65 protein-coding genes and 1 pseudogene (1 of these 66 only partly in view) are annotated in these 53,977 nt (G+C 64.8%); 41 read left to right on the forward strand and 25 right to left on the reverse strand.

The window, feature by feature from the left end; all coding sequences use genetic code 11:
* Nucleotides 1-352: 352 nt before the first annotated feature.
* From ACZ7FF_RS14745 to ACZ7FF_RS14775, 7 genes are all read left to right on the forward strand, one after another.
* Nucleotides 353-1,381 carry a BMP family lipoprotein gene (locus ACZ7FF_RS14745; protein ID WP_470812473.1) on the forward strand — a complete coding sequence of 343 codons (1,029 nt, stop codon included), beginning with the start codon at nt 353-355 and terminating at the stop codon, nt 1,379-1,381.
* A gap of 212 nt (nt 1,382-1,593) precedes the next feature.
* Nucleotides 1,594-2,640: a BMP family lipoprotein gene (locus ACZ7FF_RS14750; RefSeq protein WP_470812475.1), complete on the forward strand. Its 1,047-nt coding sequence runs from the start codon at nt 1,594-1,596 to the stop codon at nt 2,638-2,640.
* 237 nt (nt 2,641-2,877) lie between these two features.
* Nucleotides 2,878-4,548 carry an ABC transporter ATP-binding protein gene (locus tag ACZ7FF_RS14755; protein WP_470812764.1) on the forward strand — a complete coding sequence of 557 codons (1,671 nt, stop codon included), beginning with the start codon at nt 2,878-2,880 and terminating at the stop codon, nt 4,546-4,548.
* Nucleotides 4,545-5,666: an ABC transporter permease gene (locus ACZ7FF_RS14760; protein ID WP_470812477.1), complete on the forward strand. Its 1,122-nt coding sequence runs from the start codon at nt 4,545-4,547 to the stop codon at nt 5,664-5,666. Before ACZ7FF_RS14755 ends, ACZ7FF_RS14760 begins: the two co-directional genes overlap by 4 nt.
* Complete coding sequence (locus ACZ7FF_RS14765) at nt 5,666-6,928, forward strand: ABC transporter permease (protein ID WP_470812479.1); 1,263 nt, start codon at nt 5,666-5,668, stop codon at nt 6,926-6,928. Before ACZ7FF_RS14760 ends, ACZ7FF_RS14765 begins: the two co-directional genes overlap by 1 nt.
* Nucleotides 6,925-7,329 carry a cytidine deaminase gene (locus ACZ7FF_RS14770; RefSeq protein ID WP_470812481.1) on the forward strand — a complete coding sequence of 135 codons (405 nt, stop codon included), beginning with the start codon at nt 6,925-6,927 and terminating at the stop codon, nt 7,327-7,329. Before ACZ7FF_RS14765 ends, ACZ7FF_RS14770 begins: the two co-directional genes overlap by 4 nt.
* A 67-nt stretch (nt 7,330-7,396) precedes the next feature.
* Complete coding sequence (locus ACZ7FF_RS14775) at nt 7,397-8,680, forward strand: thymidine phosphorylase (RefSeq protein ID WP_470812483.1); 1,284 nt, start codon at nt 7,397-7,399, stop codon at nt 8,678-8,680.
* A 76-nt stretch (nt 8,681-8,756) separates the two neighbouring features.
* On the opposite strand, the gene ACZ7FF_RS14780 is transcribed toward ACZ7FF_RS14775, so the two are convergent.
* Nucleotides 8,757-9,677, reverse strand: coding sequence for an AEC family transporter (locus tag ACZ7FF_RS14780; protein ID WP_470812485.1), 921 nt, complete (start codon nt 9,675-9,677; stop codon nt 8,757-8,759).
* Between the two features lie 73 nt (nt 9,678-9,750).
* Here ACZ7FF_RS14780 and ACZ7FF_RS14785 point away from each other — a divergent pair, with 73 nt between their 5' ends.
* On the forward strand, nt 9,751-10,137 hold the full coding sequence (locus tag ACZ7FF_RS14785; RefSeq protein WP_470812486.1) for an STAS domain-containing protein: 387 nt from the start codon (nt 9,751-9,753) through the stop codon (nt 10,135-10,137).
* On the opposite strand, the gene ACZ7FF_RS14790 is transcribed toward ACZ7FF_RS14785, so the two are convergent.
* Nucleotides 10,021-11,034: a sigma-70 family RNA polymerase sigma factor gene (locus ACZ7FF_RS14790; protein ID WP_470812488.1), complete on the reverse strand. Its 1,014-nt coding sequence runs from the start codon at nt 11,032-11,034 to the stop codon at nt 10,021-10,023. The genes ACZ7FF_RS14785 and ACZ7FF_RS14790 overlap by 117 nt on opposite strands.
* A 242-nt stretch (nt 11,035-11,276) precedes the next feature.
* Nucleotides 11,277-12,560: an MFS transporter gene (locus tag ACZ7FF_RS14795; RefSeq protein WP_470812490.1), complete on the reverse strand. Its 1,284-nt coding sequence runs from the start codon at nt 12,558-12,560 to the stop codon at nt 11,277-11,279.
* 63 nt (nt 12,561-12,623) lie between these two features.
* On the opposite strand from ACZ7FF_RS14795, the gene ACZ7FF_RS14800 reads away from it, so the two are divergent.
* Nucleotides 12,624-13,574: a LysR family transcriptional regulator gene (locus tag ACZ7FF_RS14800; protein WP_470812492.1), complete on the forward strand. Its 951-nt coding sequence runs from the start codon at nt 12,624-12,626 to the stop codon at nt 13,572-13,574.
* Nucleotides 13,575-13,620: 46 nt separating this feature from the next.
* On the opposite strand, the gene ACZ7FF_RS14805 is transcribed toward ACZ7FF_RS14800, so the two are convergent.
* On the reverse strand, nt 13,621-14,385 hold the full coding sequence (locus ACZ7FF_RS14805; RefSeq protein WP_470812493.1) for an alpha/beta hydrolase: 765 nt from the start codon (nt 14,383-14,385) through the stop codon (nt 13,621-13,623).
* A gap of 145 nt (nt 14,386-14,530) precedes the next feature.
* On the opposite strand from ACZ7FF_RS14805, the pseudogene ACZ7FF_RS14810 reads away from it, so the two are divergent.
* The 3 genes and pseudogenes from ACZ7FF_RS14810 to ACZ7FF_RS14820 form a co-directional block, all read left to right on the forward strand.
* Nucleotides 14,531-15,247: pseudogene (locus ACZ7FF_RS14810) on the forward strand (amidohydrolase family protein); the annotation flags it as partial.
* A 355-nt stretch (nt 15,248-15,602) separates the two neighbouring features.
* On the forward strand, nt 15,603-16,523 hold the full coding sequence (locus ACZ7FF_RS14815) for a hypothetical protein (protein ID WP_470812494.1): 921 nt from the start codon (nt 15,603-15,605) through the stop codon (nt 16,521-16,523).
* Nucleotides 16,524-16,555: 32 nt separating this feature from the next.
* Entirely contained in the window at nt 16,556-17,311 is a 756-nt protein-coding gene (locus tag ACZ7FF_RS14820; protein WP_470812496.1) for a hypothetical protein, read from the forward strand.
* 67 nt (nt 17,312-17,378) lie between these two features.
* Here the strand turns inward: ACZ7FF_RS14820 and ACZ7FF_RS14825 are convergent, their stop codons facing one another.
* Nucleotides 17,379-17,594, reverse strand: a complete 216-nt coding sequence (locus ACZ7FF_RS14825; RefSeq protein WP_470812498.1) for a DUF397 domain-containing protein — start codon at nt 17,592-17,594, stop codon at nt 17,379-17,381.
* Nucleotides 17,584-18,417: a helix-turn-helix domain-containing protein gene (locus ACZ7FF_RS14830; protein WP_470812499.1), complete on the reverse strand. Its 834-nt coding sequence runs from the start codon at nt 18,415-18,417 to the stop codon at nt 17,584-17,586. Before ACZ7FF_RS14830 ends, ACZ7FF_RS14825 begins: the two co-directional genes overlap by 11 nt.
* Nucleotides 18,418-18,524: 107 nt before the next feature.
* On the opposite strand from ACZ7FF_RS14830, the gene ACZ7FF_RS14835 reads away from it, so the two are divergent.
* The 29 genes from ACZ7FF_RS14835 to ACZ7FF_RS14975 all read left to right on the forward strand — a co-directional run bounded on the left by ACZ7FF_RS14835 (nt 18,525) and on the right by ACZ7FF_RS14975 (nt 34,579).
* Nucleotides 18,525-18,794, forward strand: a complete 270-nt coding sequence (locus ACZ7FF_RS14835; RefSeq protein WP_470812501.1) for a hypothetical protein — start codon at nt 18,525-18,527, stop codon at nt 18,792-18,794.
* Complete coding sequence (locus ACZ7FF_RS14840) at nt 18,781-19,011, forward strand: hypothetical protein (RefSeq protein ID WP_470812503.1); 231 nt, start codon at nt 18,781-18,783, stop codon at nt 19,009-19,011. The genes ACZ7FF_RS14835 and ACZ7FF_RS14840 overlap by 14 nt, the downstream gene beginning before the upstream one ends.
* A 488-nt stretch (nt 19,012-19,499) precedes the next feature.
* Nucleotides 19,500-20,618, forward strand: coding sequence for a radical SAM protein (locus tag ACZ7FF_RS14845; RefSeq protein WP_470812505.1), 1,119 nt, complete (start codon nt 19,500-19,502; stop codon nt 20,616-20,618).
* Nucleotides 20,615-20,749 carry a hypothetical protein gene (locus tag ACZ7FF_RS14850; RefSeq protein ID WP_470812507.1) on the forward strand — a complete coding sequence of 45 codons (135 nt, stop codon included), beginning with the start codon at nt 20,615-20,617 and terminating at the stop codon, nt 20,747-20,749. Before ACZ7FF_RS14845 ends, ACZ7FF_RS14850 begins: the two co-directional genes overlap by 4 nt.
* A 97-nt stretch (nt 20,750-20,846) precedes the next feature.
* Nucleotides 20,847-21,662 (forward strand): phosphotransferase, encoded by an 816-nt coding sequence (locus ACZ7FF_RS14855; protein ID WP_470812509.1) that lies wholly within the window; start codon nt 20,847-20,849, stop codon nt 21,660-21,662.
* A gap of 1,619 nt (nt 21,663-23,281) precedes the next feature.
* Nucleotides 23,282-23,443: a hypothetical protein gene (locus ACZ7FF_RS14860; protein ID WP_470812511.1), complete on the forward strand. Its 162-nt coding sequence runs from the start codon at nt 23,282-23,284 to the stop codon at nt 23,441-23,443.
* A gap of 36 nt (nt 23,444-23,479) precedes the next feature.
* Nucleotides 23,480-23,683, forward strand: coding sequence for a hypothetical protein (locus tag ACZ7FF_RS14865; RefSeq protein WP_470812513.1), 204 nt, complete (start codon nt 23,480-23,482; stop codon nt 23,681-23,683).
* Between the two features lie 84 nt (nt 23,684-23,767).
* Nucleotides 23,768-24,001 (forward strand): hypothetical protein, encoded by a 234-nt coding sequence (locus ACZ7FF_RS14870; protein ID WP_470812514.1) that lies wholly within the window; start codon nt 23,768-23,770, stop codon nt 23,999-24,001.
* Nucleotides 24,002-24,075: 74 nt separating this feature from the next.
* Entirely contained in the window at nt 24,076-24,585 is a 510-nt protein-coding gene (locus ACZ7FF_RS14875) for a hypothetical protein (RefSeq protein ID WP_470812516.1), read from the forward strand.
* Between the two features lie 259 nt (nt 24,586-24,844).
* Nucleotides 24,845-25,084, forward strand: a complete 240-nt coding sequence (locus ACZ7FF_RS14880; RefSeq protein WP_470812518.1) for a hypothetical protein — start codon at nt 24,845-24,847, stop codon at nt 25,082-25,084.
* Entirely contained in the window at nt 25,077-25,358 is a 282-nt protein-coding gene (locus ACZ7FF_RS14885; RefSeq protein ID WP_470812519.1) for a hypothetical protein, read from the forward strand. Before ACZ7FF_RS14880 ends, ACZ7FF_RS14885 begins: the two co-directional genes overlap by 8 nt.
* Nucleotides 25,355-25,819: a hypothetical protein gene (locus ACZ7FF_RS14890; RefSeq protein ID WP_470812520.1), complete on the forward strand. Its 465-nt coding sequence runs from the start codon at nt 25,355-25,357 to the stop codon at nt 25,817-25,819. The genes ACZ7FF_RS14885 and ACZ7FF_RS14890 overlap by 4 nt, the downstream gene beginning before the upstream one ends.
* Nucleotides 25,820-25,889: 70 nt before the next feature.
* Complete coding sequence (locus tag ACZ7FF_RS14895; RefSeq protein WP_470812522.1) at nt 25,890-26,273, forward strand: hypothetical protein; 384 nt, start codon at nt 25,890-25,892, stop codon at nt 26,271-26,273.
* Nucleotides 26,274-26,351: 78 nt separating this feature from the next.
* Nucleotides 26,352-26,546 carry a hypothetical protein gene (locus ACZ7FF_RS14900; RefSeq protein ID WP_470812524.1) on the forward strand — a complete coding sequence of 65 codons (195 nt, stop codon included), beginning with the start codon at nt 26,352-26,354 and terminating at the stop codon, nt 26,544-26,546.
* Between the two features lie 11 nt (nt 26,547-26,557).
* Nucleotides 26,558-26,755, forward strand: coding sequence for a hypothetical protein (locus ACZ7FF_RS14905; protein ID WP_470812526.1), 198 nt, complete (start codon nt 26,558-26,560; stop codon nt 26,753-26,755).
* A 2-nt stretch (nt 26,756-26,757) separates the two neighbouring features.
* Complete coding sequence (locus tag ACZ7FF_RS14910) at nt 26,758-27,045, forward strand: hypothetical protein (RefSeq protein WP_470812528.1); 288 nt, start codon at nt 26,758-26,760, stop codon at nt 27,043-27,045.
* Nucleotides 27,045-27,266, forward strand: coding sequence for a hypothetical protein (locus tag ACZ7FF_RS14915; protein WP_470812530.1), 222 nt, complete (start codon nt 27,045-27,047; stop codon nt 27,264-27,266). The genes ACZ7FF_RS14910 and ACZ7FF_RS14915 overlap by 1 nt, the downstream gene beginning before the upstream one ends.
* Nucleotides 27,263-27,436, forward strand: coding sequence for a hypothetical protein (locus ACZ7FF_RS14920; RefSeq protein WP_470812531.1), 174 nt, complete (start codon nt 27,263-27,265; stop codon nt 27,434-27,436). Before ACZ7FF_RS14915 ends, ACZ7FF_RS14920 begins: the two co-directional genes overlap by 4 nt.
* On the forward strand, nt 27,433-27,837 hold the full coding sequence (locus tag ACZ7FF_RS14925; protein WP_470812533.1) for a hypothetical protein: 405 nt from the start codon (nt 27,433-27,435) through the stop codon (nt 27,835-27,837). Before ACZ7FF_RS14920 ends, ACZ7FF_RS14925 begins: the two co-directional genes overlap by 4 nt.
* Before the next feature lie 71 nt (nt 27,838-27,908).
* Nucleotides 27,909-28,166, forward strand: coding sequence for a hypothetical protein (locus tag ACZ7FF_RS14930; RefSeq protein ID WP_470812535.1), 258 nt, complete (start codon nt 27,909-27,911; stop codon nt 28,164-28,166).
* Nucleotides 28,167-28,178: 12 nt separating this feature from the next.
* The gene (locus tag ACZ7FF_RS14935) at nt 28,179-28,367 is read left to right on the forward strand and encodes a hypothetical protein (RefSeq protein WP_470812537.1); all 189 of its coding nucleotides are present in this window, start codon (nt 28,179-28,181) and stop codon (nt 28,365-28,367) included.
* Nucleotides 28,368-28,387: 20 nt separating this feature from the next.
* A complete protein-coding gene (locus tag ACZ7FF_RS14940) occupies nt 28,388-28,780 on the forward strand; it encodes an Lsr2 family DNA-binding protein (RefSeq protein ID WP_470812538.1) in 393 nt (130 codons plus the stop codon).
* Between the two features lie 11 nt (nt 28,781-28,791).
* On the forward strand, nt 28,792-29,121 hold the full coding sequence (locus ACZ7FF_RS14945) for a hypothetical protein (RefSeq protein WP_470812540.1): 330 nt from the start codon (nt 28,792-28,794) through the stop codon (nt 29,119-29,121).
* Nucleotides 29,121-29,354: a hypothetical protein gene (locus ACZ7FF_RS14950; RefSeq protein WP_470812542.1), complete on the forward strand. Its 234-nt coding sequence runs from the start codon at nt 29,121-29,123 to the stop codon at nt 29,352-29,354. Before ACZ7FF_RS14945 ends, ACZ7FF_RS14950 begins: the two co-directional genes overlap by 1 nt.
* A gap of 340 nt (nt 29,355-29,694) precedes the next feature.
* Nucleotides 29,695-29,964, forward strand: coding sequence for a hypothetical protein (locus ACZ7FF_RS14955; protein WP_470812543.1), 270 nt, complete (start codon nt 29,695-29,697; stop codon nt 29,962-29,964).
* A gap of 17 nt (nt 29,965-29,981) precedes the next feature.
* Nucleotides 29,982-31,367 (forward strand): DUF3987 domain-containing protein, encoded by a 1,386-nt coding sequence (locus ACZ7FF_RS14960; RefSeq protein WP_470812545.1) that lies wholly within the window; start codon nt 29,982-29,984, stop codon nt 31,365-31,367.
* A 10-nt stretch (nt 31,368-31,377) separates the two neighbouring features.
* A complete protein-coding gene (locus ACZ7FF_RS14965; RefSeq protein ID WP_470812547.1) occupies nt 31,378-31,620 on the forward strand; it encodes a hypothetical protein in 243 nt (80 codons plus the stop codon).
* Nucleotides 31,621-31,850: 230 nt separating this feature from the next.
* Nucleotides 31,851-33,794, forward strand: coding sequence for a DUF6884 domain-containing protein (locus ACZ7FF_RS14970; RefSeq protein WP_470812549.1), 1,944 nt, complete (start codon nt 31,851-31,853; stop codon nt 33,792-33,794).
* Between the two features lie 446 nt (nt 33,795-34,240).
* Nucleotides 34,241-34,579: a histone-like nucleoid-structuring protein Lsr2 gene (locus ACZ7FF_RS14975; RefSeq protein WP_470812551.1), complete on the forward strand. Its 339-nt coding sequence runs from the start codon at nt 34,241-34,243 to the stop codon at nt 34,577-34,579.
* Nucleotides 34,580-34,672: 93 nt separating this feature from the next.
* Here ACZ7FF_RS14975 and ACZ7FF_RS14980 read toward each other — a convergent pair whose 3' ends face one another.
* The 19 genes from ACZ7FF_RS14980 to ACZ7FF_RS15070 form a co-directional block, all read right to left on the reverse strand.
* Nucleotides 34,673-34,987, reverse strand: coding sequence for a hypothetical protein (locus ACZ7FF_RS14980; RefSeq protein WP_470812552.1), 315 nt, complete (start codon nt 34,985-34,987; stop codon nt 34,673-34,675).
* Between the two features lie 19 nt (nt 34,988-35,006).
* A complete protein-coding gene (locus ACZ7FF_RS14985; RefSeq protein WP_470812554.1) occupies nt 35,007-35,828 on the reverse strand; it encodes a LysM peptidoglycan-binding domain-containing protein in 822 nt (273 codons plus the stop codon).
* A 66-nt stretch (nt 35,829-35,894) separates the two neighbouring features.
* A complete protein-coding gene (locus ACZ7FF_RS14990) occupies nt 35,895-36,158 on the reverse strand; it encodes a hypothetical protein (protein WP_470812556.1) in 264 nt (87 codons plus the stop codon).
* Between the two features lie 8 nt (nt 36,159-36,166).
* The gene (locus ACZ7FF_RS14995; protein WP_470812558.1) at nt 36,167-38,254 is read right to left on the reverse strand and encodes a glycosyl hydrolase family 28-related protein; all 2,088 of its coding nucleotides are present in this window, start codon (nt 38,252-38,254) and stop codon (nt 36,167-36,169) included.
* Between the two features lie 72 nt (nt 38,255-38,326).
* Complete coding sequence (locus ACZ7FF_RS15000; protein ID WP_470812560.1) at nt 38,327-39,403, reverse strand: hypothetical protein; 1,077 nt, start codon at nt 39,401-39,403, stop codon at nt 38,327-38,329.
* Nucleotides 39,403-40,644: a siphovirus ReqiPepy6 Gp37-like family protein gene (locus ACZ7FF_RS15005; protein WP_470812561.1), complete on the reverse strand. Its 1,242-nt coding sequence runs from the start codon at nt 40,642-40,644 to the stop codon at nt 39,403-39,405. Before ACZ7FF_RS15005 ends, ACZ7FF_RS15000 begins: the two co-directional genes overlap by 1 nt.
* Nucleotides 40,645-40,656: 12 nt before the next feature.
* Nucleotides 40,657-41,646, reverse strand: coding sequence for a phage tail domain-containing protein (locus ACZ7FF_RS15010; RefSeq protein WP_470812562.1), 990 nt, complete (start codon nt 41,644-41,646; stop codon nt 40,657-40,659).
* 17 nt (nt 41,647-41,663) lie between these two features.
* On the reverse strand, nt 41,664-47,291 hold the full coding sequence (locus ACZ7FF_RS15015) for a transglycosylase SLT domain-containing protein (protein WP_470812563.1): 5,628 nt from the start codon (nt 47,289-47,291) through the stop codon (nt 41,664-41,666).
* Between the two features lie 8 nt (nt 47,292-47,299).
* Nucleotides 47,300-47,707, reverse strand: a complete 408-nt coding sequence (locus ACZ7FF_RS15020) for a hypothetical protein (protein WP_470812564.1) — start codon at nt 47,705-47,707, stop codon at nt 47,300-47,302.
* Nucleotides 47,707-47,964, reverse strand: coding sequence for a hypothetical protein (locus tag ACZ7FF_RS15025; protein WP_470812566.1), 258 nt, complete (start codon nt 47,962-47,964; stop codon nt 47,707-47,709). The genes ACZ7FF_RS15020 and ACZ7FF_RS15025 overlap by 1 nt, the downstream gene beginning before the upstream one ends.
* A 77-nt stretch (nt 47,965-48,041) precedes the next feature.
* On the reverse strand, nt 48,042-48,647 hold the full coding sequence (locus ACZ7FF_RS15030) for a phage tail tube protein (protein WP_470812567.1): 606 nt from the start codon (nt 48,645-48,647) through the stop codon (nt 48,042-48,044).
* Between the two features lie 80 nt (nt 48,648-48,727).
* Entirely contained in the window at nt 48,728-49,114 is a 387-nt protein-coding gene (locus tag ACZ7FF_RS15035; protein WP_470812568.1) for a hypothetical protein, read from the reverse strand.
* On the reverse strand, nt 49,111-49,518 hold the full coding sequence (locus ACZ7FF_RS15040) for a hypothetical protein (RefSeq protein WP_470812570.1): 408 nt from the start codon (nt 49,516-49,518) through the stop codon (nt 49,111-49,113). Before ACZ7FF_RS15040 ends, ACZ7FF_RS15035 begins: the two co-directional genes overlap by 4 nt.
* Complete coding sequence (locus tag ACZ7FF_RS15045) at nt 49,515-49,844, reverse strand: hypothetical protein (protein ID WP_470812572.1); 330 nt, start codon at nt 49,842-49,844, stop codon at nt 49,515-49,517. The genes ACZ7FF_RS15040 and ACZ7FF_RS15045 overlap by 4 nt, the downstream gene beginning before the upstream one ends.
* Nucleotides 49,832-50,428, reverse strand: coding sequence for a hypothetical protein (locus ACZ7FF_RS15050; protein WP_470812574.1), 597 nt, complete (start codon nt 50,426-50,428; stop codon nt 49,832-49,834). The genes ACZ7FF_RS15045 and ACZ7FF_RS15050 overlap by 13 nt, the downstream gene beginning before the upstream one ends.
* A 4-nt stretch (nt 50,429-50,432) precedes the next feature.
* Entirely contained in the window at nt 50,433-51,521 is a 1,089-nt protein-coding gene (locus ACZ7FF_RS15055; protein WP_470812576.1) for a hypothetical protein, read from the reverse strand.
* A gap of 19 nt (nt 51,522-51,540) precedes the next feature.
* Entirely contained in the window at nt 51,541-52,113 is a 573-nt protein-coding gene (locus tag ACZ7FF_RS15060) for a hypothetical protein (RefSeq protein ID WP_470812578.1), read from the reverse strand.
* 71 nt (nt 52,114-52,184) lie between these two features.
* Nucleotides 52,185-53,624 (reverse strand): phage portal protein, encoded by a 1,440-nt coding sequence (locus tag ACZ7FF_RS15065; protein ID WP_470812580.1) that lies wholly within the window; start codon nt 53,622-53,624, stop codon nt 52,185-52,187.
* A gap of 8 nt (nt 53,625-53,632) precedes the next feature.
* A protein-coding gene (locus ACZ7FF_RS15070; protein WP_470812582.1) for a hypothetical protein crosses the window boundary here: on the reverse strand, nt 53,633-53,977 show its final stretch. Its footprint extends 879 nt past the window's final position; only the last 345 of its 1,224 coding nucleotides appear in the window; the start codon falls outside the window, past its right edge; the stop codon is at nt 53,633-53,635.

Consider the following 53,977-nt stretch of genomic DNA (forward strand, 5'->3'; position numbering starts at 1 on the left):
GCCGGACGGCCCGGCTCGTCCGGCGGACAGGGGGCACCGGCTCGCTGCCCCCTCGCCTCTTCGCCTCCCCTCTCCATGCGTCCCGCCTCTTCGTGCCCCGTCTCTTCGGTGCCGGCCGGACGCGACCGCCGGCTCGCGGCCGTCACCCGCGGTCGGCACGAATCGATAACGGCCCGGAGGAACCCCGTTCCTCTGCTCTTCTACGCGCGTTACTGTGCGCCGAAATCGCCACGACAGGCGGCGCGTTTGGGGATGGCGGCCCGTGACGGCGGGCCGTGGGGATGAAGGGGTGCTAGCTGTGCGTCTGCTTACTCGGAAGACCTCTCGGAGAACGAACCTCACGCGGGCCGCGGTGACCGTCGCGGTCGTCGCGCTCGCGGCCGCCGGCTGCGGCAAGTCCAGTACCGACTCGACCAGCACCTCCAGCAAGGACGGCAAGTACGCGGGCAAGGGGATCGGCCTGGCGTACGACGTCGGCGGCAAGGGCGACCAGTCCTTCAACGACGCCGCCTTCTCCGGCTTCCAGAAGGCCGAGAAGGACTTCAAGATCGGCGGCCGGGACATCGAGCCCCAGGACGGCGAGTCGGACGCGGACAAGGCCCAGCGCCTGGAGACCCTGGCCAAGGCCGGTTACAACCCGGTGATCGGCGTCGGCTTCGCGTACGCCCCGGCCGTGAAGGAGGTGTCCGCCAAGTTCCCGAAGGTGACCTTCGGCATCATCGACGACGACACCATCCAGGCGAAGAACGTGGCCGACATGGTGTTCCACGAGGAGCAGTCCTCCTACCTCGCCGGTGTCGCGGCCGCCAAGGCCACGAAGAAGAACCACATCGGCTTCATCGGCGGTGTGGACGTCCCCCTGATCCACAAGTTCGAGGCGGGCTACGTCCAGGGTGCCAAGTCGGTCAACCCGAAGATCAAGATCGAGTCGCAGTACCTGACGCAGACCGCGCAGGAGGGCGGTTTCTCCAGCCCGGACAAGGGTGAGAACGCGGCCAACGGCCAGATCGACCAGGGTGCGGACGTGCTGTACGCGGCGGCCGGCCTCTCCGGCCAGGGCGTGATCAAGTCCGCCGCCGAGCACAAGGTCTGGGCCATCGGCGTCGACTCCGACCAGTACAACCAGAGCGCGCTGGCCAAGTACAAGGACTACATCCTCGGCTCGGCCCTGAAGAACGTCGGCGGTGCGGTCTACGACCTCGCCAAGTCGGTCCACGACGGGAAGCCGCTGAGCGGCGACGTCCGGGGCGACCTGAAGACCGGCGGTGTGGGCTTCGCCGACTCCAACCCGAAGTACCAGGCGATGAAGGACGTCGTCGCGGCCGTCGACAAGGCGAAGCAGGACATCGCCGACGGCAAGATCACGGTCAACACCAAGTAAACCGTCCCGGCGCCCCCTCGCCCGGGGGCCCGTCGGCCATGCGCCCCTTGCCTTCCGCAAGGGGCGCACTGCTGCCCGTAACCTTGGGCCGTGACTGTGGCCACAGCTCGATAACGGACCGGACATTGGGGGTTTTCCGTCAGGTCTACGCGCGTTACGCTGCGGCGGAACCAGCGCCTGGTTTGGGCGCTTGCACAAAGGAGTCACGTTCCATGCGCCGGGTGTCCCGTATCACGATTGCAGGCGTTGCGACCGCAGCGCTCGCGCTGACCGTCTCTGCCTGTGGCAGCTCGTCCACGTCCTCCACGGGTGGGGGCAAGTCCAAGGGCCTCGGCCTGGCGTACGACGTCGGCGGCAAGGGCGACCAGTCCTTCAACGACGCCGCCTACGCGGGCTTCCAGAAGGCCGAGAAGGACTTCGGCGTCAGCGGCCGGGACATCGAGCCCCAGGACGGCGAGTCGGACGCGGACAAGGCCCAGCGCCTGGAGACCCTGGCCAAGGCCGGTTACAACCCGGTGATCGGCGTCGGCTTCGCGTATGCGCCTGCCCTGAAGGAGGCTGCCGCCAAGTTCCCGAAGGTCAACTTCGGCATCATCGACGACGACGAGGTCCAGACGAAGAACGTCGCGGACATGGTCTTCCACGAGGAGCAGTCCTCGTACCTCGCCGGCGTGGCCGCGGCCAAGGCGACGAAGAAGAACCACATCGGCTTCATCGGTGGCGTGGACGTTCCCCTGATCCACAAGTTCGAGGCGGGTTACGAGCAGGGCGCCAAGTCGGTCAACCCGAAGATCAAGGTCGAGTCGCAGTACCTGACGCAGACCGCGCAGGAGGGTGGCTTCTCCAGCCCGGACAAGGGTGAGAACGCGGCCAACGGCCAGATCGACCAGGGCGCCGACGTCCTCTTCGCCGCGGCCGGCCTCTCCGGCCAGGGCGTGATCAAGTCCGCCGCCGAGCACAAGGTCTGGGCCATCGGCGTCGACTCCGACCAGTACAACCAGAGCGCGCTGGCCAAGTACAAGAAGTACATCCTGACCTCGGCCCTGAAGAACGTCGAGGGTGCGGTCTACGACCTCGCCAAGTCGGTCATCAAGGACAAGAAGCCGCTGTCCGGCGACATCCGCGGCTCCCTGCAGAACGGTGGCGTCGGCCTGGCCGACTCCAACCCGGTCTTCAAGGGCAACGCGGACATGCAGGCCGCGATCAAGAAGGCCGAAGAGGGCATCAAGAACGGCAGCATCACGGTGAAGACCTCCTGACGATCGAGTCGGAAGCCTTGGCCTACATGACGCTGTAGTGGCAGCGTTACGCCCGCGGAACGGGGTGTGGAGATGATCCTCCCGGCGATCGAGCAGCACTGGCTGCCCGCACCCCGTTCGCGCGGCAAAATGCTCGGAACGGATCGGACCTTCTTCGAGGTTGATCGGATCCGGGCACTATTTAAAGCAGGGGCGCTACGCGCGTAGAGTGGCCCCTTTCTCACAGGAGAGTGCGCCATCGACGCGTCCAGCAGCCCTCCGCTCACCGCTCAGTCGACATCCGCGGTAGAGCTCGCGGGCATCACCAAGAGATTCCCGGGTGTGGTGGCCAACCACGACATCCACCTGACGGTCCGCAAGGGCACCGTCCACGCCCTCGTCGGCGAGAACGGAGCCGGCAAGTCGACCCTGATGAAGATCCTCTACGGCATGCAGAAGCCGGACGAGGGCACGATCACGGTCGACGGCGAGCAGGTGAGCTTCTCCAGCCCGGCCGACGCCATCACCCGCGGCATCGGCATGGTCCACCAGCACTTCATGCTGGCGGACAACCTGACCGTGCTGGAGAACGTGGTGCTCGGCAGCGAGAAGCTGCACGGCATCGGTGGCGGCGCCCGCCGGAAGATCAAGGAGATCTCCGACCGCTACGGCCTCGGGGTCCGCCCGGACGCCCTGGTCGAGGACCTGGGCGTGGCCGACCGCCAGCGCGTGGAGATCCTCAAGGTCCTCTTCCGCGGTGCGCGCACCCTGATCCTCGACGAGCCGACCGCGGTACTCGTCCCGCAGGAGGTCGACGCGCTGTTCGACAACCTGCGCGAGCTGAAGTCCGAGGGCCTGTCCGTCATCTTCATCTCCCACAAGCTGGGCGAGGTGCTGTCCGTCGCCGACGACATCACCGTCATCCGGCGCGGTACGACCGTCGGGACCGCGGTCCCCTCCGAGACGACGCCGCGCCAGCTCGCCGAGCTGATGGTCGGCAGCGAGCTGCCCACCCCGGAGACCGGCGAGTCCACCGTCACCGACCGGGCCGTGCTGGAGGTCAGGAACCTCACCGTCTACGCGGCGGGAGCCTCCCTCGGCACGGAGGCCGAGCCGGCCGGAGAGGGCCTCACCGAGTTCGCGCCCGACGACGGCGCCAAGCGCGTGCTCGACGACGTCTCCTTCACCATCCACGCGGGCGAGGTCATGGGCATCGCCGGCGTCGAGGGCAACGGCCAGACGGAGCTGATCGACGCGCTGATCGGCACCAAGCACGCCGACTCCGGCCGGGTCGTCTTCCTCGGCGAGGACATCACCCCCTGGCCCACCCGCAAGCGCCGCGAGTCCGGGGTCGGCTACATCCCCGAGGACCGCCATCGGCAGGGCCTGCTGCTGGAGTCCCCGCTGTGGGAGAACCGCATCCTCGGGCACGTCACCGAGAAGCCCAACGCCAAGGGCTTCTGGCTGAACCCCAAGGGCGCCCAGGAGGACACCCGCCGGATCGTCGAGGAGTACGACGTCCGCACCCCGGGCATCGACGTCACCGCGGCCTCCCTGTCCGGCGGCAACCAGCAGAAGCTGATCGTCGGCCGCGAGATGAGCCACGACCCCAAGTTCCTGATCGCCGCCCACCCCACCCGTGGCGTGGACGTCGGCGCCCAGGCCCAGATCTGGGACCGCATCCGTGAGGCCCGGCGCGAGGGCCTGGCCGTGCTGCTGATCTCCGCCGACCTGGACGAGCTGATCGGTCTGTCGGACACCCTGCGCGTCATCTTCGACGGCAAGCTGGTCGCCGACGCCGATCCGGCCACCATCACCCCGGAGGAGCTGGGCTCCGCCATGACGGGTGCCGCGTCCGGACACCTGGAGCACGAAGACACCACGCCCGAGGGCGACGACAACGCCGGTCCGGAGGACGAGGCCCGATGAAGAAGTTCGACAAGGAGCGGGTGCTCGTCGCGCTGGCCGGCCCGGTCATCGCGCTCGTCCTGGCGATCGTGCTGACCTCGGTGGTCCTGCTCGCCTCGGGCAAGAACCCGATCCAGCCCTACGTCCTGATGCTGCAGCAGCTGCCGTACTCGGACATCCAGGTGCTGATCATCAACCAGGCGGGGATGTACTACATCGCCGCCATCGCGGTCGCGCTCGGCTTCCGCATGAACCTGTTCAACATCGGTGTGGACGGCCAGTACCGCCTCGCCGCGGTGATGACCGCCGTGGTCGGCGCGCACCTGGCCCTGCCGAGCTTCCTGCAGATCCCGGTGCTGCTGCTGACGGCGATGTGCACCGGCGCCTTCTGGGCCGGCATCGCGGGTGTCCTGAAGGTCACCCGTGGCGTCAGCGAGGTCGTCGCGACGATCATGCTGAACTCGATCGCCACCGCCGTCATCGGCTACGTCACCCTCACCGACGTGTGGGGCGTGCAGGTCGGCGACAACGTGACGACCGGCGTCATGAAGAGCTCGGGCTGGTTCCCCGGCATCGACCTCGGCTCCGACGTCGGCTCGATCTACGGCATGACCTTCCTCGCCGTCGTGCTCGGCATCGCCTACTGGGTGGTCCTCAACCGCACCCGCTTCGGCTTCGACCTGCGCGCCACCGGCGCCTCCGAGACGGCCGCCGCCGCCTCCGGTGTCGACGCCAAGCGCATGGTGCTGACCTCGATGCTGATCTCCGGCGCCGTCGCGGGCCTGTCCGGCCTGCCGCTGCTGCTCGGTGACACGCACACCTACAGCCTGAGCTTCCCCGCGGGCCTCGGCTTCACCGCCATCGGCATCGCCCTGCTCGGCCGCAACAACCCCGGCGGCATCGCCCTCGCCGCCCTGCTGTGGGCCTTCCTCGACAAGGCCTCGCCCGCCCTCGACTACGCGACCCCGGTGGCGTACGACAAGGAAATCGCCACGATCATGCAGGGCCTGATCGTCTTCGCGGTCGTCATCTCGTACGCGGCCGTGCAGCAGTGGGCCCTGCGCCGCCAGCAGCGCCGGGTCGGCGCCGAGCTGGCCGCGGCCGCCGCCCAGAACGCCAACAAGGAGGTGGCTGCCTGATGTCCACCGCGACCATCGCCAAGCCGCAGGCGAAGCAGCCCGGCAAGGGCGGCCGCCGCATGTCCCTGCCGGTACTCCTGCTCGTCATCGCGGGCGTGCTGGTGCTGACCTCGGCCGTCCGCCTGATCACCGGCGCGGACGGCATCACCTCGGTCGGCCAGATGTCCACCGCGCTCCAGCTCGCCGTGCCGATCGGCCTCGCGGGCCTCGGCGGCCTGTGGGCCGAGCGCGCGGGCGTCGTCAACATCGGCCTCGAGGGCATGATGATCCTCGGCACCTGGTTCGGCGCCTGGGCCGGCTACCAGTGGGGTCCGTGGACCGGTGTCGTCTTCGGCATCGTCGGCGGCGCGCTCGGAGCGGTCCTGCACGCCATCGCCACCGTGACCTTCAACGTCAACCACATCGTCTCCGGTGTGGCGCTGAACATCCTGGCCCTCGGTGTCACCCGCTACCTGTCGAAGTTCACCTTCGCCAACGCCCCGCAGGGCTCCACCAAGCAGTCCCCGCCGATCGACTCCCTCGGGCAGTTCAGCATCCCAGGGCTGTCGGACTGGCTGAACACGCTCAACGAGAAACACTGGTTCCTGGTCTCCGACATCGCCGGCCTGCTCGGCGGCCTCGTCACCGACCTGTCGCCGCTGACCGTGGTCGCGGTCGCCCTGGTCCCGCTGACCTGGTGGGTGCTGTGGCGGACCTCCTTCGGTCTGCGTCTGCGCTCCTGCGGTGAGAACCCGGTCGCGGCCGAGTCCCTCGGCGTGAACGTGTACAAGTACAAGTACCTCGCGGTGATCATCTCCGGTGGCTTCGCCGGCCTCGGCGGTGCCTTCCTGTCCATCGTGGCCTCGAACGTGTACCTCGACGGCCAGACGGCCGGCCGCGGTTACATCGGTCTCGCCGCGATGATCTTCGGCAACTGGATGCCGGGCGGCCTCGCCCTCGGCGCGGGCCTGTTCGGCTACACCGACAGCCTGAACCTGCGCGGCGGCACGGTGAACGTCCACGCCCTGATCCTGCTGCTGGCGATTCTGCTGGTCTTCGGCGCCGCCTACCAGGCGTGGCGCAAGAAGTACGTCCCGGCCCTCATCACGGCCGTGATCGCGGCCCTGATGTTCCTCTGGTACACGTCCACCAACGAGGTGCCGCGCCAGCTGGTGACGGCGACCCCGTACCTCGTCACGCTGCTCGTGCTGTCGCTGTCCGCGCAGAAGCTGCGGATGCCGAAGGCGGACGGTCTGCCGTACCGGAAGGGCCAGGGCAAGTGACTCAGGAAGCCGCCGCTTTCGACTGGGAGGCGCTGCGCGCCGAGGCGCGGGAGGCCATGTCCCACGCCTACGCCCCCTACTCGGGCTACCCCGTCGGCGCGGCGGCCCTGGTCGACGACGGCCGCACCGTCACCGGCTGCAACGTCGAGAACGCCTCCTACGGACTCGGCCTGTGCGCCGAGTGCGGGCTGGTCTCGCAGCTGCAGCGCACGGGCGGCGGCCGCCTGACGCACTTCACCTGCGTGGACGGCACGGGCGCCCTGCTGGTGCCCTGCGGCCGCTGCCGCCAATTGCTCTACGAGTTCGGCGGTCCCGAGCTGCTGCTCGACACACCCGCGGGCGTGGTCCCGCTCTCCGGGATGCTCCCCCAGGCCTTCGGCCCGGACCATCTCACCAAGTAACTCCCGTACGGCCCTCCTGATCCGCTCAGGAGGGCCGTACACCTTCGCACCTTCCGGAAGGAAAGCCATGGCCATGGACGCCATCTCCGTCATCCGCACCAAGCGGGACCGCGGCGAGCTGACCGACGAGCAGATCGACTGGGTCATCGACGCGTACACCCGCGGCGAGGTCGCCGACTACCAGATGGCCGCCCTCAACATGGCGATCCTGCTCAACGGCATGAACCGCGGCGAGATCGCCCGCTGGACGGCCGCCATGATCGCCTCCGGCGAGCGCATGGACTTCTCCAGCCTGTCCCGCCCGACGGCCGACAAGCACTCCACCGGCGGCGTCGGCGACAAGATCACGCTGCCGCTGGCCCCCCTGGTCGCGGCCTGCGGCGCGGCGGTCCCGCAGCTCTCCGGCCGTGGCCTCGGCCACACCGGCGGCACCCTGGACAAGCTGGAGTCGATCCCCGGCTGGCGCGCCCTGCTCTCCAACGAGGAGATGCTGCACGTCCTCGACACGACCGGCGCGGTGATCTGCGCGGCCGGCGACGGCCTGGCCCCGGCGGACAAGAAGCTGTACGCCCTGCGCGACGTGACCGGCACGGTCGAGGCGATCCCGCTGATCGCGTCCTCGATCATGTCGAAGAAGATCGCCGAGGGCACCGGCTCCCTGGTGCTGGACGTGAAGGTGGGTACGGGCGCCTTCATGAAGACGATCGAGGACGCGCGCGAGCTGGCCTCGACGATGGTCGGCCTGGGCACGGACCACGGCGTGAAGACGGTCGCGCTCCTGACGGACATGTCCACCCCGCTGGGCCTCACGGCGGGCAACGCCCTCGAGGTCCGCGAGTCGGTGGAGGTCCTGGCGGGCGGCGGTCCCGCGGACGTGGTCGAGCTGACGGTCGCCCTGGCCCGCGAGATGCTCGACGCGGCCGGCATCAAGGACGCCGACCCCGCGAAGGCGCTCGCCGACGGCTCCGCGATGGACGTCTGGCGCCGCATGATCGCGGCCCAGGGCGGCGACCCGGACGCCGAGCTGCCCACGTCCAAGGAGCAGCACGTCGTCAAGGCCCCGTCCAGCGGTGTCCTCACCCGCCTCGACGCCTACGACATCGGCATCGCCGCCTGGCGCCTGGGCGCCGGCCGCGCCCGCAAGGAGGACCCGGTGCAGGCGGCGGCGGGCGTCGAGCTGCACGCCAAGCCGGGCGACACGGTGACCGAGGGCCAGCCCCTGCTGACCCTGCACACCGACACCCCCGAGCGCTTCGACTACGCGCTGCAGGCGGTGCAGGGCTCGTACGACGTCGCGGCACCCGGCACCGACTTCACGGCGTCCCCCGTCGTGCTGGAGCGCATCGCCTGACCTGCGGTCTCCCGCTGCGTGTGAACGGGACCGGCGCACCCGCGCCGGTCCCGTTCGGCATGTCCGGCGGCCCGCCTCAGCCCAGCGCCGTCGCCACCCCCACCAGGACCGGTACCGAGACGATCGTCGAGAGCAGGATCGACTCGCGGGCCAGGGACTCGGCGACGTGGTAGCGGTGGGCGTAGGTGAAGAGGTTCTGGGCGGCCGGCAGGGCGGAGGTCACCACGACGTCCAGCAGCGGCGCGCCGTGCAGGCCGAAGACGGCCGTGGCCAGGGCCCAGGCCACCAGCGGCTGGCCCACCGACTTCAGCGCCACGGACAGCAGGACCGGACCGCGGTCCCGGCCCCGCCCGGGGGCCGTGCTGCCGTGCAGGGACATGCCGAAGGCCAGCAGGGCCGCCGGGACGGACATGTTGCCGATCAGGGTGAGCGGGTCGAGCACCGGCCCCGGCACCTTCCAGCCCGCCGCCGACACGACGACCCCGGACAGCGAACCGACGGCTATGGGGTTGCGCAGCGGGGTCAGCAGGCGCAGCCACACCGGGCCCTTGTCGCCCATGCCGGAGAGGTCGAGCACGGTGAGCGCGACGGGGGTGACCAGGACGACCTGGAAGAGCAGCACCGGGGCGACCAGGGACGCGTCGCCCAGTACGTACGCCGCGATCGGGATGCCGAGGTTGCCCGAGTTGACGTACCCGGAGCACAGCGCGCCGATCGTCGTACGGCCCACACCCCAGCGGCCCAGCGCTCCGGCCGTCACGAAGACTCCGGAGACCGCGGCCGTGCTCAGCGCCGTCACCAGCAGCCGGCTGGAGAACAGCACCGACAGGTCGGCCCTGGCCAGAGTGGTGAAGAGCAGCGCGGGGCCGGCCACCGTGAAGGCCAGCCGCGTCAGCACCTCGACCCCCTGTGCCCCGAGCGTGCCGCGCCGGCCGAGCACATAGCCCACCCCGATGACGACCGCGATCACCGCGAACCCGCTCAGCACCCCCTGCACGGCACCCACCCTCCGTGGGACACGGGGAGCAGGTCAATGTGATCTTCGACGGCAGGAGTGCGCGTGGGCCGCGATGAGTTCGGTCCGTCCCGTGGGTCTACCGAACGTGAATGCCGAGAAGCCCGCCGTGCTCGTGTTGGCCGGCCCCGTCGGGCGCGAGGAGGTGGCAGGGCTGTGCGCGCGGGTGCGGGCGCTGCTGGAGACCTGCGGGGGCGGGGTCGTGGTGTGCGACGTCGGCGGGCTCGGGCCGCCGGGGCTGGCGGTCGTGGACCTGCTGGCACGCCTCGAACTCACCGCCCGCCGGGCCGGCGGGCGGATCAGTCTGCGCGACCCGGATCCCGCGCTAGGCGCCCTGCTCGCCCTCGTCGGACTCCGCTTCCAGGTGGAGGGGCAGCCCGAAGAGCGGGAACCAGCGCTGGGTGTCGAGGAAGCAGTGGAAACCGGTGATCCGGCCGTCTGACAGCTCCAGCACCTGCACCGCCCACGGGCTGAAGCCGCCCTTCTCCGGGTCCGGCTTGTAGTGCGCGAAGCCGGGCAGGCCGTTGGCCCGGAGGGGCAGCAGCCGGGAGCCGGCGCAGGAGGCGCCGAGGGTGGTCATGAAGCCGGTGATGTCGCCCGAGCCGCGCAGCCACAGGTCGAACGGCGGCATCGTCATGACGGCGTCCTCGTGCAGCAGCGCCGTCAGTGCCGTCATGTCGTAGCCCTCGAAGGCCTTGACGTAGCGGTCGAGCAGCTTCTGCTGCTCCTCGTCCAGCGGGTCGGGCACCGCGGCGCCGTCGCCCGCCCGAGCGCGCTCGGCGAGCGTGGCCCGCGCCCGCTGCAGCGCGCTGTTGACCGAGGCGACCGTGGTGTCGAGCAGCTCGGCGACCTCGCTCGCCCGCCAGGCCAGCACCTCGCGCAGGATCAGCACGGCCCGCTGCTTGGGCGGCAGTTGCTGCAGGGCCGCCATGAAGGCCAGGCGGATCGACTCCTTGGCGACCGCGGCCTCCGCCGGGTCCTCGACCGTCGGCAGCACGCGCGCGTCCGGCATCGGCTCCAGCCAGGTGTGGTCCGGGCGGGGGGAGAGGGCGGCCCGGGCGAGGGGGGTCGCTTCCGTCAGGTCCATCGGCCTCGCCCGCCTGTTCCCCGCCGTCAGCATGTCCAGGCACACGTTCGTCGCGATCCGGTAGAGCCACGAGCGCAGCGAGGAGCGGCCCTCGAACCTGTCGTAGCTCCGCCAGGCGCGGACCAGTGTGTCCTGCACCGCGTCCTCCGCCTCGAAGGAGGAGCCGAGCATCCGGTAGCAGTAGCCGGTCAGCTCGGTACGGTGCTTCTCCAGTGCGACGTCGAGATCCGCCGTCGCCGTGCTGTCGCCCATCGTCCACCCACCCCTGTGGCCGTCCCGTTCGCGCGCCTTCGCGCTCCAGCACTTCGGAAGCTACCGCAGCCCACTGACAACGGCCCCCGGTGCACGAAAAAGCCCGGCCGGGACCGGTTGCTTTCGCGCGCGAACCGCCTGCCCGCACGGATCCGCGCGCACGGACCCGCACGCGCGGGCGCACACGACTGCGGGGTACGGGCCCGCATGCCCGCACCCCGCAGTGCCCGCGACCGGGTCCCTCAGTGCCCCGCGACCGGTTCCCGTCCGGCCGCCCGGGCGGCCCGGGAGCCGAGGACGGTGATCGTGACGACGCCGAGGACCGCGAGGACGCCGACGCCCACCGTGCCGCCCCAGCCGTCGGCGTGGAAGGCCATCGCACCGACCGTGCTGCCGACGCTGGAGCCGATGTAGTACGCGGACTGGTAGAGCGCCGAGGCCTGGGCGCGGCCGTGCGTGGCCGTCTTGCTGACCGCCGAGGAGGCGACCGCGTGCCCGGCGAAGAAGCCCGAGGTGATCAGCACCAGGCCCACCAGGACCAGCGGCAGCGAGTCGGCCAGGGAGAGCAGCAGGCCCGCGGTCGTCGTGCCGCCCGCCAGGTACAGCGCGCCCCGGCGGCCGAGCCGGCCCACCAGGCGGCCCGCCACGGACGCGGACACCGTGCCCACCAGGTAGACGAGGAAGATCGAGCCCGCGACACCCTGCGGCAGCCCGAACGGCGCCTCGGTCAGCCGGTAGCCGATCACCGTGTACACACCGCCGAACACGGTCATGAACAGCGCGCCGATCGCGTACAGGCGGCGCAGCAGCGGGTCGGAGAGGTGGTCGCGGACCGAGCCGAGCAGGACGCGGGGCCGCAGCGAGCCCGGAGTGAAGTGCCTCGGGGCCGGAAGCAGCAGCCGGAACGCCACCGCGCAGCCGACGGCGACCACGCCGATCACACCGACCGAGACCCGCCAGCCCCACTCCTGGGCCACCCAGCCGGTGATCACCCGGCCGCTCATGCCGCCGACGCTGTTGCCCGCGACGAACAGGCCGATCGCCGTGACCAGTGCCTTCGGCCGGACCTCCTCGGCCAGGTACGCCTGCGCCGAGGCCGGCAGACCGGCCAGCGCGGCACCCTGCACCGCCCGCAGCGCGACCAGCGCGCCGATGGACGGGGCGAAGGGCACCAGCAGTCCGACGGCCACGGCGACCGCCAGCGAGACCGTCATCACGGTGCGGCGGCCGAAGCGCTCCGACAGGGCGCTCATCGGGACCACGAACAGGGCCAGTCCGCCGGTCGCGGCCGCCACGGTCCAGCTCGCCTCGCTCGCCTCGACGCCGAACTCCCCGGAGATCAGGGGCAGCAGCGCCTGGGTGGAGTAGAGGAGGGCGAAGGTGGCGACTCCGGCGAGGAACAGGGCGAGGCTCATCCGGCGGTAGCCGGGACCGCCCGGGGCCATGCGCGAGTCGGAGGCGGAGCCGGTGGGGGCTTGCGATACGGCGTCCACGGTGGCGGACGCCTCAGTACTGGCGGGAGACATGCTTCGACCGTAGGTACGGGCTCTCTCATCCGTCCAATGCATGGAATCGGCATAATCGATCCCATGGTGCATCAGCAGAGGTCACAGGCGCGCCTGTCACCGTACAGTGACACAGAAGACATGGCGCTGTTGCTCGCGCCCCGCCTCGCGTACTTCGCCGGCGTGGCCCGTACCGAGCACGTCACCCGGGCCGCCCAGGAGATGAACGTCCCCCAGTCCACCCTGTCGCGCGCGATGGCCCGCCTGGAGGAGGACCTGGGCGTGGAGCTGTTCACGCGCCGGGGCCGCACCGTCTCCCTCACCACGGCCGGGCACACCTTCCTCACCTCCGTCGAGCGTGCCCTCGCCGAGGTCGAGCGGGCCGCCGAGGAGGTGCGCGCGGACGCCGACCCGGCCACCGGCAAGGTCGCCTTCGGCTTTCTGCACACCATGGGCGCCGAGACCGTGCCCGGTCTGCTGGGCGCCTTCCGCGCGGACCATCCCCGCATCCGCTTCAGCCTGGTCCAGAACCACGGCGAGGCCATGCTGGAGGGACTGCGCGCCGGTGCGCTCGACCTCTGCCTGACGTCACCCGTCCCGGACGCCCCCGACCTGGTCGCGCGCCGTCTCGACGAGCAGAAACTGCGTCTGGTCGTGCCCGCCGAGCACCCCCTGGCGGGCCGCCGCCGCATCCGTCTCGCCGAAGCCGCCGACGAAACGTTCGTCACCCTGGAGCCGGGCTACGGCCTGCGGCGCATCACCGACGCCCTGTGCCGCGAAGCCGGCTTCACGCCGCGCATCGCCTTCGAGGGCGAGGAGGCGGAGACGCTGCGGGGACTGGTGGCGACGGGTCTCGGCGTCGCGCTGCTGCCTCCGCCGACCGTCCCCAGGCCGGGGGTGGTGGAACTGACGGTCACGGCCCCGAGGGCGGTACGGGAGATCGGCGTCGCCTGGCCGGCCGACCGCCTCGACACACCACCGGTGGCCGCCTTCAAGAAGTTCCTGCTGTCGAGAAGGGGGACCCTTCTTCCCTGACGCCCTCTTCCGGGGCCGCCGCCCCTAGGCGCCCCGGGCCGCGCCCCTAGGCGCGCCGCAGCGAGCTGCCGAAGCCCGCCGCGAGCGGCATGCGCAGGCCGATCGGCGGGGGAGCCGCGAGCGCGTCCTCGACCGGGCGGGAGACCGCGTACCCGAACAGCGCGCCCATCACGAAGTCCGAGGCGAGCGAGATCACTTCGTCCCGGTAGCCGTGCAACCCGTGGCCGTCCGAGTGGACTTCGAACCGGCACACCTCACGGTTGACCTTCTTCGCCCGGGCGGCCAGCCGGAACGAGAGCTCGGGGTCGCTGCGCTCGTCGTTCGTGCCGTGCACGATCAGCACCCGCCGCCCCACCAGCTGCTTCACCGGCTCGGGCGATGCCGCCACGTCCTCCTCGGGCAGCCAAGGGGCGAGCGACACCACCGAGTTGACGGCCTCGTGGCCGCCCGCCCGCAGCGCCGCCCGGCCGCCCATGCCGACACCGGCCAGGCACACGGGCACGTCGCCGTAGCGCCGTACGATCTCGTCGGCGGCCCACCTCGCGTCCGCGGCCAGATGCGCCTCGCTGCCGTTCCAGCCCCGGTAGCGGTAGCGGACGGCATGGACGGCCAGCCCCTCGGTCCGGCCCTCGCGGGCGAACCGGCGGCCCAGGGTACGAACGAAGGCCGTCGCCCAGACGGGGGACGGCCTGCGGGCGGAGACCTCCTCCCCGCCGGGGAGCAGCAGCACCGCTCCGCTCACCGCCGTCGGCTCCGGGCCGACTGCCCTTCCCAGCCCGGCCGTTCGGACCGGCGTCGCTTGCTGTCCCATGACAGAACAGTGTCAGAAGGTGCGGTGGACCAAACCCGTACGTGCGGTCACCGTTGCGTATCGACGGAAAGCCGACGCAAAACATGCGGCGGTGTCCGGTCGCGAACACCGCGCTCTCTACGCGCGTAGGAGTTACAGTGCGGCCATGACGAGCCAGACTGCACCCACCGGGGGCGTCCCGGCGAACGCCCCGGCGCACGTTCCGACGGGGGACCAGATCCGCCGGGCACCCAAGGTTCTGCTGCACGATCATCTCGACGGCGGTCTCCGCCCGGGGACCGTCGTCGAACTCGCCCACGCGAGCGGGTACGGGGAGCTTCCCGAGACCGACCCGGACAAGCTGGGCCTCTGGTTCCGCGAGGCGGCCGACTCCGGCTCGCTGGAACGGTACCTGGAGACCTTCCGGCACACCGTCGGCGTGATGCAGACCAGGGACGCCCTGGTCCGGGTCGCCCGCGAGTGCGCCGAGGACCTCGCCGAGGACGGGGTCGTCTACGCCGAGGTGCGCTACGCGCCCGAGCAGCACCTGGAGAACGGGCTCGGCCTGGAGCAGGTGGTCGAGGCCGTCAACGAGGGGTTCCGACAGGGCGAGCGGCTGGCCCGGGAGAACGGCCACCGGATCCGGGTCGGCGCCCTGCTGACGGCCATGCGGCACGCGGCGCGCTCCCTGGAGATCGCCGAACTCGCCAACCGCTACCGGGACTCGGGCGTGGTCGGCTTCGACATCGCCGGAGCCGAGGCCGGCCATCCGCCCACCCGGCACCTGGACGCGTTCGAGTACCTCAAGCGCGAGAACAACCACGAGAACATCGATCATGGCCCCTTCGGGGGCCTTTTTTCATGTTTCCACAGGTCAGAATGGGTGCGTGGTCCATCTGACACCCAGCACCACCGTGCTCGTTCGTACCCGTTGAAACCCGGTCTGACGGGGTGCGGTGCTGGCTCTGTGCTGGCAGTCGGGAAGCCGGTGCTGGCCTTCCGAGGGCGCGGGGCGCCCGCGACGGTCTAGAGCGACATCCGTGCGTCAGGTTGCGTGGTAGGGGGTTGACCGAAGGCCGGGCGATCATGGTACGGTCGCCACAGCTTCAACCCACAACTTCAACCACAACGCCAAAAAGGTGGCCCCAGTCGCGTCTAGGCAACGCTTCCAGGGCCGAGACACCAGCAGCGTCTAGGCAACGCTCCAGTGTCGTGACACCGAAGAGGACAAGTCTTCGATGCAGGTCAACCGTACCAAGCATGCGTCCGCGTACACCATCGTCCCGAACGCCATCCTCCAGCACTCCACGCTGAGCCTGACCGCTCGCGGTCTCCTCGGCCTCCTTCTCTCGCAGCCTGAGCACACGGCCGAGACCGTGAAGGATCTGACTGCCGACGTGGCCGAGGGCCAGCGTCGCGTCACGAACGCCATGAAGGAATTGCAGGCCGCTGGCTACGTCGTCTGCACCCGCGTGCAGAACGAGCGCGGCCACTGGTCGACGGCTGTCGAGGTCTTCGACGTTCCGCAGTCCGAGGCTCCGAAGGACGACGAGCCGAAGCCCGGTCGTCCGAAGGGGCGGCGCTCCGGGCTCAACCCCTTCGGGGAAAAGAACCAGGGAAAGAACCCCCCTGCCCCCGAGTCGTCTGAGGTGGCCGAGGAGTCGGCCACGGAAGGGGAGGGGGGCCAGGCTCCGCAGAGCGACGAGAAGACTGGCCGAGCTGCCGGTGTACTCAACCGCATCGGTGCAGCCGTGCCTGCGCTCGCCCTGCGGCCGACTGACGTCCTCCGCCTGGCGCCTCTGGCCGCTGAGTGGCTGGCCCGTGGAGCCTCGGAACTCCAGCTCCGCAACGAGCTGACCGAGGGCCTTCCGGCCGACATCAAGAGCGCGGCCAAGCTCCTGGAGAACCGCCTTACCCGCAAGATGCCGCCCGTCCCGGTCGTGGTCGAAAAGCTCGTGGAGTGCGGCAAGTGCGGCGGCTACCTGCCGCGCGGCCAGAAGACCGGCATCTGTGGCCGCTGCGCTGGCGTGGCGCCGGCCGCCAACGAACCCGCCGAGGTTGGCCAGTCCGATGAGGCTGCCTCCCTGCTGGCCACGATCCGTCAGCGTCGCGAGGCCGGAACCGTCCGAGGTTCCCGCCGAGGATTCGCGACCGCCTGACAAAACCATCCACTCAAACGAAGGGGACAGCTGTGTCCACTGTCAGCATTGACCTGCCCTGGTACGCCAAGCTGGTGTTCCGCTGGGGCCGTCCGGTGGTCCTTGTGGCCGCTCTGCTCATGTCCATCCCCGGAGAGATCCACCTCGCCGAAGTGTCCGGCTGGGGCCACTTCTCCTTCTTCGGCTTCGGCTTCAACGTGGCCAACCTGATGCCGGTCTGTGTGTCCGTCTACGCGGCATGCTCGGCGGTCATCGCGGATGTGGCCAAGCGCAGAAGTCTGCCGATGCGGAACAGCGCCCTTATCGGCGCCGGGGCGGCTCTGGTTATGGCCCTGGCCGCTCAGGACGTGTCCCACCTGATCGAGCAGGACTACATGCACTCCTCGGCGGTCCTGGTGGCGATTGTGTCCGCCGTGCCGCCGCTTGTTGTGGCCCACATGCTTCACATGGCCGCTGCCCCGGAGCAGACGGCCTCTGTGGTCGAGATCGAGGAGCCAGAGCTTGAGGACGACTTCGAGGACGACGACCAGGACGAAACCGCGAAGCCGCGGAAGCGTCGTCCTGGCCGCCCTGGGCTGACCGAGGACGAGGTGAAGACGGCCATCGAGCAGCTTCAGAAGGCCGGTGACGATGTGACCCCCGAGAACCTTGGCCGGATACTCAACCGCTCTGCCCGGACGGCTCGCCGCTATCTGTCCCTGATCCGCCGCCAGGAGCAGGCGGCCACGAAGGCGGCCGAGAAGGCTGCCCAGCAGTCCACGGACGGCATGCTCCCTCTGGCCATCTGAGCCAGGCCGGAAATGCAGGACCCCCCGCAGTCAAAGGGCGGGGGGTCCTGATTCATTCATTCGGTGCTCAGAGCTGTGCGCCCTTGGCCATGGCGACGAAGGCGGACCAGGCATCGGCTGAGACGACAAGCGCCGGCCCGCTGGGAACCTTGCTGTCACGGACCGGGACACCGGCCGTGAACCCGTCGTTGACCTCGATGCAGCTGCCGTTGTCACCACCGCTGTAGCTGGACTTCCGCCAGCCGGTGAGGGCCGACGCGTTGGGGATGCGCTTAGAGTTCATGTCCGTATTCCTCCGCCACCTCTTCGAGCAGGTCTAGGGATGCGTCCGGTGGCATGGCAGCAGCCCGAGCCAGATCGTATGCATCCTTGCACTTCTGCACCATCAACGGATCATCGATCAGGTTGCCCGTGTAGAGCGCTTCGACGTATGCCAGCTCTGGCGCGTCCGCAAACCGCATCAGACTGAGCATTGAGCCCATGGTGGCATGCGATCCCGCGGAGTGTGGAACCACCTGGACGCGGATCCGTCCGGACCGGCCAAGGTCGGCAATGTGACGCAGCTGCGTAGCCATGGTCATACGGCCTCCGACCTGCGCCCTTATGACGTTCTCGTTGAGGATGAACCACAACGTCGGCGTGGCCGGGTCCTTCATGATCTCAGCCCGCTTGAGCCTGTTGACAACCTGCCTGTCAACATCGGCCGGTACGTAGTTGGGCTGTTGGCCGCAGAAGACCGCGTGAGCGTATTCCTTGGTCTGAAGCAGGCCGGGCACGAGCGAAACGGCGTACTCGCTGATGGCGATGGCCTGTTGCTCCGCTTCGAGTGCATCGGCGAAGTGGTCAGCTACCGGCACAACGCCAAGCGTGGGGAGGAAGCGAGTGAAGAAGCCCTCTCCACCCAGGATCTCGTCAAGGAGCTGGGCGTCCTTGAGCTGCGGAACCCGCCTCCCAGCCTCGATGTGGGCCACCATCGAGGGGGACATCGCGAGGAGCCGGCCTAGCTCCGCCTGGGTCATCCCCTTGGCCTCTCGGAGGCGCTTCAACTGCTGTCCGTAGCGCTCGCGCTGGGACGCCTGCCGTTCCTCGGTCGCTGAACTCGCCACAGGGCGGCTCCTCTTGACAGATGCGATGGAGAGCTGAGGGTGCTTCACATGCTACGTCCAGACAGCGACGCTCTACATACACACAGTGACGTAGTGAGGAACCTCCGATGCTCCCCCACAGCAGAGACGACGATGTGCCGGCCATCCTCGAAACCGAAGTCATGGAGGTCACGAACTCCTTGGCTCAGGTCTTGGACGAGGCTGGGATCAAGCTCCCGCAGTTCCATGCGCGCTTGGCCCCCGCGGAGAGCCGTGACTGGGTCGTCAGGCTCGGGGACTGCAACGTGCTCCAGGGCCTCTCTATCTGCAACCTGCTGAGGGACGGGCTGATCCTGCGCCAGAAGTACCCAGAGGAGTCGATCAATGCCGGATCATGAGCCCTCTGACCCCACAGCCAGGCTCAACGCCGCCCACGACAGCATGGCCAGGCTCAAGACCGCCTTCATCGCGGCTGGGTGGCTGGTTGACATGGAAGTCGTCGGTACGGTCTGGGGCTACCGCATCCGCTTCCCCAAGGGCCTGGGCCTGGACCAGGTCGAGGAACTGGTTCAGACGATCGAGGCTGGCACGGAGAAGCGGGTGATCACCAAGTGACTCAGTGGCCGCCAGCACTCAAGGAAAGGGATCACCGGGCTCCGAGGAAGTTACGGGCCTGGAAGTTCAGCTCTGACGGCCCGTTCTGGGGCGGACTGCTCATGCTCGTGGTCTGGGGCTCTGCCGTCACGTTCATCGTGTCCTCTCTCGCACGAGGACACCCCTAATCGCCCGCTCTACCGGACGACACTCGATGGCTCTCCCACCCACACCATCCATCGATCACCCCGGTAGGGCGGGTTCCAGCCCCTCTCTCCGCCCCGGTGCACTGGTCCTGCACACATCCCCCGTCGGGGCGGGGAGAGGCCAACCCCTCATAGCTCAAGCGGTAGAGCGCGGTTGCGTGTCGCTTTTAGTCGAACGGCCACGTCCAGCCGAGGTTTCCGGTTCGAGCCCGGATGAGGGGACTGCTCGCCCTGGAGGTCAAGGTCCAGGACAGCCCGAGCGCCACCAGGGCGAGCCCGACGTAGCCGAAGCCGGGAGAGACCATGCATCAGTTGATCGTGAGTCCCCAGAGTGACAAGTACGTCGTGGTGCGGCCGGGCGCACGTAACGGCATGCAGATTCCACACGCCATGTACGCCGAAGCGGCAAGCGCTGTGGAGGCCGGCGCTCCCTTACCGTCGTGGCTCGATCAGGCCGCGAAGAAGGCATGGGGGTTGCGGCTCGACTGGCCGGGGTCCTACCGTTCCGTCCTCGTTCGCCCGCTCACGGCCCTCAACTACAGCCGAGCCACCTGGGAACTTAACCGAGGCTGCAACTTCGCCTGCGACATGTGCGTGGTCTGGAAACGCCCCGTTGAAAGTCTGCCGATGGACGAGAAGCGCAAGCTGCTTGAGATGGTGCGTGACGCCGGTGTCCTGTGGTTCCAGTTCACCGGAGGCGAACCGACCATCGATCCGGACTTCCTTGAGGCGTATCGACTGGCGTACGGCATGGGGATGATGATCGAGATCCTGACCAACGGTTCTCGACTCAACCACGGCCCGACGCTGGAAACGCTCGCTGCCCTGCCTCCCCACAAGGTCACCGTCTCCATCTACGGCGCTACAGCAGAGAGCTTCGACGCCCTCACCCGAAAGCGGGGGGCCTTCAAGCGTGTGATGGCAGGACTTGACGCAGCAAAGGAGGCCGGCCTCCAACTCGAACTCACGCTCATCGTGACGCGCCACAACGGGCATGAGGTCGACGAGATGCGCGCCCTGGCCACGAAGTACGGCCCGTACAAGGAGTACCGGAACATCTCTCCCTCGTACGACTCGGACCCTGGGCCGCTGGGCTCTCAGGTCCCCGAATACATCGACCGCTCGAAGGTATTTACGGGCTGTCCCGCAGGACACACGTTCTTTCACCTCGACCCGTTCGGCAACACAACCATGTGCAAGGTCGGGCGAGAGAACCCCATAAACCTGATGTCCGAAGGTCTTGATGGCCTTCTGCGTCTGCCCGAAATCGCAGATGCCCAAATGCTTCGCACTGGTGGGTGCACTGGGTGCAAGCTCGCGGATACCTGCCGCGTCTGTCGCCCAATCGCCAAGATGTACCAGAAAGCGAAGGCACCACTGGAAAATTACTGTCAGCACGGATTCGAGGAGGTACCAGCATGACCGCTGTTGCTGTCGAGATCACCGAGCGGCCGGCCGTCGAGGAGGCCGCGGGCGTGGTCCTGGTGGACGACGTCGAGGCCCTGGCGGAGGGGACCGTCCCCGGCTGCAACGACGACAACCCGTATCAGTGATCTGACATCACCCGAAAGCGCGGGTCCCGCTCCGGCGGGGCCCGCGTTTGTCGTGAGTCGGATGAGAGACTTGTAGCGAAGTGAGAGAGTGACACCCATGCCTCAGCCCCGTACCGCCTTCGAAGACCTTCCCTCCAGCGTGCTCGCAGCGATCGAGGGGCACATGGGCCGCATCCGGGCAGTTCAGTCAGTGTCCGGGGGCTTGAACAGCCACATTGCGGCCCGCCTCGACACCGAGGCCGGCGCCTGCCACGTCAAGGGCCTGCGCTCGGATCACCGCTGGGTGTGGACACAGCGTCGAGAAGCGGAGGTGAACCCCTTCCTCAAGGGGATCTCTCCTGAACTTCTGTGGAGAATCAAGGGAAGTGGCTGGGATCTGCTCGGTTTCGAGCTGCTGAATGGTCACCACGCGAACTACGAGCACGAATCTCCGGATCTACCGAAGGTTGTGGACCTTCTTCGACGCCTTGGAGAGGTCCCGTGTCCTGAAATCGAGCTGCGAAGGGCAGAACAGCGCCTCGAAGGCTATGTTGATGACCCTGCGAACCTCAAATACTTCGAGGGAAGCAGTTTGCTGCACACAGACCTGAACCCCGAGAACATCATTGTTCACGATGGCACGGCATTCATGGTCGATTGGGCCTGGGCCACCCGTGGAGCTGCTTGGCTGGACGCCGGATACTGGGTAATTTGGCTCATGGCTGCCGGTGGGCAGTCTGCACAACAGGCAGAGACGTGGGCTGCGCAAATTCCTGCCTGGAACAGTGCACCTGTCGAAGGAATTAATGCCTTCTCCGTCACCAATTCCAACATGTGGCGTGAGATCGGAGGGGAAGACCCTGACCCCTGGACAGCTCGAATGGTCACTGCATCCCGAGACTGGGCTAAGTACCGACTGACCCTCTCCATGTGATCCTCTGAGGGGATATAACCCTCCCACCAAAAAAGATGTCGGTGTCAATCTGCCCGGTTCTGGACGGATCTGAGACAAAGTGAGACCCGGATCACTTCCCCTGACCTAATTCATTCATGCAGGATGGAGGTGTGAGGGGGCGACAGGGCAGGTTGGCCGGCCTCCGAGCCGCTGAGAGCCGCTGTGCGGGCCTAGAAGGGCCTGGTGGGGGCCTGGTGTGGTACGATGCGCTTCGCGCCCGTCTACGGGACGCACAGAGCCTCAATAACTTCATACTCGTACACGCTGGAAGGACAGCACCCCCGGTGGGTCCTTTTTGAATGTATTCAAGTATTACCCCCGTATTCAGTTGAGCCGGGGAGTGAATGAATGAATTGGAAAAAGAATTCATTCATGAATACAGGCATGCAAGGTCCTCCATGACTGAGTGTCAGTTATTCAGCGTGTGCAAACCTGCGCATGAGTGAATTGCAAATTTCTTCGCATGCACGCAAAAGCGAATTGCAAATATCTCAGCGCTGAGTGTCTGAATTCGCCCGTATTGCGTGACGCCGAATGCGTGCGAGCGCCGGAGAAACGGAAACGAATTCATAACGCTTAGGTGCGCAGACAGGTAACAAAAGGCCGGTTTTCCTCACGGCTACATAACAGACTTAGGCGCTCTAAATATGAGCGTCACTCACTGACCGGTCTAGACCGGTCCGTTTTGTTGTGCTTTTCAGGGCCCTCTATATGTGGCCTACATCACAGGGATATCTACTAGGGCGTCCCTATATGCCCGAATCTAGCGGCACCCTTCTGTGTCCGGATGTCTGAATTAATTTGAATTGCTCTACGCACCGTCAGAAAAGTTGAAGTTGTGGCTCGGCAGGGGGGTCGGGCAATGTTCTGCCTGTCGCCGAACGCGGCCCGGACACACGGGGCGCAGGACGCGACACCCGCTCGATCACACGGACTCGCACTCCACGTGATTGGGCAGGGGACCGGAGCGACCCGCTACGCAAGTGGCGGCCGTATCCACACCGGCGGGTGTGGGTGCGCGGCTCCACTGGGCAGGAATGCCCGGTGGGTGCTGGCCGAGAGGCCGCGCAAAGGGACCCCTGGTTACTTGTGAACTCAATAGAGGGACCTGGCATCCGGCGCCTAGCAAGCGCCCGTAATCCAGGCGACCGTGTGGGGAGAAGTGCGCTTCGGCGAACGATCCTGAGGGCGAGAACCCGTTTCTAGGTGTGTGCAATGACGGCGCATCTAGGGCGGCCGGAAACGTGCTAGTCAAAGTGGCACGTTAAGCGGAAAGCGTAGGGGAAGACACGCACCACACGAAGGCACGTGCAGGAATAGCAACCCTGCACGTGGCCGGAAAACCAGCGGGTTACCCAAGGAACCTTTGAGCCGCCCTTGTGGGGCGCGACGCAATGACCAATGCGCAGTGAGGCTGTGAGTCAAAGGCACAGCAGGGAGCGCGAGCAGGGACGGGTAACCCAATCAGGCGCACAACGATGATGCGCCGTACGTGATGCCGCCCGGAATGCTGGACGGGCGGCCCCCTCACTCGGAGGTGCCTCCATGCGTGCTGAGACTTCGCTCAGCGCGCTTGGTTCATGTCCGGGGGAGTTCCTATGTCTTCGATCAACACCGTTCGTGCACACGGTGCGGACGTGTTCGGGCGACGCGGTGAGCGTCTGCCCAACAAGCGCCCGAAGCGCAAGCGCGGCACGATGGCCGCGCGTCCGATCACTCGCGGGCTCGTCGCCCGCATCGCGGTCCAGGCCGCTGCATAGCCCTGCCCAAAAAGTTGAAGTTGTGGAGATTCATTCATGCGTAAGCGTCGACTGTTCGTGTCCCTGATCGTGGCCGCTGCTGCCTTCGCGGGTGGCACTGCCTATGGCCACACCACCGCTCCCAAGCCCAAGCCGGCTTCGAGCGTCCAGACGTTCAATGACGGGTTCGCGGAAGGCGAGTCCGACGCCTGTGACCAGGGTTTCCAGCCCGCTTGCTCCTGGCTCGCCGAGGCTCACTGACACTTGACGGGTCTCATCGCGCCCTTCGGGGCGCGGTGAAATCCGGTAAGCGTCCGTGCGATGCCGGTTGTGTGAAAGGCGCCAATGCCTCAGCACGTGAACGCGCAGCTGCTCATTGAGCACTTGCGCAAGAGGACCACGCTCCAGCTCTGCGACGACTACGCCGTCATGGCGAAGGGTGACGCGGAGTGGCACAAGATCGCTGCTCGCATGATCAGCGACATCCTGTTCGAGCGTGACGAGTCGGCCTACTGGGAGTGGTGGACGGCGGGCAACCTGTTCGGGGCGCCCGACCCGCACCGCTACTTCATGCCGTAAAAGTTGAAGTTGTGGCCAGTCCGCAGGTAGTCAAAGTGCCTGCGGGCTGGTCCCGCATTCCCGGAGGTAAGGCAATGGAACTGACCTGGCACCAGCAGCAGGCAGTAAAGCGCGCTGCTGCCGCGATCATCAGCGGCCGAAACGTGCCGCACGGGCACCGCTGCTGTGACTGTTGCGGCTCGTTGGAGACGGGTCCGCTGGACGACGAGCCGTTCAAGTGCGACGGCTGCACCAACGACGACTGCAACCCGGCCACCACTGAGCACTGCTTCACCGGCCACTGTGATGGGACCGGATGCGGCTACTACGGCGCGTGCTCCCTGCGCTGGGACTACGAAGCGGAGTTCGTCTATGAGCCCGAGGACCGACCCGGCCTGAAAGTCGAGATCGCAGCTGCGGGCGGTGGCACGGTCGGCCAGGCATACGCCTACAACGAGTGGGCCTACCGCGTGCTCCGCGACGACGAGCCGTTCTACGCGGGCAACGACCTGCGATCGGGTGGCATCCCCCAGACGCACGAGCAGATGGCCCGCACCCTCATGGACTGTCTTGAGGCCCGGCACGTCGTGCCCGAGCTGGTCTGACCGCCCCGTGAGCGTGAAGCAGGACGGACCGCCGGCCTGCGTCGCGGCCTCTGTGCGGACAGCAGAGAACCGACGTCCGAGAAAGGCGTGCAATGCCGAAGCTCGACACAAAGCCCAATCGCCGCAGAAAGCCCGCGGGGCCCGTTGTCATCGAGGGTCAAGCGGATCTGCTCATCGAGTGGCGGGACTCCGGGCTCATCACCGATTCCCACTTCGCCACCTTCACCCGTACGTGCCAGCAGGCCGCTAAGGAGCGCTGATGTCCACGAAGTTCGAGACGCCCGAGGCGGAAGAGCTGTACTACCTCCAGCCCGATCAGGAAGCGGGCGACAGCGTTGAGGGCGCTGCCTGGTTCGGCCTGTACCAGCTCGAAGCCGTGATCCTCACCGAGGACTCCCAGGGGAACGTCTGGGTGAGCAACTACGAGACCACGGAAGCGCTGAACGAGGCGTGGGAGCTGATCGTCCAGAACACCTATCCGGGGGTCACCCTTGACTAGTGCAGACGTCATTCCGCACCCGAAGGGGTTCGTGGTCGAACGCGAATATCGAGGCCACGGAATCTACTGGGTCCATCTGTACGGGCCCAACACCTACCAATTCCTCAAGCGCGGCGATTACTTCGTGGCCGCTGCTGCCCGGAAGTGGGCGGCCGAGCTGGGGATGTCCGCCGGTGGCTGGCTGTCGGGTGGCGGCGGCTGGGACGGGACCAAGGGCGGGGGCAACCACGCCCACGTCAGCAAGTGCTACGTGTTCAAGGAGGTCAGCAAGTGACGGTGAAGTTTCAGGTGAGCTGGAGCACGAAGACGCCCGGTGAGACGCACGTGTCCTTCTCGGGTGACCGCACGCCGTGCGGCGACGGATTGCCTGTGATCGAGGCACGGCCGTACTACGCGTCCAAGCTCAAGGACGTGTCGTGTGAGGTCTGCGGTGCCTACGTGCTCTTCGACATCGAGGCCGCCCGCGACGCGGCACAGAAGTACGTGAGGGAGCACGCCGGCACGGCCAAGTGGGAGCCCGTGGACCGCATCAGCTTCGCCTGCAAGGTCACGGACCTGGCCGCCGGGGTCGCCTTCCGGATCAACAGGCAGCACGGGAGTTGGAACTCCAATCACGCCTTCTCCGAGTTCATGGCCGGTGGCGGCTGGATGACCGACAGCAGCGCGGAGGCCGGGCTCATCGGCATGACCGCCATCGAGGTACTGAACAACCTGAAGGAGCGCGACGCCGAGTAGGCGACAGCTCCACACCCTTCGAGGCCAGGAAATCCCTCCTGGTCTTTTTTCATGCCCGAAAGGACACAGCATGCGTATCCGTATTCCGTTCATCTCCCACTGGCTTGAGCGCCGCAGCATGCATGACGAGTCCCTGGAAGTGCTCATGCACTCCCAGATGCACCTTCACGAAGAGCTGAAGGGCCTTCGCAAGCAGGTGGGTGCGAGAGACCCCAAGCGTGAAGTCCTGCTGATCGCCGCCATGGAGTTGGCGGACAAGTGGGACGACGGCGGCCTCGCGTACGGCGTGGCCGAGCATCTGTCGGAATCCGAGCTGGTCCCGCTCATGCAGCTCTTCCACGCGGCCGGCCGTCACAAGGCCGCCGAGTTCTGGCGGCTCTACCAGGCCATCGGCGAGGGCGAGAGCAGCCCCGAAAGGCGCAAGAAGAAGGCCAAGAAGCTCGCCAACGTCTGATCTCTGCGCGGTTCCTGTTTGGTGGCGGCCGGGAATTCCCGGCCGTTCGCCACGGGCAACCGACAGGAAGGAAGTGCCATGCAGCACACCACCGAAACTCTTCGAGCGCTCATTGACCGCCACGGCGGCCGGATGACCTCCAGTCACGTGATCCGTGAGACCGGCCTCCAGGCTGCTGAGGTCATGGCGCTGGTGGACGGTATCCACGTCCAGACGGATTGGGTGTCGACCGGATACAAGCCCATTCGTATCTTCACCACCGACCACGCCTGAAAGGAAGCGGCATGCCTCACGAATTCGCAGTGGGGGACATGGTCACCCACCCGAAGCGTCCGGGACAAGTCGGAAAGGTCATGAAGGTCGAGGAAGACAAGTATTCCTCGTGTGACCCGATCTTCCATGTCTGCTGGACCCCGCAGATTCCCGGTAGTTGGTGGATTCCGATGCGCAGCCACCACGCGCTCAAGAAGGTCGGGGGCTGATCATGTCTCGAAAATTCCCCAAGAAGGTGAAGCGCAGACTGGAGATCGCGGAAGCCGATCGTGCGCTGCTGCGGAAGCTCATCAAGGCACATGGTCAGTGGGAGAAGGACCGGGAGGAGTCGTTCCGGACGATTCCCTCGTACGACCCTTTCCCTGGTGATCAGCCTTGCATTGATAAGGAGATGGGCGATTACGACCAGATAGAGACGGATTACGCGTTCGACGCCCAAGACACCTGGATCGACTTTGTGCAAGAGGCCCGCACGCTTCTGGAGATGGTGAGCAAGTAATGGAAACCGTGATTCGTGAACTGATCGAGAAGTACCGGGACGAGATACAGGACCGGGCCGACGAACTCAGCCCTTACCTCAACGAGAAGGGCGACGTGATCCCCGGTGACCAGCGCTACTACGACGAGCAGCGAACCGATAACGCCTATGACTCGGAAGTCGACCTGATCGCGCTTCTGGACGAGTTGGAAGAACTCATCACGCCGAAGGAGAGCAAATGACCACGTACAAGGTGTGTTTGCACGGCCACGCTTCGGTGTGGGTGACCGTTGAGGCGGGATCGTCGCAGGAAGCGAACCGAAAGGCCATCGAGGCAGCCCCGAGCGTGAAGTCCGTGAAGAGCTGGACCCCTGTCATGACGTGTGACATGGACCGAGAGGGCAAGCAGTGAGCTGGCGATACGACGTCTTCGAGTGCAACAACGCGACCGACGACCACAGCACGTGTGAGGTCATGACGGGACCGCCCCTTCTGGTCAATGTCCCGTGGAAGGACGCCTACCGCAAAGCAGAGAGTCTTCCTCACGGCGTGGTGGAAAGCCGGTACATAGGTGACCTGCCGTACAAGAAGACGCCGCACGTGGTCTTCGAGCACATCGAGGGCGGGGGCGTGTGCTGGATGTGTGGCAAGGGCCGGGGACCGCTCTGCAAGACGGGCGACGGAAACAAGTTCCTGTGCGACCGCTGCCAGCGGGACATGCGGGAATTCGTAGAACAGCAGGCTCGGGCGGTCGGCACTGACCCGAGCCGGTTCTCTTACGTCCCCATCATCGAAACACTCGACTTCGAGTAATTCCCGCCAGTGCTCAAAGTGAGGGCCGCCTCCGGGCGGCCTTTCGCTTTGTCCACTGGAAAGGAGATGGCATGGACAAGCCGGTTATGACCATCAGCTACGAGGAGTACCCCGAGCCGAAGCGCTGGACCTCGGACGGTGGTCGACTCCACTGGAGGGCGGACGGGGACGTTGTGGTGACGTGCTCCGAGCATGGGGAGATCAGCCGACTTCTCTCGACTTCTAGCTTCGACAAGGAACATCCGCAGTACAACGGGAATTCCGTGCTGGCACAAGACAATCACCTGTGGTTCGACCACGGCATTGCCCAGGGACATCAGAGCCGTTAAAGGGACGCAAGGATGTATCTCAGTAATCAGTGGTGGGCGGAAGCCGCTGCGGACGCCAGGCTTCGCGGGAGCGAGAGCACGGTGTTTTTCGATGTGCTGGTTTCCCGGCTGCACGCCAACATGCATTGGCGTGCCGCTCGTATGGCGGCTGAAGCCAAGGTGGAAGCGGTTCTTAAAGCGTGGGAGCTGGAGGAAGGCTGACTGTGGAAGAAGCCGTACTCATGGGCGAGTACGAGATAACTCGCAAGGAAGTGCCGCGGAAACCCAAGCATGAAGAGCACACGGAGCATGACGACGACACCGTTCGAGCTTTCATGGTGCTCAAACGGCTGCGGCGGCCGGATGACAATAGCGCGATAACTCCCCCGGAATACCGCTACTTCAATCACTGGTACCCGATGCATGAGGCCCAGTTGAAGCGCGAGGCGGAAGAGCGAGCCCGCAGCGAGGCGCGAGACCGCGAGTACCGGGCGGCAGCCGAGAAGGCACGCCAACACGCCTGGCGTATGCGCGACATGCGCGAATGGGGTCGTGAGAACGGCTTCTTTGTCGGCACGCGGGGCCGTATCCCGCGCAAGGTTATGGACGCATACAGAGAGGCAAAGGGACTGTGAAGCACACGCACATGGCCGTTGGGCTTATTCCTGAGGACCTGGTGAACCTCGCGGTGGCCGTCTGGTGGACGCCGGGGGATGCGGCGTACTCCCTCATGCTGTTCGACGGGCAGGGGACGCCTCTGCCGGACCAGGAGTACGACGGCCAGGCCGCCGAGCCGTTCGGTTACAGCCCGCCGATCATGCAGTTCGACATGGCCGTGTATCACGGCCTGGCCAACAGGACGCCGCTTCCGGCGCGCTTCGCCCAGGCCCTCGGAGGCTTCGGGTTCTTCCAGTGGTTCAGCCCGGCCGCTATGTCCAGCCGGGAGCGCGAGAAGTTCGGGGCGGGTGCCGCCTGATGAGTGCGATGACGGAGTTCTTCCTTGACTCCTGCCTGATCGCGGACCGGGCGAAGGCTGCGGCCTCGAAGCCGGACTGGGACGAGAGCTTCGCGTCCCTGACGAGCGTGTTCCACGACTGCGGACACCTGGCCGGCGCCTACGCCGAGCCGCGTGAGGTGGCCCGGCTCCTGGTGGCTCATGCCGTCGAGGAGTGGCAGGCCGGCCGTCGACAGCTGGCGGGTGTGGCATGACCGGATTCCAGCGTGGCGACTACGTATTCATTCTCCGACCGAACGGCGGGGTCCTGGCCGCTGGACGCGTCAAGAGAAAGCGCCCGGACGGTCGATACAAGGTGCGGAAGGCAGGGTCTAGTCAGGTCGTGACGGTCCCGACCGACCGCCTTGAGTGGCATCCACAGAACAACTGGTGACGAGAGCCTTTGGTGAAGGGCCGGGAATTCGTTCCCGGCCCTTTGCCATGGACGCTCGCACAGAAAGGGCAAGCGTGCAGTCATTCAAAGTCCGCTGGACAGATCGCGGGCATGAACGCGAATCCGCGGTGAGCTACAGCCACAAGTGCGCGATAGAGCGCATGGCCGAACTCAAGGGCCAGGGCTTCAAGGACGCTCACGTAATCGAGTACGACCCATTCGGCAAACGGGAGGACAAGGAAATGGCTCGGAAGGTGATCGAGACGGTTACGTGCGATGCCTGCGACGAGAAGGGCGAGGAGCGCGAAGCGGTCGGAAAGCTCGACATCTTCGGCGACGAATACGACGTGTGCCAGGAGCACGGTGAGAGGTTCCGGGACTTCTTCAGGGAAGCGCTCAGCCGCTACCGGCTCGACACGAAGACCGCGTGAGAGAGGGAACAGAGGAAATGGGAACGTTCGACGCGATGAAGTACGGGCCGCTGGGTGAGGCGGTTGACGGAGCGATGCCGACGAGTGAGGCGGACCCGGTTGGCGTCTGGGCGGCCTGCCTGTCGCTGTACTCGTCCGCGATCAGTCGGAAGGTGAAGCTGGACAACGGGCGCCCGGTCGTCATCTGGACGGTTCTCGCCGGGCGCTCGGCCCTCGGCCGGAAGGGTTACGCCCTCGGCACGGCGAAGGGGCTGCTGTACCCGGTCATCGGCGGATACATGGAGGCCCGCATACGAGACGGTGTCTCGTCCGGCCCGTCGCTGGTGGACATGCTCGCCAAGCTGGAGCTGGAAACGATGGGCTCTGAGACCGGCATCGACGGCCGGGCCATGGTCGTGGAAGAGGAGTGGGCCAGCCTGATCAAGGCCCAGAAGTCATGCCGCAAGTTCAGCGGCTACTTCCGGACCGCTTGGGACGGCAAGACGGTGTCCAACCGGACGAAGAAGGACGGACTCCAGACCGTTCTTCGTCCCCTGCTCGGCTTCCATGCCCACATCACGCCGGGGGAGTGGGCCGCGCACCTGTCCAAGTCCGAGGCCCTGGGCGGCTCGTACAACCGCCTGCTCCCCATCCTGGTGGAGCGCTCGAAGATGCTGCCCCACAACAACAAGCCGGTGTTCCCCGACGTCAAGAAGCTCAAGGACGCGTTCCGGTGGGCGGTCGCGGAAGAGCGGGTGATGACCTTCGACAAGTCGGCCGGCGCCCGGTTCGATGAGCTGCGGGCGATCATCGAGGACCGCATGGTTGAGATGCCCGAGATGATCAGCGTCTACATGGAGCGGGCAGCCGAACAGGTTCACCGCGTCGCGGCTGTCCTGGCCGCCACGGAGAAGAAGACGAAGATCAGCCGCAAGGCGGTGGAAGCGGCCTGGGAATTCGTTCAGTACAGCATGGCCAGCGTCGAGAAGCTGGTGCGTGAGGCGGCGAACGCCAACGCGAAGCCGATGAAGACGACGGAAGACCTGATCCGTGACGTCCTCGCCCGGTACGGCGGCGAGGCGTCGAGCACGATCCTTCTCCGAGCCCTGGGGACGCGGGTCAACGCGGCGGCCCTGAAGGAAGCCGTGGCCAAGATGGAAGACGTCGAGGTCGAGAAGCTGAACACACCTGGTCGCGGAGCGAAGCCGATCATGTATCGGCTGATCAAGGAATCCGAAGCCGCTAAGACTCCCGAGCCTGAGAATCCAGTGTCGCAGGTTTCACATTCCCCCATACCTGTGCTTAGAGTGGTGGAAAGTGCGCCTTCCGGACATGGGAAGCCGATCAAGCGGAAGCGTCGACCGAAGGTGACGGCTGCACGGCAGCCGGTTGCAAGCTCCAATCCGATCTACGGACTGTTGTAGAAAGCCCCGAATGCGTAAGTCGTTCAACAGGAACATCTTCGTCCGCCCGTTGAAGCGGGTCGAGATGATCGCCAAGGAACCCACCGAGGACAGGGCATTCGAGGTGGCCGAGGAGTGGGCGGAGAAGATCAGGAAGTTCGGGGTTGCTGATCGATTCGGGATGAGACTCGATGAGCTTGAGCGAGGATTCTGGGGCGTATACCTCATCGACCGGTCCCTTCCTGAAGAGCCCAAGCGCAAGGGCAAGGGATGACTGAGAGACACACCCTGCGTAGACGTCCAGAAGGCCGCCTTCAGTGCACCAAGTGCCGGGCGGCCTTTTTGACGCCCGAAAACGCTGAGAAGGCACGGGCCGCCTGTGAAGGGCGGTCCCTTCCGCATGGCCATCCGTACGACCGAGAGCACGTCGTCTTTCCCACCTGGTACGACCAGGGCAACGGGCACGGACCAGACCGGCTCTGCGATGACACCAATTGCTTCTGCATGCACCACGGGTGTGACTGCGATGTCTGTACCGAAGTCATCGACGTCCCTGCACTGCATGTCCTCAACGACAGCCACGAGTACGAACCGGAGATCAACGACATGAGCGGCAAGATCGATGTCCTTTTCCCCGCCCAGCTCCGCAAGTGGGTCGTCCGCACCATGGTCGCGGAGACGCAGGCACAGCGCGACCTGTTGGACGCCTGCAAGGCGTCGGGTATGGGCAACTCCAACAGTGCTTGCACGATCCCGATGACGAACGCCGCCCTGGGTGCCGCACTCAACCAGGCCCGTGTCTGGCTCGACAGCAAGAACGGCAACGACACCATGGCCGCTCGAACGCTGCTGAAGCACTACGAGCTGGTCTACGAGCCGAGCAACCTGGGTGAGGTCCGGTACGCCGTCAAGGCCCCGAAGAGCCTCAGTGAGCACCTGCTTCCCATGGCACGGAAGTGGGAGGACGAGGGCCTGAGCGCCGAGGCCGGCACCCAGCTCCTCAGACTGTCTTGGACGACCACCGGCATGAGTGGCCACGTGGGACACGAAGCGCTCAGGTGGCTGCTCGATGCGGTCAACCGCTTGCAGTACCAGCACGCCGGAAGGGTCCCGGCGGCGGCTTCCAAGTTCATTCAGGAGCACCGGCCGCAGTACGAGGAGCAGGCCGCAAAGTGGACGATGCCCGAGAAGAACGACGAGCACCAGGACGACGAGCCTCAGCAGCCGGAAGCGCAGCCCGCTCGTGAGTGGGTGAAGAAGCGGATGAGCGACCTCGTGAGCTGGAACGAGAGGCCGCGCTACTTCTACTACGGCGGACCCGCGAAGAAGCCGGTGAACGAGGCCGGGCCGCTGGTCCGAATCCTCTGGGCCGAGTCCAAGAACGGCAGGAACAACCTGATCAACGTCGAGACGGGCGAGGTCGAAGACGTCGTTCACAGCATGTCGAACATCTGGGCCGTGCCGATGCCGCACGACTGGGCGCCCTCGGTCGAGGAGGGCCAGGAGCCCGAGGAGAACGAGCCCGCGGCCGTCGAGCCCGAGCGGAAGCGCCTGGTGGTGATCGCCTGCGGCGGGAAGAAGTCGCCCGCTCCGGGGCGCATCCCCGCTGAGGAGCGGTACACGGGCAACTACTTCAACGCCTGCCGCATGGCGGCCGACGTTATGGACGGACCGACGATGGTCCTCAGCGCGAAGTACGGGCTCCTCTCTCTCACTGAGGAGATCGAGGACTACGACGTGAAATGGGGAGGCAAGGGCAGTATCCGCCTCGGAGCCGTGAGGGAACAGGTCGAGGCGCTGGGCCTGGAGGACGCGAAGGTGACCGTCCTGGGCGGAGAGAGGTACGTGACGGCGGCTCGGCAGCTCTGGCCGGACGCGGAAGCGCCGCTGAAGGGAGGCATCGGCAAGCAGCTCCAGCAGCTCGCCAGCATCTACGGGGGCGAGGCCCTGGAGGACGACGAGCACCAGGACCAGGAGCGTGAGGAGAAGCCCAGGGGCCCGTACCCCTACGAGGTGAAGTCGGGCCCCCTCCGGGAGGTTCCCGGACTGCCGAGCCGGCACAGCTCGATGGACAAGCTCATTTGGTTCGGTGGTAAGGCCGGAAAGTCGAACCCTCAGCCGGGTAATTGGCAGAAGGTCAAGGTCATCTACACCGGTGAAGGAAGGTACGACTTCATAGACGTGGAGTCGGGGGAGGCTGTTTTCACGGCCGCCCTGAAGAGCAAGATTCACTGGGCGCCCGGCAACAGCGACAGGGAATTCAACGAGTGGCGTGAGAAGAACCGTCCCGAAGAGGTCACGGCCGACGTCGCGGCCATTGAGTCGGCTCCGCCTGGCGGCTACGAAGTCCCTGAGAACTTCTTGGAGTTGGCGGAGGAGGCCAACACGGAGGCCGCCAAGCGCTACTGGCGGCGCCGTTGCGAGGAGTACCGGAGGACCGGTAAGTGAACCCTGCGGACATGCCGCAGCAGAGGAAAGCGCGCCCCGTCCAGGGGCGCTTTTCATCTCTGGCCCATAAATGGCAGAATCTCAGCAACAGAGGAAGTTGGGAGGAAGACAGTGGCGACAACTCTGGTGAGCCCGAGCGACATCAGCCCTTCAGCGAGTATGGCTGAGTTCTCGTTCTTCAAGTGCCGGAGGTGTGGTGACACACCCCTGGTCCTGGTCGAGGACGAGCGAGGCCGGTACCACTACCGAGGTGCCGACCCTGAGGGGCTGGAACCGCACACGGACGTCGTACCGCTCGGGTACGTTGATGGGGTACTGACCCGGTTCTGATCAACGAGACGCGGCCCTGGGTAGTCAAAGTGCCCAGGGCCGCTTTCTCAGGATAGACCAGGCTCAGCCGGTCAGTAACATACGCATACCGCAGATACAGAAGGCAGGAAGCAAGCATGGCTCAGAAGACGGTCGTTCTCCTCACCGACGACATCGACGGCGGCGACGCAGACGAGACGCTGGTGTTCGGTTTGGACGGTAAGTCGTACGAGATCGACCTCAAGGACGCCAACGCCAAGAAGCTGCGCAAGGCGCTCGCGCCCTACATCGAGGCGGGCCGCAAGACGGGCGTCAAGTCGGGCGCCGGCCGTGGCCGTGGAGCGGCCAAGAGCAACGGGAGCGGCGAGGACACGTCAGCGATCCGCGAGTGGGCCAAGCAGAACGGCTATGAGGTCAACGACCGGGGCCGTGTCCCGGCGACCATCCGTGAGGCGTACAACAAGGCCAACGGCTGAGTCCCGAAACGCAGAAAAGCCCCCCGGCCGAAGCCGGGGGGCGTTTTCATCTCTCACCCGAGGTAGACCCCTCTACCTCAGTTCGTGGGGCCGTCAGTGAAACTGGACAGCGGGAGCCGGCGCCTCGGTGGCGGGCTCGGCAGGAGCCTCGGCCACAGCAGCGGACTGCTTCTCTCGAAGCCGCTCGACCTCCGCAAGCGCGAGCTGGCCCGCTTCTGCCAGAGCCCACGCCGCAGCGGTCTTGGTGTCCTGCTTCCGCTGTGCAGCCTCACCGAGGCCGAGAAGTGCAGCGGCCACGCCCACCAGGGCTTCCCACGGAACTCCGGGGAACCGGGCTACCAGGATGGGCGTGAGCGAGCCGAGCAGACCGACCAGGCGGACAGAGTGTCGGGCAATGAATTCCTTCATGGGGACTCCTAGCAGAGGGTCACTTGCAGGTGGACTTGGTGGCGGTGGCGGTCGGCTTAGGAGTCGCCTTGTGGGTCGGCTTGGCAGACGCCTTCGGAGAGGGCTTCGAAGGCTTCGCCGGGACGTTGATGGTCTGGCCGGGGTGGATCTGGTCCGGGTTCTTGACGGCGGGGTTCGCAGTCAGGAGAGCCGCGAGAGTCACACCAGCGGCGACAGCGATGGAGGAGAGCGTCATGCCGCTCTTCACCACGACCTTCCGGAGACCAGAGGGGGCAGGCTTGGCCGGCGCCGGGAGAGCCGGGCCGGACGCCTTCGCGGCGTAGTGGTAACCCGCCTTGCCCTTGAGGGCCGGATCCGCGGTGGTCACTCCCTCTGCGTACTGAGGCAGGCCATAGCCGTAGGTGTTCGCGTCGCGCCGAGCCCGCTTACGCAGATAGACACCATCGCCTTCCGGCGACCCGGTGAGATTCGTATTGCCCTCTACGGTGTAGATGTAAGTCGAGTCGTAGGCGTAGACGACGCCGGTGTGCGTCCCGCCATTCGGGCCGAAGAGAACCTGAGCACCAATCGCGGGATACTCACTGAATCGGCCCTTGGACCGGAACCAATCCAGCGCGGTCGCGCAAGACGCGGTACGCGGGAACAGGTCAGCGTTACCCGACTTCAGCGCAGCCCAGGAAACATACAGTGCACACCACGGGTAGCCGCCATCCGAGACCCAAGCCATGCCGGGAACCTCTGCGGCGTACTTTTCCTTGTTGTTCCAGTGGCCGTTACTGAAGCCTTCCTTGTAGCCGACCTCAGCCTTCGCTACGCGAATCAGGTCTGCGGCACCACTCATGTTGTCCCCCTTCAGGGCATGAAAAAGGAGGCCGGGCACAAGCCCGACCTCCGATGAAGTCAGTCGTCAGATGTGGCGAGCGGCGACACTCGCAGGATCGAGGGCTGTCAGAAGCCTTACGAGAGTCTTGTTCTCGTCCTCGATCCTGGTCAGCCGCTCCTTGATCTCCTCCATGTCTTGCTGAAGCCGGTCAGCGCGTGCGCGCTGGGCTTCGGCCTCTTCTTTCCAGACCTTCGCGGTATTCAGCCGCCATGCAGCCTTCGCCATGACGAGGGCGCCGATAGCGGTGGACGTCATCCCCGCGTAGGTCATCAGGTCTTGAGCGCCCATAGGACTCCTTACGCAGGTTCGACAATGAACCACGCAACGGTTGAAGTGTCCGAAGCGCCGGTTGATTTGATCTGGAAAGACGTGCCCGCAGTGCGGGCCGAGACATATGCACTCGCGGGAGTTCCGCCAGGCGTCTGAATCGTCAGGAAGATTCGACTGGTAGCGGTAACGGCAGTGGTCGAAACTGTGACTGCCGTAGTGCCGTTCAAGGTGGCTGTGCCCATCTTGGCGTTCGAGCCTTCCTTGACGAAAAGGCCCTTACCGGCGAGGCCGATCACGAGGTCGCTGTCCGGCGTCCCCATCTGAGCTGCGTTCATCCGCTGCCAGGTGGCGTCACGCGCCGTGGAGCCGGCGCCGAACTGCTGGGCTCCCGTTCCGAGGAGCCGGAACCGGTCGTACACGTCGCCGCCGCCAACGTTGGTGGCCATGACGTAGTTACCGGAAGCGGACGGCTGGAGTGCCACCCTGTTACCAGGGCCAAAGCTGAAGTTGACGTCAGTTAGGAACTCGAAAACACCGCCACTGAGGTGCAAGGCAGCATTCGGCTTGTTCGTGAACCAGTTGGAGGAGCTAGCACCGGTCCCCTGGAACGACGCGTTGATGACGCGGACGTTCTGACCCGCGGTGGCCACGTTCACAGACTGCTGCACACCAGCGGTACCGGTCGCGACAATTGGGGTGGCGAACCGGCAGTTGCCTACGAATCCGACTGCGGTGCCACTCCAGTTGAGGTCATAATTCGTACCGCTCGCCCCGGCACCGTTGAGGCTGAAGAAGAGTTCGTTCAGGTAGATGGTCGAAGCGGTTCCGTCGACCTGGATGCCGTGAGTTCGGTTGTTGATGATCCTGGAAGTATTGATGTGAACCTGGCTCGACCCGCCGCTGATCTTTACACCGACTGAGCCCTGCTGGATCACACCTCCGGAAATCTGTACGTTCTGCGGGCTTCCGTTGGTGCCGTCCTCGATAAGGACGCTCGGTGCATTCGGAGTGCCGTTCGGTCCAAGGGTGTCGAGGTTGTTCACGAAGGTCGCCGCACACTTACCGACGATGTGCAGGCAAGAGCCAGTACCAGCCTGCATCCACGTCATCAGGCCGTCAATCAACACGTCCCAGGCGTCTTCGATGCGGACGTTGTCGAGGTTGGCGTTAGAGCCGGTGGACACGCCTCCCTGAAGGATCTGCACATCAGAGATGAACGAGTTCACGGCATATCCCTGAGCCACGTTCCCCAGGAAGTGAATACCTCCCGCACACTGCCGGACAACGAGGTCTGATATCTGCGTGCCGTCCGGGTTGCCGCTCGAAGTGGTAGAGGCAGCCGCCTTGACGGCCCATCCGTTGACGTTGAAGAACGAGCAGCGGGAAACCTTGGTTCGCCGGGCACCGGTAACGGTGATGGCATTACAGGCCGGGTTGCTCGTCGTGGTCGAGCTGGCTCCGTCGATCGACAGGTCAGTGATCTGACAGTTGTAGGCCGTGACGTTGACCAGGCTCGACCCGGTGAAGCTGGATCCAATGAGCAGCTTGGTTGCCTCAGCGCCGGCGCCTCGAAGCGACGTCGCCGCTGTGGCGAGAGTCAGGCCCGTGCCGCTGTTGATCAGGTAGGAGCCCGCGGGGAAGTACACGACTCCGCCGTTGCCGGACACTGCGGCGATGGCCGATGCGATGGCGGCCGAGTCGTCGGCCGTTCCGTTGCCGACTGCGCCAAAGTCCTTGACGCTGACCCAGTCGAGGCTGGTCCTGCGGAGGTAGGTCGCGTCTCCGTATGCACGGTCCCCGTGAGGGTCAATGGCCGACAGGTGGGAGTCGAACCGCTCGCCGACCGTCACAGAGACAAGAGCAACCCTGGTCCCGCCCCCGAAGTCCACCCATACTCTCTCGTAACCATCGGGGCCGTAAAAGGCAGCGAGGTAGCCGTGCCCGTCCGCCTGGAGCTGGAGGAGCGGGGCACCGTTGATGTCGGTCAGGTCAGTGAGTTGGGCGGCGCCAGCCGAAGGGCCGTCCCAGACGGTACCCACCGCGTTGGGAACTCGGGCACCGGTTATGTCTTCGGCCACGCTGTCCGCAGTACCGCCGAAAAGGTTGCGTGCCAAAAGGCACCTCCTAGGGCATGAAAAAAGGCCCGGCTGGCGATGCCAGCGGGCCTAACTCGTGAAGTCTGGGAATCAGTTGCCGAAGGTAGATGCCTCGTACACTCCGGAAATTTTGAGGTTGGACAGCGGGGGTAGAGCGCGAAGTCCGTCCAAGCCTTCAGCGAGGTTGGTCGAGTTGGGGTAAAGCAGAGTCGCGATGGACTGTCCCGAAGAGCCCTGGCTGATTTCAGCGTGGATATCTATGACGTTCGGAAGCCCTCCGTTGTAATTCGGGTTCCGCAGAATGCCCTTGACCACCTGACCGGTAGCGCCGCTAGCTGGAGTAGGCAGCGTCACAGCGATGCTGCTGGTCCCCGTACGGGTGGGCCCGGCATCTTCCCAGTCATTGTTGAAGTAGGCGGAGAAGTAGACGATTCCAGGGGCGATCCATCGCCACCGTCCGACCTTGTTGGCACTCGCCAGGTCCACATTCACATTGACGAGGCTCGGCGTGTACTGGCGAGGCTTGGAGAGGTCGCGAGAGACCACGTTTCCGTCCCGGCCGATCCAATACTCGGTTTGGGTGTCGGTATTATTCGAGTCCATGTCGATCACGAAGGATCCGTTGGACCGGTAAGCAGCCGCGTTAATAGCGTTCCACGGAGCGGCCACGACTTCGTGAGTGTCGAACGGCATGACAGGGACCAGGGACAGAGCGCCAGAGTTCGCAGGGACAGTCACCTGATAGAGGGGCATCTCCCAGACACCGCCGTAGGTGCGGGTGAGCGCCGGCGCCTTGGGCGTCGCCGCGGGCTGGCCCTGGACCACCGCGAGGTTGACGCTGCTGGAGGACAGGTTCGCTCGGAGGACGATCAGGTCAATGCGGCCAGTGGAGCCCGTGTTCGTCGTGATAGACACGCTGGCCTGCGTGGTGAGCTGGTAGTAGAAGCCGCCGACGAAGGCGCGGCCGGGCTGGATGGTTACGGAGGAGCCGGACACAGCACCCGTGAAGGGCAGGCTGAAAGCGTCAATGGCCGTCTGGTCGAGACGGAAGTCCACCTTGTCCTTGCCGAAAGCCCGAGCAAGGTATTGCCACTGTGCCTGAGACACCATCTGCGCTCCGCCGCCCGCACTGTCGGCGGCAAATGGATAGCTGATCTCGTTTGCCATTACATCCTCGCCTCAAGTCGGCGCAACTTTTCGCGCATGTCGAAAACTGTCTTGTAAAGATTCAAGGGGTTGCCAGAGCCCTGGTCGCCGATGGACGGGGACACGGTTTCGTTCTGTCCGCCTGAGTCCACGGTGATGGACACCTCTCGCACAATGTCCGTGTATTCGGTTCCGTCAACGGCAACCGTCACGACGTCGCCCACGTAGTAGTCCCGACCGAACTTGATGTGTGGAGTGTCGATTGGGTAAATCTGGAAATTGCCGTTTTTGGCGCCCTGCGTCAGGGCGTCAGTGGCGGCATCCAATACAGCCTGCTTGGCTGCGGTGAACTGATCGTCAGTCACGCTGAGATCGGCTTTGATCATCTGCCCTGTCTGAGGATCCAGCTTGATGGGCAGGTCACGCCGGTCTAGGAACTGCTCGATTTGGAGGCCCCATTCAGCCTCGGTGTCAGAATCGACCTGCTGATACAGGTAGCGATTCTGACCAGAGCCCTGGCAGGCCACAATGACTCGCGTGACAGTCGGGGCGGAGAGGGCCCATGTGAATTCGCGCAGGTTACCCAGTTCCTTGCTGAACCGGATGCTCTTGGAAAGGTCCCGCGGCGTGAAGATGTGCAGGTTGATGCATTTGCCATTAGGGTCCCACACGAAGCGATACCCTGTGGTCTTGTCGTTGGTCCAGGATTCGAGCTTGGATCCGATGACATCCCACTGGACATTGTCATTGATCGTCGTACCGAAGGTCACGTCACCTTCGAAGATGACACTGCCGATCTGGCGCCCGGAGACAGCACCAGGGCCAAGGGCCCGATACAGTTCCGACCAGATCAGGTGACCAGCCGGGCCGGAAACTGACCGGCCGCTGTTCCACGTAGTGTCAGGCTGCCACTGCTGTGTTGCTGGCTTGGTCGGGTCGGGGTAGGCCAACCTGTTGTAGGCCAGCTTGTTGTCACATTTCCCGCCGAAGTAGAGGCTCCCGAGGCTGGTGTGCTGATCGTTGGTCCAGTAATGCTGGAAGCTCTCGATCTGGCCAGTCAGGATTGGTGTATCGACCTCGTCCTGATAGATCGCTACACCGCCACCCTTTTGCAACATGTCGGCCTGAGGCGTCCCAGCCTCGACAAGGATTTGCCACGAGCCCGGCGCGCTGTATCGCACTACCAGGTCCATGGAAATCCAAGTGTCGATGATGCCTATTCGATTCAGAGCGGCATCTCTGACCTCCACTCGATAGCCCATTTACACCTCATGTCAGTAAGTCGCATAGCGCGGCAGGAGTTCCATCTTCACGGTGGGGGTGCCGCTTCCGGAGACGAGATCAGCCTGAATAGTCGACGTGCCGGCGGGCACTGACCACAGCACGGGATTGGGCGACATCATTGGGAAAAAATTCGTGCCCTGGTCGTCAGTGATGGTCTTCCAGCCGGGCCGACAGTCGACGGTGAGTGTGCGGCCGTTGGCGAGGCAGTCAGCTCCGCCGGCCTGTGCCGGGATGCCCCAGCTCGAACCGTCTGGTCCAGTGAACGTGAGGGACTTGAGCGGGCCGGTTATAGTCCAGATCGGCCATGCCTCGATGTCGCCTGGATTATCGACCACCAGTGTTCCCGAGGCCGGTGTCCCGCTGTTGAGCTTGAGCGGGAGGAAGGGGTTTCCCAAGAAGGGGTAGGACTGACCAAAGGTCCAGTTGGCTACGACGTCCGTGTCCCCGTAGAACCATGGATCCATGGCCGTCAGCTGGACGCCGTAGGAAACCCAAGTGAAGCCCGAGGAGTCGGCGGCTTCGCTTCCTTCCATTCCGCTCGTGTAGTAGCACTGGATGCGGCGAGCCACACCGTCCTGCTCGATGAACGTCAGGATGCAGTATCCATTTTTGGGATTCAGCGCATTGGCGAGCTTGCGCTTGAACGAGATCAACGTCTTCCGGTCAATGCCATAGACGTAGAGGGGCAAGAGGATCTGCCGGGCCGCCGCCCTGGCCCCCCGATATATCGACCCGTCGAGATTGGGAGAATCGTCGGCGTGCAGCTCGTAGGGAGGCATGTCCAGCCCCGAGGCTCCGGGCTGGAGCACGATGGCCGGCCACGAGCCACTTTGGAAGCCGGTGAGGGGGATTTCCTCCCCCTCACCATTGCTTCCCCGTATCGACACGTAAGTGCGCTGCCAAGCCTCCGGTATGGGGAGGAGCGGGTTACGCTCCCATGCTCCATTGTCGGGGACGTATGGCCCTGCGGGAATCGGCATTCAACACTCCTTGTCGATCACATGTTGGCCATCACCTCTGCGTACTTCATCGCTCGAAGGACCGCCTGAGTGGTGTTCTCCGACTTGGCTTCGTGAATGTGGATCTCGTAGCGAGGGCCCATCATTTCTGCCGTCTGTCGGGCGTTGTAGACACGCTCACCACCCGCGAAATTCACCAGCTCGGGACCGCGCTCACCTACGAGGGCGAGGCCCGGAGAAGCGCCGAGGGTGCCGGTGTAGTAACCCTTCACGTGGCTTACCCGCGTCGTCTTCGTGGTCTTGCCGTCCACGGTCCTTTCGGTTGTCGTGGTGGTAGTACCCTTTGCCGGATCGGTAACCGTGGTGGTGACGGTGACCACCTTGCGGCCCTTAGAGTCCGTCGAATACGACGTGGTGACTCGCGTCGACTTCTTCGGAGCTGCCTTCGTCTTCCCCTTCACTGCCTGGGATTCCCCAGTCAGCCAGGTGAGAAGAGAAGCGAGACCGCTGTCCACTGGCGTCTTTGAGTTGAAGTGCAACTTGCTCTTCAGGGTCTTGGTGATCGTGTTCGCGATCCCCTCGATTGCCTTCTTCAGCTTGTTGTCCTTCGCGGTCAACCCGTCGACAAGCGACTGAGCAGCCTTCTCGCCAGCGCCGTAGTAGGACTTGGCTACGGAGTTCCCAAGAGAATCCGAAGCGCTTCCGATGGCTGCATAGGTCTTGTTGTAGTCCGCCACCTGTGCAGTCGAGGACTTCAGCAGCTCCTTCGCCATGGCGTCACCGGTTTCAGGGCCAGCCTGGGCAATCTCGCTGATGATCTCCTTCGAAAAGCCCTTCTTGACGAGCGCACTGATATCGCTCTGGAAAGACTTAATGGCCGCCAGACGCTCATGCAGACTGGAGAGGCCGGCGGAGGCCGACACACCGCCGGTGTTGAACACGTCAGTGAGAGACCGGAGTCCCTTCGACTGGTCCGAGATGGACGAGGACATATCGGCTTCCTGCTTCTTGACGGCCGCCAACTTGGCGTTCGCGTCCTTCAGCTTCGGTGCCAGGTCGGCCCGCTGCTTCACGAGGGACTGGAGCTTCTTGTTCTCGCCGTCGAGCCACTTGTTCAGCGAGTTCGCTGTCCCCGAGCCGATCCGGTTCGAGGTGAACGCCTTGGTGATGATCTCGTAGAGCTTCTTCACCGCAGCGTTCAGCGAGGACACGCCCTTCTCGGCGTCCGCAGCGACACCAGTTGTGCGCGGGGCCCCCGTACCGGAGGCGTAGCCCCTGAGCACTCGGACCGTGGCCAACATGCTGTCGTTGTGGTTGAGGACCGTCTCCCCGCCGCCGAAGCGGACGAGTTCCGGGCCTTCCTCGCCGACCCATGCCCAACCGCGAGCCGCACCCGTCGTTCCCTTGGCGTAGCCCTTGGTGCCAGCGAGGGCCTTGGGCCACTTGGATCCGTAGCGGTGAACCGCGTAGTTGAGGCCCGCGTAGATCGAGGCCAACGGGTCGTAGATGCCACGGGACTTGTAGGGGCCGGCGTATGCCGCGAAGGTCCCTGGGACTGTCTGCATCAACCCGCGAGAGTTGTTGCCACTCTTCGCGTTGCTGTCCCAGTTGTTGATCGCCTTCGGGTTACCTCCCGACTCCACGCCGATCCTGTGAAGGACCAGAGGGAGGTACGAGGAGCTGAGCCCGAGCTGAGCCAGCGCCATCTTGACCTGAGGCGTCCAACGGGAGACCGCGGAGCCCTTGCCCGGTGTGCTGAGCTGTCCGTCGACCAGCTTGGAGACGTCCGGCTTCTTGGCGGTCAGGTGACTGCCGCTGAAGTCGAACAGGCCGTCCAGGTTCGGAAGACTCTCCTTCGCCGTGTCGTACACGTCAGAGACGACCTGGCCCGCGTAGTCGAGGGGGTTCGACCAGATCGAGCGCAGTGACTTGATCATGTCGACCACGCCGTCGTACTCGGTCGTCCCCAGCTCCCAGAGGCCCGAGATGGAGTCCTCCACTGTGCCGACCGGGTCCGTCAGCAGTGACGTTCCTGCGGACCAGAGGCTCTTGACAGAATCCCAGAGGCCGCCGAACAGATTTTCGACTACGCCCTTCAGGGTATTCCAGGAAAAGAGGTCACCGATGTACGATGCGCCACGCTGGAGGATGTTTCCATTACCCTTCCAGACGTCATCCCAGAAATACTGTCCTGAGATAGGGCCGAGGGCGCCGCCGAGGATTCCGATAACCTGGCTGTAGCCATCAGGAAGCGGGAGCTTCTTCAGGATCGACCAAGAATCCTTGGACATGAAGTTGAACATGCCCTTGAACTTCTCGGCCAGGTCGGAACCGACAAAGTGAGATCCGCTGGTACCTGAGCCCATTACGCCCTGCTGAAGCGAGCCACCGAGCTTTGCCGAGGATCCATCCATCATCATCGTGGCAATGGCACTGAGCGCGTCTGGCCCGATATCGAAGGACTTCGCTGCGTCGATCAGCTGGTTCAGGCCCAGCTTGCCGACAATGCCGCCCTTGGCGAACTTGCGAGACAGCTTGCCTCGGACGGCCATGCTGTTCCACAAATTGATTCGTTCAGCACCGAGTGCGTGGGTGACTTCGGGGCGAAGGACCGCTTCACCTGGCGAGAGGATGGCCGGGATGTTGTCGACGCCAGGCGCGTAGCCCGGCATGACGCCGCCCTTGGCGTGCCCAGTGGGCTTCCGCTTCTTGGTGGGCCCGTGCGTTCCTCCCGAGCTGGACCCCTTGTGCTTGTCGATGTGGTCGAGGGTGAGGTTCAGGGCCTCGGCCTTGCCGGCGGTGTCCTCCAGCTCCTTGCCGAGGGTCTTGACCTCCTTCGTGACGCTGTTCAGGTTCTTGCCGTCGAGGGTGTGGATGTCGTCCGTGAGGGTCGACACCTTCCGGTGCGTCTTGTCCGCAGCGTCCGTGACGTCCTTGAACTGGTCGCGCAGCTTCTTCAGCGTCTTGCCGTTGAGCGTCTTGACAGCAGAACCGGCCTTGTCGGTGGACGAGGTCAGGCCGTTGGCCTTCGACGTGTTACCGGTGATCTGGTCCTTGAGGGCCTTCAGCTTTTCCTTGTTCAGGTCCCGGACTGCCCTTGCAGCCTTGTCTGTTGCCTTCTGGGCCTTCTGGGCTGCGGCCTGGACGCTGGTGTCCTTACCGGCTGCTTCCTTGGCGAGCCTGTCAAGGTTCTGACGGTTCAGATCGGCGATCTTCTGCTTCAGGTCCTTGATCGCGTCCTTGGCCTTACGCATCGCCTCGTCGTACTGAGTAGCGTTGAGGCGCAACGTTTCTTCAACCTGGTTGTTGTTACCAGTGACCGAGGCACGAGCGCGCTGTGCGAGGTTCCGAGGGTCACCGTTGTTGTAGGCGGCCCTCTGGCCCCGGTAACCGTTGAGGTAGCCGGTGCCGTTCATCTTGGACATGACGCCGGAATAGGTCTGAGCGCCGATCTTGGCGACGCCCTTGATACCACTGGCGATAACCCCGCCAGCCTTCACTACGGGAGTGAAGAGCTTGACCAGCTTGCCGAATATCTTCCCCGCAGCACCGAGGGCGAGAGAGACGGGAGCGACGACAGCAGCGAGCTTCGCGAACTCCTTGATCCACTTCGTGATCTCGGGGTGGTCGCCCAGGAAGTCAGCGGCGGTTCTGACCCATCCGACGAACTTCGTCAGGCCCTCGATGAACGCCTTCATCAGCTGCGGTACGGGGCCGTTGCCGTTCTTGCCCATGAGGTCGGATCCGATGCCGGCGGCCTCGTTGAGAAGGCCACCCTGCCACTGGGTCTTTCCGTAGTTCGGGTTCTTCTTATAAACGGGCTGCCCGTGTGCGCCGGTGCCGACCTCGATGTACTTGTTCTTGTCGACAACCTTCTTGCCCATGATGGCCGCGCCGAGACCGGTGTACTCCAGCTCACCCGTCTTCGGGTTGAACCGCTGGAGCATCCCGCGAAGGTTCTGCTGGGCAGTCTCCTTCATGTTCGAGATGCGGCTAGAGAAGGTCGCCGTACCAAGCCGCTCAGCAGAGCCCTGGATCGTCTTGTCCGGCTTGGCGCCGGGGACATTGGTCTTCCCCTCCCAGTAGCTCAGGAGGTTGCTCACCATGTCCTGACCACGAACACCGCCCGTGGTCTTGGCGTTCGCCATCACTTCCATCATCTGAGCGGAAGCGGCGTACTTGTCGCCCGCCTTGGCATGGAATCCGGGGTTGACCTTCTTGAAGTCGGCAACCTGCTTAGCGGTGTACTTCTTGTCCGTGAAGCCGAGAAGCTGAGCAAGCTCCTGGACGGGCATGTTGACCGCGTATTCGAGCTGCTTGGTGTCGCGCAGCGAGACGCGGTCAGCGTCCATGAGCTTTTCCATGGCGTAGTAGCCGCGCTGGACCATGGACGAGTCGGTGATGCCGCCTCGGGCAGCGAGGTCACCGATCATCTGAACGATGTTCTGGGCCTCGGAGGAGACCTCTTGCGAGCCCTTCGCGTGCTTCTTCGGGTCGCTGCTGGTGAAGTTGTCGTTGTGGGCACCGATGGCACGGCTGAACCGGGTGCCGTAGGTGAGCATGTCGCCGACGCTGTACGGCGTCTTGAGGCCGTACGTGGTCAGGTTCTGCATGAGGTCGTTGGCGTCCTGCAACGCCATGCCCATGTTCTTCAGCGACGTCTGCGTGTTCTGGAAGTTGTCGGCCGCCTTGAGGCCCCAGTCCGTGAGCGCGGCGCCGGCCGCAGCCATCGGGGCGACGACGCTCGTCATGAGCCCGCGTCCGAACTCAGAGGCGGTCGTGCCAACCTTCTCGATCTCGCCGCCCATCTTCTTCCAGCGGGAAGCCATGGTGGCGGTGTTGCGAGTGGTCAGAGAGGTGACCGTCGCAAGGCTCGACCTGACGTTCGCGAGACCCTGAGACGCCGACCGCAGCGCGGCCTCCTGGATGGCAAGCTCCCCTTCGAGGCGAGCCCGCTCCTGCGTCCTCTCCAGCTGCATCTGCTGAAGGAGCTGAGACTTCACCGTCTCGAACGTGCGGGTGTAAGCGGCCTGAGCCTTTTTGGCCGCAGCGGTCTTCTCCGCGGCCTCGACCTGGGCCCCGCGGATGGCCTCCTGCTGGGCCTCGCGCTGGACGGCAGCAACCCGGCGGATCTCGGCCTGTTCCAGCTCAGCCCAGCGCTTTGTCTCGTTGATCTGGGTGAGGGTCAGCGTCTTCTTGCTGGCCTGCTGTGCGGCGATCTGCGCCTTGTAGGCGTCCGCAACCTCAGTGCCGTACTTGATCTCAAGGTCACGGGCGTTGAGCGCTATCCGCTCCTTGGCCCGCGCTGCGGACTGCTTCGCAGCCGTCTTGCGCTTCTCGCTCGCCAGCTCGGCCTTCTCGACCTCTTCGAGCGCCTGGAGGAGAAGGGCAGACTCCGACTGGCTGAGCTTCTTCCGGGCCTTGATGGTGTCGGCGTTGATGGCCAGGCGAGCCTTCGCCTGGTCGCCGTAGTTCTTCGTGACCCACTCTTCAAGCTGGACCTGGAGGCGGGCGTACGCCTTCGTGACGTCGCTCTGGCGCTTGTAGGTGGCCTTGACGGCTTCCTCGAACTTGGCGAGCTGACGCGCAAGCTGGTCCTGGTCCATCTGAGGATTGATCTCGATGAACGCGTTACCGACCTTGATACCCGTAGGAGTGGTGGTCATCTCGCCCCCTAAAGTTTGCTCATCTGGGCGAAGAAGCCCGCCACCTCCTCACCGGAGGAGTATTCGAAGTCCGGCTCTTTGACTTCAGGCTCGAAGCCAGGCCGGGGAATGGGATCAGGCGGAGTGAGAGACTTGCTGTCAGCGGCATTGGCCTTCAGGAACAGGAAGTTGCTCATCTCCAGCGCGTCAGAGATACGGGCCAGGAGATAGTCAGAGGTGGCCCATTCGGCGGCCTCGTCCATGACAGCCGCAAGGCTGGACCGGCCGTGCCGGCGCCCGAGAGACTTCACCAGAACTGCGATGCGTCGCAGGGATAGCCGTCCACGCCACAGGTCGAGGAGATCGACCCCGAAGAACTCAAGGAGATCAGCCTCAAGTTCCTCGGGATGCTCCCGAACGGCTTGGACGGCCAACATCAGTTTCCCGTGCTGCCGTTGACCTTCTCGGCAAGCTCCTGGAAGTCGCGGATGGTCGGCTTGGTGGCCTTGTAGACGGCCCACTGGTCATCGCCCAGGACCAGGCGGACAACCTCAACCTCGTTCTCGGCCTCGATCACTTCGAGGGGGAAGTCGAGCGGTGCCGGGACGATGTACTCAGTGCCCTTGTGCTCGATGACACGAGGCTCCTCGGTGGCCTCGGACTCGGCAGCGGCGACGTTCTCAGCAGCAGACATGCGTACTCCATGGAAAGCAAAGGGGGTGGGGTGAGAGAGAGGCCGGGGAATTTAGCCCTCCCCGGCAGGGGCGAGGATCACGGGCCCGAAACCGGGTCGGAACCGTCGTCCACGTTGGCGTCGTCAGTGAGGACGAAGCCAAGAGCACCCTGGTAGTCCAGGGCCTCAAAGGTCAGCTCGAACTCCTGGTTGGCGGTCCGCTGAAGGGTGATCGCGCCACGGTCGGAAACCATGGCACGCGGAATCACGCACCGATAGTTCTTGCCCTTGTCCTGCCAGTCGACAACGATCGACAGCTCAGTCAGCTCGGGGACGCTGGAAAGGTTCAGCTTCCAGAGAGAGGCGGAACCCTGCTTCTCCCAGGTGGCACCGAAGAATGCCTCAGTCGTGATCTTCGAGACCTCAGAGAAGGTCGCCTTGATGGAGAAGGAAGCGTCCTTGACGTTGTAGAGGACGGGAACGGCCGACTGCCAGACATTGACGGGGTCGGTGTTCACGGTCGGGGTAATCGTGACGCCCGACTCGTTTACGTAGCCGAAAGACTTATAGCCGGTCGGGGCGGTCGTGCCGCCGTCGCCGACAGCCGCAGGAAGGACAGTAGAACCGGTGCCGCCGGTCGGGGCCGGCGCGACGAACAGGGCGCCGTTCGGCGCAAACCGAATCTTGGATGCGTCATTGGCCATGCATGCTCCTTGAAGAAAGGGAAAACAAAAACGGCCCCCGAAGGGGCCGTCAGTTCGAGCGTTCTAGCTCGGTAGGGCTGTCAGGCTTCGACGTAGAAAATGGAGACCTCGCCCCCGTACACGTCCTCAAGAGACGTCTGGTCGGGGAGGTAGCGAGGAGAGGAAATCTCCTTCACGTCGAGAATCTGGACACCGTTAATCACCTTGCCGGGCAGATCCTCAAGGAGAAATTCACGGGTGAGGTACGCCAGGCCGGCGGCTGAGGCACGGTCCTGGTGATAGGCGTCGTACCAGATATCGGCCTTGTCCATCACGTCGCGGACGACGCGGTAACCGCCGCTGTGGAAGACGTAGAGAGTGACGTCCCCCGGCTCCCTGCCGATGAACGAGCCCGTAGGGGCATCAGCCGGGATGCCGGGACAGTTCTTGAGGTAGTCGACAACTACAGGGATCGGATCAACCTTCACTCAACACGCTGCCTTTCCAGGACGCTCTTGATGTAAAAGCGGCCTGCGTGGCGCATGCCGTCCCGAGTGCGGTATCCCTCTTCCTGGAGCAAGGCGTGTCGAGCCTTGGGGTTCTCCTCGATCGTGACGTACCCGATCCAACCGGCCACGGAATTCTCAACGTTGGCGTGGATGTTCTTCTTGATCGAGTATTCGTCGGTGAACTTGTGCGGACCACGAGGGGCAGCCTTGACGATCTCGCCCGCCAGTTTCCCGGCGTGATAGGCGGCAAGCTCCTTGTACTTTCCGCCGTGAGTGATCTCCTGCAACATGAAGCCGACGTCTGTTTCGAACAGGACGCCGTTCTTGATGGACTTGGTCCATCGCCTGCCGCGCTTCGGCTGCATGATGGGCTTCTCGCTCACTTTGTCACCCTCTTCGCGTCGATCTCAGAGAAGCGACGGGAGCCCAAGGACCAGGGCCAGGCTTCGCCGTCTGCCTCCCACCAGTCACCGCGGATTAGGAGACGGTCCGCCGAGTCGAAGTCGACGGCCCCAGGGAGGTAGACCGTGATGCGCGTACGGCTCGTCTCTCGGGACGCAGGTTCGGGCTTGTAACTGCGGCGGTAGGGGAGTGCGGCGCCGATGCCGCTCCAGACCTTCACGGCCTGGTCCCAGTCGCGGTGTTGTCCGTAGGTGTCTTTGACCAGGGGAGCCCGCCAGACCTCGATGGGGTCGTTCAGCAGAGCCATGTGACCTCCGAACGACCAGGCAGGTTGGTCCTGGTCCGGTGGAGAGTCGTGGTCGTTGCCCGCTTGCGGTATCGCTTCAGCGAGTCCTTGGCTGTGTTGGAGAGGCCCGGATTGTTCGCGCTCTGCGCGTACTGCACTTCCAGCTCACCTGTCTTCTCCAAGATCGTGCCGGGAGAGACAGCAATCCAGCGGATCACCTCGGAACAGATGACCTGCTTCAGGACCGGCGGGGGCGCCGGCCACCCCCACGAAGCAGTGAGAGTGACCGTGCCGGTTACGGGTCCATGACGCAGGTACAGCGTCCGACCGAGGATCTTCCACTCGTCGGCGTCGAGCTGGTTGCCGTCGAGCACGATGGAGGAGACTTTCAGGCCGGGGAGGTAGCGAGGCGGGATGTCCACCTCGCCGCCCTCCACGAGGAGATCGAACTCCTCGTCCTGGTGCTGCTGGAAGTCGGTCTGGCACCAGTCGAGTACCAGCGCAGTCGCGTCCTCGATGAACGCGCCGATCCGGGCGGCCTCCGTGGCGTCCGCGACGGGTCGCCCCAAGCGGGCGACCACATCGTCAAGCGTTACGAAGGCCATCCGATCAGACCGTCTCGGACTCGGTGACGTTCACGGTCGCGTTGTGCGCGGTCAGCGCAGCCTCGACGTTGCGAGCCACAACCAGCTGCTCAGGACGGATCACCTTGGCGTCGTAGATGACGCGGCTCTTGATGGCGTCGGTGAAGCTGGCCTGGGGCTTGTACGCCTCCATCTGCGCAAACGGGATGACGACCGACGTCGCGGCGGTGCAGCCCATGTAGAGGTCGACCGCGCCGAACTTCTGGTTGCCCTTCTTGATCAGCGGGTTCGACGGGCGGGTGTGGGAGCCGAGAGCGTTCGCCACAGTGACCGGGACACCAAGGATGGTGCCGATGGCGGAGAAGCCGCCGGGGATGACCGGGGAACCGCCGTATACCTGCGCCTCGACAAACTTGGGGTCCTGGAGCAGGAGGCTGCGCATGCGCGGCGAGATGAAGAGGAAACGATCCGCCGGGGCGCTCTTGATGTCGAGGTTTTCGAGCATCGCGACGACGTAGTCATAGACGCTGAGGACGCGGTTCGCGGCCTTCCGAGTGGTGTTGTCACCAGTCGGAGCGTCGGTGATCTCGTCAATCTGGCCGTGCAGGGCAGGCAGGCCGGAAACGGTCGCAGCCGGGTCGGCCGAGCCATTCAGGTCCTTACCCGAGACAGCAGCGAGGAGAGTCTGAGCCACGACTTCATCGAGCTTGACCGCCATAGCGCGGGCACGCTGAGCGATGAGGTTGCTCATCAGGTCAATGCCCTGCTTGGTCTGGAGCTGGTGAAGTGCGTCGACCTCGATGTGGAAGGACGAACCCTTGGCCACTCGCATGTCGATGTACTGGAGCGACGCGTGATCGGCAGAGCCGATGGTGCCGTACGCCGGCACCAGGCCCTTGTCTGCGACCTGGTCATTCACGAAGTGGGGGATGTGGACAACATCGCCCTCTCGCCGAAACTCACCCTCGTACTGGCGATTGGTGAACTTGGCGGATGCGAGAACCAGCTCCTCTTCGAGGTCCTGGAGCAGTTCCGCGGTCCAAATCTCGGGAATGAAGACATTCCCAGAGTTAGCCTGGTAGCCGGTACCGGCCTTAGTCTGAAAACCAGCCATGCATTACCTCACAGGTAGATCAGATTTCACCCCTGAGAAGCGCGTCGAGCTTGCCCTCTTTGCGGGCAGCGTTGATCTCGCTCGGGGTCATTCGGGAAAGGTCGTCGCGGCTGAGCTGGCCAGCTGCGGGGGAGCCCTGACGACCGAGGCCGATGTCCTGTCGGAATGCAGGTCCAGCGGCCGACTTGGGGAGAGACGAGACGAATGCAGTGACCGCACTCGAATCCACGGAGCCGTCAGAACCGATGAATCGGTTCAGGGCAAGAAACTCGGCTGGCGGAAGCTCCACGCCAGCAGAGGCGGCCTGTGCGCGAAGTTCGGCCTCAGCAAGTCGAGTGCCGACCTCGGCGAACGCCGCGTTACGGGCCTCAGCCTTGGCGGCCTCAATGGCCTTCTCGGCATCAGTCATGGATTCCTGGCGAATCCGGTCCAGCTCCGCAGAGGTGTCGTTCCACCGCTTCTCGTTGGTGCGGGACAGGCTCTTCCACTTCTCGACCTCAGCCGTGAGGCTTTCGACGGTCGGTTCCTGCTGAGTGGTGGTGGCAGGCTGGCCCTCAGTGGAAGGGGCAGGGTTGTTGTTCGTCTCGGTCATGCGATCCATCCATTTCGGCGGCATCAAAAAAGGCCCCCATTCCGGGAGCCTGCGTAAGGGTGGTGCTGTGCTCAGGCGGCGTTTTGCTTCCGGGCCTGATTACCGGAGTTTCCCTGAGGAGCCTTGGCGGCAGTCTTCTGGGCTTCCTTGCTCATGCCGGGCGGGCCGGCGTCCTGCTGAGCATTCGGGTCGGGGTACTTCTTCGCCAATTCCATTGCGGCCTTGGCGTCCGCTTCCCTCATGTCAGCAAAGCGTGCGATCTGCTGGGGGGTGTATCCAGCGTCAGAAAGGAGCTGATCCCTCGGGACTCCGATCATCTGGAGCTTGAGGAGCGCGTCCATGTGTTGGCTTTCGGTTCTGTTCTCCGGGTCCTTCCAAATGGTTTCCGCGGAGTACGCTTCAGCGCGAGCATCACCGAGCACCTTGAAGCAGAGACGCATCACGTCTTCCCATGCCTCACCGAAGTGGAGCATGCGCTCACGGGTCTTGGCTATGAGACCAGCCTCCGCAGCGGTAATCGACTCACCGGAAGGCACAACGCCACCGTTGAGGAAGTAATGGAAGGGAATGCGAGAGATCGAAGCCATGTGCTGAACAAGCATCTCGATCAAGGTCACGTAGTTACCGAGATCAGCAGCCTCGAACTGTCCGAACTTGGCGCTCGGGTCCTCGGCCTGGAGCAACTTGTCCACGGCGACCTTGAAAGGCTCGACCGGGTTACCGTTCTCGTCCTCCACGATTTCCAGGCCGGTGACGTACCGCTGCGGCCACGCCGCATACTCGGACGCCACGAGGGCATCAGCGACCGTCTTGTTGATCGCGTCCTGGATCGGGATGACCACGTGAAGGTCAGAGATCGGGTCGCGCAGCAGGCGCGAGCGGTTCGACAGCGGGACGACCGGAACCACGCTGAGAGGGTTCGGAGACTTCTTGCCGGCCTCCCAGGTGTACGTGCCCTTGGCGAACGTCCACACCTGGTCAGGGAGCCACAGGGTGACCCATTCCCGGCCCCAGTCATCGAAGTAGAACTTGGCTGCGGCGTCGAGCTGGCGCCGACTGCCAGGCGTGTACTGGACGATGACGTGCTCGGCACTCTCCATGGTGATGGTGGGCTGGCCCTTGTCGTCGGCCCACACCACGGCGTACGAGACGCCCTGAATCATCGCGTCGAGCATGGCCGCGTTGGACTCGGCATCCATCCAGTTCCGTTGCCAGATGTCCCGCGCATCCTTGTCCGCGTCAGGCTCGTCCGTCATACGGAAGCCGTCGACATACAGCCGCTCATTGACCGAGTCCACGATCAGCCCGCAGAAGTTGTCTCTCCACGACTCGAACGTCTGGTTGAAGTGATCGAAGTGGCGAGTCTGCGAGAACATGAGCCGCTGATGCACGCCGTCGTAATAGCTGCCGTAGATCCGGTATTGAGCCCGGCGGCGAGCCAGCTTCGAGTACAGCCAGTCAATCCACTGCTCTGGAGTGGTAGGAGCGATGCCGACTGGCACCTCACTCATGTCAGCTATCAAAATCCAACCACCCTAGAACGTCGTCGCTTGAGCCGCCCATCTGCAATCGCGTCCGCCCTGGCCTCAAATGCCAGAACTGCACAAACCGCAAGGTCGATCTTCTTCTTTGAACGGGGAGAGTCTTTGGTGATCAGGAGTCCCTGAGGGACTTCGCGCGTCACCGCATTGAGAATGTGCCGGGTGAGGTCTTCATCTCCGTCGTGCTTCAGGTCTTGGACCATGGAAGCGGTGCGGAACCTCTCAACGGCTTGGGTCATCCTGGTTGGCTTATTGGTCCAGAACTCGAACACGTAGTCATCACCGTGTTCGATAGACCAACGTCCCAGGGCTTCTTGCCAGTA

It is taken from the genome of Streptomyces sp. NPDC037126 (genome assembly GCF_055605965.1).

Coding starts and splice junctions, on each gene's coding strand:
- ACZ7FF_RS15050 (WP_470812574.1), bottom strand. CDS start 50,428: ATGGCCTTCGTAACGCTTGACGATGTGGTCGCCCGCTTGGGGCGACCC.
- ACZ7FF_RS14760 (WP_470812477.1), top strand. CDS start 4,545: ATGAAGAAGTTCGACAAGGAGCGGGTGCTCGTCGCGCTGGCCGGCCCG.
- ACZ7FF_RS14990 (WP_470812556.1), bottom strand. CDS start 36,158: ATGGGCGCTCAAGACCTGATGACCTACGCGGGGATGACGTCCACCGCT.
- ACZ7FF_RS15000 (WP_470812560.1), bottom strand. CDS start 39,403: ATGGCAAACGAGATCAGCTATCCATTTGCCGCCGACAGTGCGGGCGGC.
- ACZ7FF_RS15055 (WP_470812576.1), bottom strand. CDS start 51,521: ATGGCTGGTTTTCAGACTAAGGCCGGTACCGGCTACCAGGCTAACTCT.
- ACZ7FF_RS15030 (WP_470812567.1), bottom strand. CDS start 48,647: ATGGCCAATGACGCATCCAAGATTCGGTTTGCGCCGAACGGCGCCCTG.
- ACZ7FF_RS15015 (WP_470812563.1), bottom strand. CDS start 47,291: ATGACCACCACTCCTACGGGTATCAAGGTCGGTAACGCGTTCATCGAG.
- ACZ7FF_RS14865 (WP_470812513.1), top strand. CDS start 23,480: ATGCGTAAGCGTCGACTGTTCGTGTCCCTGATCGTGGCCGCTGCTGCC.
- ACZ7FF_RS14790 (WP_470812488.1), bottom strand. CDS start 11,034: ATGGGCGACAGCACGGCGACGGCGGATCTCGACGTCGCACTGGAGAAG.
- ACZ7FF_RS15005 (WP_470812561.1), bottom strand. CDS start 40,644: ATGGGCTATCGAGTGGAGGTCAGAGATGCCGCTCTGAATCGAATAGGC.
- ACZ7FF_RS14905 (WP_470812526.1), top strand. CDS start 26,558: ATGCCTCACGAATTCGCAGTGGGGGACATGGTCACCCACCCGAAGCGT.
- ACZ7FF_RS14895 (WP_470812522.1), top strand. CDS start 25,890: ATGCGTATCCGTATTCCGTTCATCTCCCACTGGCTTGAGCGCCGCAGC.
- ACZ7FF_RS14955 (WP_470812543.1), top strand. CDS start 29,695: ATGGCCGAACTCAAGGGCCAGGGCTTCAAGGACGCTCACGTAATCGAG.
- ACZ7FF_RS14845 (WP_470812505.1), top strand. CDS start 19,500: ATGCATCAGTTGATCGTGAGTCCCCAGAGTGACAAGTACGTCGTGGTG.
- ACZ7FF_RS14920 (WP_470812531.1), top strand. CDS start 27,263: ATGACCACGTACAAGGTGTGTTTGCACGGCCACGCTTCGGTGTGGGTG.
- ACZ7FF_RS14835 (WP_470812501.1), top strand. CDS start 18,525: ATGCTCCCCCACAGCAGAGACGACGATGTGCCGGCCATCCTCGAAACC.
- ACZ7FF_RS15010 (WP_470812562.1), bottom strand. CDS start 41,646: ATGCCGATTCCCGCAGGGCCATACGTCCCCGACAATGGAGCATGGGAG.
- ACZ7FF_RS14945 (WP_470812540.1), top strand. CDS start 28,792: ATGGCCGTTGGGCTTATTCCTGAGGACCTGGTGAACCTCGCGGTGGCC.
- ACZ7FF_RS14775 (WP_470812483.1), top strand. CDS start 7,397: ATGGCCATGGACGCCATCTCCGTCATCCGCACCAAGCGGGACCGCGGC.
- ACZ7FF_RS14880 (WP_470812518.1), top strand. CDS start 24,845: ATGTCCACGAAGTTCGAGACGCCCGAGGCGGAAGAGCTGTACTACCTC.
- ACZ7FF_RS14860 (WP_470812511.1), top strand. CDS start 23,282: ATGTCTTCGATCAACACCGTTCGTGCACACGGTGCGGACGTGTTCGGG.
- ACZ7FF_RS14825 (WP_470812498.1), bottom strand. CDS start 17,594: ATGAACTCTAAGCGCATCCCCAACGCGTCGGCCCTCACCGGCTGGCGG.
- ACZ7FF_RS14855 (WP_470812509.1), top strand. CDS start 20,847: ATGCCTCAGCCCCGTACCGCCTTCGAAGACCTTCCCTCCAGCGTGCTC.
- ACZ7FF_RS14970 (WP_470812549.1), top strand. CDS start 31,851: ATGCACCACGGGTGTGACTGCGATGTCTGTACCGAAGTCATCGACGTC.
- ACZ7FF_RS14980 (WP_470812552.1), bottom strand. CDS start 34,987: ATGAAGGAATTCATTGCCCGACACTCTGTCCGCCTGGTCGGTCTGCTC.
- ACZ7FF_RS14965 (WP_470812547.1), top strand. CDS start 31,378: ATGCGTAAGTCGTTCAACAGGAACATCTTCGTCCGCCCGTTGAAGCGG.
- ACZ7FF_RS14805 (WP_470812493.1), bottom strand. CDS start 14,385: ATGGGACAGCAAGCGACGCCGGTCCGAACGGCCGGGCTGGGAAGGGCA.
- ACZ7FF_RS15020 (WP_470812564.1), bottom strand. CDS start 47,707: ATGTTGGCCGTCCAAGCCGTTCGGGAGCATCCCGAGGAACTTGAGGCT.
- ACZ7FF_RS14750 (WP_470812475.1), top strand. CDS start 1,594: ATGCGCCGGGTGTCCCGTATCACGATTGCAGGCGTTGCGACCGCAGCG.
- ACZ7FF_RS14870 (WP_470812514.1), top strand. CDS start 23,768: ATGCCTCAGCACGTGAACGCGCAGCTGCTCATTGAGCACTTGCGCAAG.
- ACZ7FF_RS14975 (WP_470812551.1), top strand. CDS start 34,241: ATGGCTCAGAAGACGGTCGTTCTCCTCACCGACGACATCGACGGCGGC.
- ACZ7FF_RS14795 (WP_470812490.1), bottom strand. CDS start 12,560: ATGTCTCCCGCCAGTACTGAGGCGTCCGCCACCGTGGACGCCGTATCG.
- ACZ7FF_RS14800 (WP_470812492.1), top strand. CDS start 12,624: ATGGTGCATCAGCAGAGGTCACAGGCGCGCCTGTCACCGTACAGTGAC.
- ACZ7FF_RS14950 (WP_470812542.1), top strand. CDS start 29,121: ATGAGTGCGATGACGGAGTTCTTCCTTGACTCCTGCCTGATCGCGGAC.
- ACZ7FF_RS15025 (WP_470812566.1), bottom strand. CDS start 47,964: ATGTCTGCTGCTGAGAACGTCGCCGCTGCCGAGTCCGAGGCCACCGAG.
- ACZ7FF_RS14960 (WP_470812545.1), top strand. CDS start 29,982: ATGGGAACGTTCGACGCGATGAAGTACGGGCCGCTGGGTGAGGCGGTT.
- ACZ7FF_RS15060 (WP_470812578.1), bottom strand. CDS start 52,113: ATGACCGAGACGAACAACAACCCTGCCCCTTCCACTGAGGGCCAGCCT.
- ACZ7FF_RS14985 (WP_470812554.1), bottom strand. CDS start 35,828: ATGAGTGGTGCCGCAGACCTGATTCGCGTAGCGAAGGCTGAGGTCGGC.
- ACZ7FF_RS15065 (WP_470812580.1), bottom strand. CDS start 53,624: ATGAGTGAGGTGCCAGTCGGCATCGCTCCTACCACTCCAGAGCAGTGG.
- ACZ7FF_RS14840 (WP_470812503.1), top strand. CDS start 18,781: ATGCCGGATCATGAGCCCTCTGACCCCACAGCCAGGCTCAACGCCGCC.
- ACZ7FF_RS14935 (WP_470812537.1), top strand. CDS start 28,179: ATGTATCTCAGTAATCAGTGGTGGGCGGAAGCCGCTGCGGACGCCAGG.
- ACZ7FF_RS14915 (WP_470812530.1), top strand. CDS start 27,045: ATGGAAACCGTGATTCGTGAACTGATCGAGAAGTACCGGGACGAGATA.
- ACZ7FF_RS14910 (WP_470812528.1), top strand. CDS start 26,758: ATGTCTCGAAAATTCCCCAAGAAGGTGAAGCGCAGACTGGAGATCGCG.
- ACZ7FF_RS14875 (WP_470812516.1), top strand. CDS start 24,076: ATGGAACTGACCTGGCACCAGCAGCAGGCAGTAAAGCGCGCTGCTGCC.
- ACZ7FF_RS14930 (WP_470812535.1), top strand. CDS start 27,909: ATGGACAAGCCGGTTATGACCATCAGCTACGAGGAGTACCCCGAGCCG.
- ACZ7FF_RS14940 (WP_470812538.1), top strand. CDS start 28,388: ATGGGCGAGTACGAGATAACTCGCAAGGAAGTGCCGCGGAAACCCAAG.
- ACZ7FF_RS15045 (WP_470812572.1), bottom strand. CDS start 49,844: ATGGCTCTGCTGAACGACCCCATCGAGGTCTGGCGGGCTCCCCTGGTC.
- ACZ7FF_RS14850 (WP_470812507.1), top strand. CDS start 20,615: ATGACCGCTGTTGCTGTCGAGATCACCGAGCGGCCGGCCGTCGAGGAG.
- ACZ7FF_RS14900 (WP_470812524.1), top strand. CDS start 26,352: ATGCAGCACACCACCGAAACTCTTCGAGCGCTCATTGACCGCCACGGC.
- ACZ7FF_RS14815 (WP_470812494.1), top strand. CDS start 15,603: ATGCAGGTCAACCGTACCAAGCATGCGTCCGCGTACACCATCGTCCCG.
- ACZ7FF_RS14765 (WP_470812479.1), top strand. CDS start 5,666: ATGTCCACCGCGACCATCGCCAAGCCGCAGGCGAAGCAGCCCGGCAAG.
- ACZ7FF_RS14785 (WP_470812486.1), top strand. CDS start 9,751: ATGAGTTCGGTCCGTCCCGTGGGTCTACCGAACGTGAATGCCGAGAAG.